52 protein-coding genes (1 of these 52 only partly in view) are annotated in these 56,856 nt (G+C 71.8%); 34 read left to right on the plus strand and 18 right to left on the minus strand.

Annotation, left to right across the window (positions count from 1 at the left end; all coding sequences use genetic code 11):
- The coding region (locus VGJ24_RS07985; RefSeq protein WP_331499995.1) for an aminoglycoside adenylyltransferase domain-containing protein at positions 1-257 on the plus strand (257 nt) is incomplete at its 5' end.
- Between the two features lie 206 nt (positions 258-463).
- On the opposite strand, the gene VGJ24_RS07990 is transcribed toward VGJ24_RS07985, so the two are convergent.
- On the minus strand, positions 464-1,807 hold the full coding sequence (locus VGJ24_RS07990; RefSeq protein ID WP_331499996.1) for an HNH endonuclease signature motif containing protein: 1,344 nt from the start codon (positions 1,805-1,807) through the stop codon (positions 464-466).
- A gap of 102 nt (positions 1,808-1,909) precedes the next feature.
- Complete coding sequence (locus VGJ24_RS07995) at positions 1,910-2,770, minus strand: SMP-30/gluconolactonase/LRE family protein (RefSeq protein WP_331499997.1); 861 nt, start codon at positions 2,768-2,770, stop codon at positions 1,910-1,912.
- 45 nt (positions 2,771-2,815) lie between these two features.
- Here VGJ24_RS07995 and VGJ24_RS08000 point away from each other — a divergent pair, with 45 nt between their 5' ends.
- On the plus strand, positions 2,816-3,322 hold the full coding sequence (locus VGJ24_RS08000) for a MaoC family dehydratase (protein WP_331499998.1): 507 nt from the start codon (positions 2,816-2,818) through the stop codon (positions 3,320-3,322).
- 84 nt (positions 3,323-3,406) lie between these two features.
- Here VGJ24_RS08000 and VGJ24_RS08005 read toward each other — a convergent pair whose 3' ends face one another.
- Both VGJ24_RS08005 and VGJ24_RS08010 read right to left on the minus strand, forming a co-directional pair.
- Positions 3,407-4,588, minus strand: coding sequence for an MFS transporter (locus tag VGJ24_RS08005; RefSeq protein WP_331499999.1), 1,182 nt, complete (start codon positions 4,586-4,588; stop codon positions 3,407-3,409).
- A 48-nt stretch (positions 4,589-4,636) separates the two neighbouring features.
- Positions 4,637-5,008 carry a hypothetical protein gene (locus VGJ24_RS08010; protein ID WP_331500000.1) on the minus strand — a complete coding sequence of 124 codons (372 nt, stop codon included), beginning with the start codon at positions 5,006-5,008 and terminating at the stop codon, positions 4,637-4,639.
- Positions 5,009-5,038: 30 nt separating this feature from the next.
- On the opposite strand from VGJ24_RS08010, the gene VGJ24_RS08015 reads away from it, so the two are divergent.
- From VGJ24_RS08015 to VGJ24_RS08025, 3 genes are read left to right on the plus strand one after another with little or no spacing between them, the layout of a single operon-like run.
- Positions 5,039-6,112 (plus strand): helix-turn-helix transcriptional regulator, encoded by a 1,074-nt coding sequence (locus VGJ24_RS08015; protein WP_331500001.1) that lies wholly within the window; start codon positions 5,039-5,041, stop codon positions 6,110-6,112.
- Positions 6,105-6,665, plus strand: a complete 561-nt coding sequence (locus VGJ24_RS08020; RefSeq protein ID WP_331500002.1) for a histidine phosphatase family protein — start codon at positions 6,105-6,107, stop codon at positions 6,663-6,665. The genes VGJ24_RS08015 and VGJ24_RS08020 overlap by 8 nt, the downstream gene beginning before the upstream one ends.
- Positions 6,666-6,722: 57 nt before the next feature.
- Entirely contained in the window at positions 6,723-7,379 is a 657-nt protein-coding gene (locus VGJ24_RS08025) for a DUF6758 family protein (protein ID WP_331500003.1), read from the plus strand.
- A gap of 4 nt (positions 7,380-7,383) precedes the next feature.
- Here VGJ24_RS08025 and VGJ24_RS08030 read toward each other — a convergent pair whose 3' ends face one another.
- Complete coding sequence (locus VGJ24_RS08030) at positions 7,384-8,175, minus strand: SDR family oxidoreductase (protein WP_331500004.1); 792 nt, start codon at positions 8,173-8,175, stop codon at positions 7,384-7,386.
- Between the two features lie 61 nt (positions 8,176-8,236).
- Here VGJ24_RS08030 and VGJ24_RS08035 point away from each other — a divergent pair, with 61 nt between their 5' ends.
- Positions 8,237-9,064: a ParA family protein gene (locus VGJ24_RS08035; RefSeq protein ID WP_331500005.1), complete on the plus strand. Its 828-nt coding sequence runs from the start codon at positions 8,237-8,239 to the stop codon at positions 9,062-9,064.
- Positions 9,061-9,723 carry a L,D-transpeptidase gene (locus VGJ24_RS08040; protein ID WP_331500006.1) on the plus strand — a complete coding sequence of 221 codons (663 nt, stop codon included), beginning with the start codon at positions 9,061-9,063 and terminating at the stop codon, positions 9,721-9,723. Before VGJ24_RS08035 ends, VGJ24_RS08040 begins: the two co-directional genes overlap by 4 nt.
- A gap of 35 nt (positions 9,724-9,758) precedes the next feature.
- Here the strand turns inward: VGJ24_RS08040 and VGJ24_RS08045 are convergent, their stop codons facing one another.
- Entirely contained in the window at positions 9,759-11,228 is a 1,470-nt protein-coding gene (locus tag VGJ24_RS08045) for a DEAD/DEAH box helicase (protein ID WP_331500007.1), read from the minus strand.
- A gap of 190 nt (positions 11,229-11,418) precedes the next feature.
- Here VGJ24_RS08045 and VGJ24_RS08050 point away from each other — a divergent pair, with 190 nt between their 5' ends.
- Complete coding sequence (locus VGJ24_RS08050; protein WP_331500008.1) at positions 11,419-12,144, plus strand: ferritin-like fold-containing protein; 726 nt, start codon at positions 11,419-11,421, stop codon at positions 12,142-12,144.
- 13 nt (positions 12,145-12,157) lie between these two features.
- Here VGJ24_RS08050 and VGJ24_RS08055 read toward each other — a convergent pair whose 3' ends face one another.
- From VGJ24_RS08055 to VGJ24_RS08070, 4 genes are all read right to left on the minus strand, one after another.
- Positions 12,158-12,493, minus strand: a complete 336-nt coding sequence (locus VGJ24_RS08055) for a GlsB/YeaQ/YmgE family stress response membrane protein (RefSeq protein WP_331500009.1) — start codon at positions 12,491-12,493, stop codon at positions 12,158-12,160.
- Positions 12,494-12,535: 42 nt separating this feature from the next.
- Positions 12,536-12,787: a GlsB/YeaQ/YmgE family stress response membrane protein gene (locus tag VGJ24_RS08060; protein WP_331500010.1), complete on the minus strand. Its 252-nt coding sequence runs from the start codon at positions 12,785-12,787 to the stop codon at positions 12,536-12,538.
- A 101-nt stretch (positions 12,788-12,888) separates the two neighbouring features.
- Positions 12,889-13,110 carry a DUF3107 domain-containing protein gene (locus tag VGJ24_RS08065; RefSeq protein WP_331500011.1) on the minus strand — a complete coding sequence of 74 codons (222 nt, stop codon included), beginning with the start codon at positions 13,108-13,110 and terminating at the stop codon, positions 12,889-12,891.
- Positions 13,111-13,146: 36 nt separating this feature from the next.
- Positions 13,147-13,782 carry a TetR/AcrR family transcriptional regulator gene (locus tag VGJ24_RS08070; RefSeq protein ID WP_331500012.1) on the minus strand — a complete coding sequence of 212 codons (636 nt, stop codon included), beginning with the start codon at positions 13,780-13,782 and terminating at the stop codon, positions 13,147-13,149.
- Positions 13,783-13,921: 139 nt separating this feature from the next.
- Here VGJ24_RS08070 and moeZ point away from each other — a divergent pair, with 139 nt between their 5' ends.
- Entirely contained in the window at positions 13,922-15,142 is a 1,221-nt protein-coding gene (gene moeZ, locus VGJ24_RS08075) for an adenylyltransferase/sulfurtransferase MoeZ (RefSeq protein ID WP_331500013.1), read from the plus strand.
- Between the two features lie 8 nt (positions 15,143-15,150).
- Here the strand turns inward: moeZ and VGJ24_RS08080 are convergent, their stop codons facing one another.
- Positions 15,151-17,574, minus strand: coding sequence for a hypothetical protein (locus VGJ24_RS08080; RefSeq protein WP_331500014.1), 2,424 nt, complete (start codon positions 17,572-17,574; stop codon positions 15,151-15,153).
- Positions 17,575-17,659: 85 nt separating this feature from the next.
- Entirely contained in the window at positions 17,660-18,568 is a 909-nt protein-coding gene (locus VGJ24_RS08085) for an alpha/beta fold hydrolase (RefSeq protein WP_331500015.1), read from the minus strand.
- A gap of 132 nt (positions 18,569-18,700) precedes the next feature.
- On the opposite strand from VGJ24_RS08085, the gene VGJ24_RS08090 reads away from it, so the two are divergent.
- The 7 genes from VGJ24_RS08090 (at position 18,701) to VGJ24_RS08120 (ending at position 24,048) form a co-directional block, all read left to right on the plus strand.
- Positions 18,701-19,582 carry a hypothetical protein gene (locus VGJ24_RS08090; protein ID WP_331500016.1) on the plus strand — a complete coding sequence of 294 codons (882 nt, stop codon included), beginning with the start codon at positions 18,701-18,703 and terminating at the stop codon, positions 19,580-19,582.
- A gap of 122 nt (positions 19,583-19,704) precedes the next feature.
- Positions 19,705-20,439: a DUF4129 domain-containing protein gene (locus VGJ24_RS08095; RefSeq protein WP_331500017.1), complete on the plus strand. Its 735-nt coding sequence runs from the start codon at positions 19,705-19,707 to the stop codon at positions 20,437-20,439.
- Positions 20,436-20,921, plus strand: a complete 486-nt coding sequence (locus VGJ24_RS08100; RefSeq protein WP_331500018.1) for a hypothetical protein — start codon at positions 20,436-20,438, stop codon at positions 20,919-20,921. The genes VGJ24_RS08095 and VGJ24_RS08100 overlap by 4 nt, the downstream gene beginning before the upstream one ends.
- Positions 20,918-21,922, plus strand: a complete 1,005-nt coding sequence (locus tag VGJ24_RS08105; RefSeq protein ID WP_414691051.1) for an AAA family ATPase — start codon at positions 20,918-20,920, stop codon at positions 21,920-21,922. The genes VGJ24_RS08100 and VGJ24_RS08105 overlap by 4 nt, the downstream gene beginning before the upstream one ends.
- Positions 21,919-23,205: a DUF58 domain-containing protein gene (locus VGJ24_RS08110; RefSeq protein ID WP_331500019.1), complete on the plus strand. Its 1,287-nt coding sequence runs from the start codon at positions 21,919-21,921 to the stop codon at positions 23,203-23,205. Before VGJ24_RS08105 ends, VGJ24_RS08110 begins: the two co-directional genes overlap by 4 nt.
- Entirely contained in the window at positions 23,202-23,720 is a 519-nt protein-coding gene (locus VGJ24_RS08115) for a hypothetical protein (protein ID WP_331500020.1), read from the plus strand. The genes VGJ24_RS08110 and VGJ24_RS08115 overlap by 4 nt, the downstream gene beginning before the upstream one ends.
- Before the next feature lie 4 nt (positions 23,721-23,724).
- The gene (locus tag VGJ24_RS08120; RefSeq protein ID WP_331500021.1) at positions 23,725-24,048 is read left to right on the plus strand and encodes an MGMT family protein; all 324 of its coding nucleotides are present in this window, start codon (positions 23,725-23,727) and stop codon (positions 24,046-24,048) included.
- 43 nt (positions 24,049-24,091) lie between these two features.
- Here VGJ24_RS08120 and VGJ24_RS08125 read toward each other — a convergent pair whose 3' ends face one another.
- The 3 genes from VGJ24_RS08125 to VGJ24_RS08135 are packed head-to-tail and all read right to left on the minus strand — an operon-like array spanning position 24,092 to position 27,701.
- Positions 24,092-25,504 (minus strand): DUF1116 domain-containing protein, encoded by a 1,413-nt coding sequence (locus tag VGJ24_RS08125; RefSeq protein ID WP_331500022.1) that lies wholly within the window; start codon positions 25,502-25,504, stop codon positions 24,092-24,094.
- Entirely contained in the window at positions 25,501-26,910 is a 1,410-nt protein-coding gene (locus VGJ24_RS08130; protein WP_331500023.1) for an FdrA family protein, read from the minus strand. The genes VGJ24_RS08125 and VGJ24_RS08130 overlap by 4 nt, the downstream gene beginning before the upstream one ends.
- A complete protein-coding gene (locus tag VGJ24_RS08135; protein WP_331500025.1) occupies positions 26,907-27,701 on the minus strand; it encodes a DUF2877 domain-containing protein in 795 nt (264 codons plus the stop codon). The genes VGJ24_RS08130 and VGJ24_RS08135 overlap by 4 nt, the downstream gene beginning before the upstream one ends.
- Before the next feature lie 148 nt (positions 27,702-27,849).
- On the opposite strand from VGJ24_RS08135, the gene VGJ24_RS08140 reads away from it, so the two are divergent.
- The 14 genes from VGJ24_RS08140 (at position 27,850) to VGJ24_RS08205 (ending at position 45,998) form a co-directional block, all read left to right on the plus strand.
- Positions 27,850-29,277, plus strand: a complete 1,428-nt coding sequence (locus VGJ24_RS08140) for a uracil-xanthine permease family protein (protein ID WP_414691052.1) — start codon at positions 27,850-27,852, stop codon at positions 29,275-29,277.
- Between the two features lies 1 nt (position 29,278).
- Complete coding sequence (locus VGJ24_RS08145) at positions 29,279-30,145, plus strand: FAD binding domain-containing protein (RefSeq protein ID WP_331500027.1); 867 nt, start codon at positions 29,279-29,281, stop codon at positions 30,143-30,145.
- A complete protein-coding gene (locus tag VGJ24_RS08150) occupies positions 30,142-30,639 on the plus strand; it encodes a (2Fe-2S)-binding protein (protein ID WP_331500028.1) in 498 nt (165 codons plus the stop codon). The genes VGJ24_RS08145 and VGJ24_RS08150 overlap by 4 nt, the downstream gene beginning before the upstream one ends.
- A complete protein-coding gene (gene cutA / locus VGJ24_RS08155) occupies positions 30,636-33,038 on the plus strand; it encodes an aerobic carbon-monoxide dehydrogenase large subunit (RefSeq protein WP_331500029.1) in 2,403 nt (800 codons plus the stop codon). Before VGJ24_RS08150 ends, cutA begins: the two co-directional genes overlap by 4 nt.
- Positions 33,035-33,715 carry a carbon monoxide dehydrogenase subunit G gene (locus VGJ24_RS08160; RefSeq protein ID WP_331500030.1) on the plus strand — a complete coding sequence of 227 codons (681 nt, stop codon included), beginning with the start codon at positions 33,035-33,037 and terminating at the stop codon, positions 33,713-33,715. The genes cutA and VGJ24_RS08160 overlap by 4 nt, the downstream gene beginning before the upstream one ends.
- The gene (locus tag VGJ24_RS08165; RefSeq protein ID WP_331500031.1) at positions 33,712-35,106 is read left to right on the plus strand and encodes an amidase; all 1,395 of its coding nucleotides are present in this window, start codon (positions 33,712-33,714) and stop codon (positions 35,104-35,106) included. Before VGJ24_RS08160 ends, VGJ24_RS08165 begins: the two co-directional genes overlap by 4 nt.
- Positions 35,107-36,082: 976 nt before the next feature.
- Positions 36,083-36,910 carry a GNAT family N-acetyltransferase gene (locus VGJ24_RS08170; protein ID WP_331500032.1) on the plus strand — a complete coding sequence of 276 codons (828 nt, stop codon included), beginning with the start codon at positions 36,083-36,085 and terminating at the stop codon, positions 36,908-36,910.
- A gap of 37 nt (positions 36,911-36,947) precedes the next feature.
- The gene (locus VGJ24_RS08175; RefSeq protein ID WP_331500033.1) at positions 36,948-37,634 is read left to right on the plus strand and encodes a lysophospholipid acyltransferase family protein; all 687 of its coding nucleotides are present in this window, start codon (positions 36,948-36,950) and stop codon (positions 37,632-37,634) included.
- A 35-nt stretch (positions 37,635-37,669) separates the two neighbouring features.
- Positions 37,670-39,784 carry a hydantoinase/oxoprolinase family protein gene (locus VGJ24_RS08180; protein WP_331500034.1) on the plus strand — a complete coding sequence of 705 codons (2,115 nt, stop codon included), beginning with the start codon at positions 37,670-37,672 and terminating at the stop codon, positions 39,782-39,784.
- Entirely contained in the window at positions 39,781-41,694 is a 1,914-nt protein-coding gene (locus tag VGJ24_RS08185) for a hydantoinase B/oxoprolinase family protein (RefSeq protein ID WP_331500035.1), read from the plus strand. The genes VGJ24_RS08180 and VGJ24_RS08185 overlap by 4 nt, the downstream gene beginning before the upstream one ends.
- Before the next feature lie 210 nt (positions 41,695-41,904).
- Positions 41,905-42,774, plus strand: a complete 870-nt coding sequence (locus VGJ24_RS08190) for a hypothetical protein (RefSeq protein ID WP_331500036.1) — start codon at positions 41,905-41,907, stop codon at positions 42,772-42,774.
- Positions 42,775-42,828: 54 nt separating this feature from the next.
- The gene (locus VGJ24_RS08195; protein ID WP_331500096.1) at positions 42,829-43,761 is read left to right on the plus strand and encodes a carbamate kinase; all 933 of its coding nucleotides are present in this window, start codon (positions 42,829-42,831) and stop codon (positions 43,759-43,761) included.
- Between the two features lie 25 nt (positions 43,762-43,786).
- Positions 43,787-44,905, plus strand: a complete 1,119-nt coding sequence (locus VGJ24_RS08200) for a ring-opening amidohydrolase (protein ID WP_331500037.1) — start codon at positions 43,787-43,789, stop codon at positions 44,903-44,905.
- Between the two features lie 301 nt (positions 44,906-45,206).
- Positions 45,207-45,998 carry an HAD-IIA family hydrolase gene (locus VGJ24_RS08205; RefSeq protein WP_331500038.1) on the plus strand — a complete coding sequence of 264 codons (792 nt, stop codon included), beginning with the start codon at positions 45,207-45,209 and terminating at the stop codon, positions 45,996-45,998.
- Position 45,999: 1 nt separating this feature from the next.
- Here the strand turns inward: VGJ24_RS08205 and VGJ24_RS08210 are convergent, their stop codons facing one another.
- Complete coding sequence (locus tag VGJ24_RS08210; RefSeq protein WP_331500039.1) at positions 46,000-47,166, minus strand: CoA transferase; 1,167 nt, start codon at positions 47,164-47,166, stop codon at positions 46,000-46,002.
- A gap of 63 nt (positions 47,167-47,229) precedes the next feature.
- Between VGJ24_RS08210 and VGJ24_RS08215 the strand changes: the two genes are divergently transcribed.
- Together VGJ24_RS08215 and VGJ24_RS08220 are read left to right on the plus strand one after the other, a co-directional pair.
- Complete coding sequence (locus tag VGJ24_RS08215) at positions 47,230-50,484, plus strand: ATP-dependent DNA helicase (protein WP_331500040.1); 3,255 nt, start codon at positions 47,230-47,232, stop codon at positions 50,482-50,484.
- Positions 50,481-53,684, plus strand: a complete 3,204-nt coding sequence (locus tag VGJ24_RS08220) for an ATP-dependent DNA helicase (RefSeq protein ID WP_331500041.1) — start codon at positions 50,481-50,483, stop codon at positions 53,682-53,684. The genes VGJ24_RS08215 and VGJ24_RS08220 overlap by 4 nt, the downstream gene beginning before the upstream one ends.
- Here the strand turns inward: VGJ24_RS08220 and deoD are convergent.
- Positions 53,662-54,378: a purine-nucleoside phosphorylase gene (gene deoD / locus VGJ24_RS08225; RefSeq protein ID WP_331500042.1), complete on the minus strand. Its 717-nt coding sequence runs from the start codon at positions 54,376-54,378 to the stop codon at positions 53,662-53,664. The genes VGJ24_RS08220 and deoD overlap by 23 nt on opposite strands.
- A gap of 10 nt (positions 54,379-54,388) precedes the next feature.
- Positions 54,389-55,357 (minus strand): glycosyltransferase family 2 protein, encoded by a 969-nt coding sequence (locus tag VGJ24_RS08230; protein ID WP_331500043.1) that lies wholly within the window; start codon positions 55,355-55,357, stop codon positions 54,389-54,391.
- 165 nt (positions 55,358-55,522) lie between these two features.
- Between VGJ24_RS08230 and VGJ24_RS08235 the strand changes: the two genes are divergently transcribed.
- Both VGJ24_RS08235 and VGJ24_RS08240 read left to right on the plus strand, forming a co-directional pair.
- On the plus strand, positions 55,523-56,704 hold the full coding sequence (locus VGJ24_RS08235; RefSeq protein ID WP_331500044.1) for a hypothetical protein: 1,182 nt from the start codon (positions 55,523-55,525) through the stop codon (positions 56,702-56,704).
- A gap of 60 nt (positions 56,705-56,764) precedes the next feature.
- On the plus strand, positions 56,765-56,856 hold the beginning of the coding sequence (locus VGJ24_RS08240; RefSeq protein WP_331500045.1) for a hypothetical protein. The gene runs 1,171 nt beyond the window's last position; only the first 92 of its 1,263 coding nucleotides appear in the window; its start codon is at positions 56,765-56,767; the stop codon falls past the right edge of the window.

Here is a 56,856-nt window from a genome sequence, read left to right on the forward strand (position 1 = left end):
GCCCCCTCTATCGGATGGTCCTTAACGGTTGTCGAGTGCTTCGATACCTTGTTGACCGTTCGGTCGTGACCAGGGAAGAGGCAGGAAGATGGGCTCTCGGGCGTTGGCGCGAGTCAGACCATGATTTGATTCAAGCCGCACTCGCCCGGGAGACAAGTACCGACAAGAGAGCGGCCATCGACCTCTCAACCGCGTACTTCTTCGCGTTTCGCACGCGGGTGATCGCCAAGGGAGAGACCGACCCGGAGGATCGGTGAGACGTCCGCTCATCGGCTGACAGGTCACCAGACACGCATGTCAGTGCGTTCAACAGAGGCGGTGGAACTGGCCGTTCGGCCCATCACCAAGCACTGCGAAGGGATGGGGTTGTGCTCGTGCGTCAGAGGGCCCAGCGGAGGTTGCGTGGACGAGGGAGTGCCTGCATGCCAGTCCGCACACATGTGGGCGGTCTCGTCGGGCGCGCTCAGGCGCGCGGGAGCCTGCTGGTGCTGAGCGGTGTGACGGCGTAGGCCAGCCGATGAGGGCCGTGCCAGGTGTAGCTGCCGTCGCAGTTGCGCAGGTAGCGCCATCGGCCGGTGGTCTTGGCGTTGTGATGTCGCCGGCACAGGCAGGCCAGCTTCGAGGGGCTGGTCTGACCGGGTGGCCCGCCGTCGTCGACCGGTACGTAGGGCTCGATGTGGTCGAGGTCGCAGGATCGGGCGCCGACGCCGCACCAGGGAAACACGCAGTGCCGGTCGCGCAGGATCACGGTCTCCCGCATCCACTCGGGAGGGTCGTGCTCGTTGACGGCGTCGTCTCGTTCCAGATCCAGCACCGGAACGATGGTGACGCGGGTGGCGCCCAGCCACTCGTTGATCTTGGCGGTGGTGGCGGGGCCGAGCCCCTCGACCTCACCGGCCGCGACCAGGCCGTCGGGCAGGTCGAGCAGGTCGGTGAGTGTCAGGTGCAGGTAGACCCGGGTCTTCGCCAGGGACGGCCGTCGCACCGCGACTTCCTGATCCGGGCCCGACGCGTGCAGGTCGAGCTGGGACTGGTGGTCGGCGATGGCGCCGAGGGCTTTGGCCTTGCGGAGGCCCAGGTCGTCGGTGTCTCCGAGCCGGGCGAGGTGGGCGGCGTGGTCGCAGACCAGGTCGTAGAACTTCGTCAGGTCGACGGTGTCGCCGGTGGCGGCCAGGTGGGAGGTGCCGGCCCAGCCGCCGTCGGTGCGGTGGAGCAGCCGGACGTCCCAGGACTGCTTGCCCGCCTGTTCGGCCTGGGCCTGGGCCTGCGGGTCGTAGGTGGCGGCGGCGTGCGCGACGGTGCGGTCGATCAGGGCCACTCCGCAGGAGTCGATCCGGTCCGCCAGCTGGGCGTCGACGTAGCGGGCGGCGGTGCGGGACAGGTGGTGGGTGGCCTGGGCGAGCCGGCGGGCCTTCCACGGCGCCACGTCCAACGCCTGCACGCGTCGCCAGGTCAGGGGGAGCCGGTGGGCAAGGTCCAGGGCGTCGGCCAGGACCTGCATCCCGGTGAACGTCGACACGCCGAGGGCAGTGGCGAACGGCTCCGGAGCGTAGGCGGCCACCGTCGGGCAGCCGTCGCCGCCCAGGGACTCCTCACAGTCGGAGAGGCCGGGGAGTCCGGCGTCGCCCCACACCGCGGCCGCGGACTCCCTGGTGGCGGGGTGCAGCCCACACCACTGCAACGCCAGCTCCAGCTTGCCCAGCCCGGCCCGGCGCTCGGCGGTCTCGGCCTCACCCGCACAGGCCAGCACCCCCGCGGGGTCGAGATCCTCGACTCCCGTCGGTGACGATGTTGCGGCGATGGCCATACCGGTATGAGATCAGCGGCCACCGACAGTCATCTGCCCGACACGGGGTTGTCCCCAGGCCGGCTCGAAAGTTTCTGAAGAGTTGCTCCACGTCGGTCCCGGTCAGTCGCCTCCGGGCCAGCCGGCGCCCGGGACGTCCACGGGGACCCGCACGACCTGGCCGTCCCAGTCGGTGTGCGTCATCAGCCCGGCCGCACCGGGCCAGACGGCGGTGACGGCATAGAGGTACGTCGCGCCCGTGCCGCCGAGCATGCAGGCGAACCCGCCGCGGTCGAGGTCGACGGTCTGCAGCACCTCGCCGCCTTCGGCGACGCGGACGCAGCGCTGGTGCGGGACGTCGGCGTACCAGGCGGCACCGGCGGCGTCGAGACAGATCCCGTCGGGATTGTCCTCGGCGAGGTCGGCCCAGACGCGGCGTCCGGACAGCCCGCCGTCGTCGGCGATGTCGAAGCCCACGAGCTGGTGGCGATAGGAGTCGGCGACGACCAGGGTCCGCCCGTCGACGGTGACCGCCATGCCGTTCGGGAACGCGATGTCGTCGGCCACGATCCGCGCAACGCCGTCCGGGGTGACGACACCGACCCGGCCGGGCTGGACCTCGCCCGGCGGCGGGCCGGTCGCGAAGTCGAAGTGTGGGCTGTTCACGAAGGCGAACCCGCGCCCGTCGACGACGATGTCGTTGCAGCCCAGGTCGGACACCGCGGTCAGGTCGGCGTACGTCGCGAGCGTGCCGTCCGGCCGGAGCGTGAGCAGAGCACCCTCCTGGTTGGACACGAGGACGAGTCGCCCGTCGGGCAGGAAGTCGAAGCAGAGCGGGAGCGAGCGGTGCTCCAGCACCACCTCGGTCGTGCCGGCGTCGTCGACTGCGACGATCCGCCCGCCCGTCCAGTCGCTGAACCACAGCCGCCCGTCGTGCCACCGCGGCGACTCGACCAGCCCGTACCCGGAGCACAGCACGTCCATGACCCCATCGTCCCAGTCACGCCGGCCTGGGGCAGGATGCTGCCCATGCAGTTCGGCCGCAGCTACGAGGAGTTCGAGGTCGGGGCGACGTACCGGCACTGGCCCGGTAAAACGGTGACCGAGTACGACGACCACCTGTTCTGCCTGCTCACGATGAACCACCACCCGCTCCACCTCGATGCGCACTACGCGGGGGAGACGACGGAGTTCGGGAAGAACGTCGTGGTCGGCAACTACGTCTACTCCCTGGTGCTCGGGATGAGCGTGCCCGACATCTCCGGCAAGGCGATCGCCAACCTCGAGGTGGAGTCGCTGCGGCACGTCGCGCCGACATTCCACGGCGACACGCTGTACGCCGAGTCCACGATCCTCGACAAGCGCGAGTCGGCGTCCAAGGACGACCGCGGCGTCGTGCATGTGGAGACCATCGGCTACAACCAGGACGGGAAGGTCGTGTGCATCTTCCGTCGCAAGGTGATGGTGCCGAAGCAGAGCTACCTCGACGCCCGCGGCGGCGAGCAGCCCGGTCGGCCGGTGCCCGAGAGCCGCTGACGGAGCGAGGCTCCGGCAGAGATCGAGAAGAACGACGTCACGCGCGGGGTCCGGGACAGCCTTGACGTCCTCGATCGAGCCCGATCAGCTGCCCGTGGGTCCGATCGGGGCGAAGGCCCGGGCCAGCGGCAGGATCCCGAGCACCAGCACCATCGGCACCGCGAACCCGATCCGCAGGTTGCCCGCACCGACGAGCCCGATCATCACCGCGCCGAGCAGCGAGCCGACGTAGTTGAACTGGTTGAACCGGCCGATCACGGCGTCGACCCGCAGATGCCGCAGCACCGGGTCCGGCTCGTCCTCACCGGCGATCCGCGCCGCCGCCGAGAAGCTCAGCGGTGCCACGACGGCCACGCCGCCGCCGGTGACCAGGAACCCGAGCACCGCCACCGGCCAGACCGGGGCGAACACGACGACCGCAAGCCCCGCGCTGGCGACGACCGCGCCGACGCGCAGCACCGGGACTGCGCCGTACCTCGCGACGAGCGCGTCGCCCGAGAGCCGCACGATGCCGCTGGCCAGGAGGTAGGGGAAGACCGCCAGCGCGACCAGCGCGGAGGGCGCGTCGAACACCTTGTCGAGGTACTGCGGACCCCAGGTGAACGCCGCCGTGTCGACCATGTAGAACAGCACCATCGCGAGCCCGACCAGCACGATCGGCCGCCACGGCACGTGCACCTGCGGGGCGGCGGTCACCGTCTGCTCGGCGCGGCGCAGGAACGGCGCGAAGGCGACCGCGAGCGGCAGCACGGCGACCACCGCGGTGGCGGAGATCGGCAGGTGCCCCATGGCCAGCGCCACCGCCGAGCCGAGGAACCCGCCGAGGGTCCAGGCACCGTGGAACGACGGGAGGATCGGGCGGTCGTAGAGGTGCTCGAGCGCCACCGCCTGCATGTTCGTGGTGGCGTCCACGGCGCCGAGCGATACGCCGTACACCGCCATCGAGGCCACGAAGACGGCCTGGTCCGGGGCGACCGCGAAGACCGGCACCGCGACCGCGATCCCGAGGAGCCCGGCCCGCAGGATCGTCGCGCTGTCGACACGCTTGCACGCGGTCTCGGCGAGCACGCTGCCGAGTCCGGCCAGCAGCACCATCATCAGCAGGAGCAGCGAGAGGGTGGTGTCGCTGTAGTGCCAGTGGTCCTGCACCTTCGGCAGCCGCGTCGTGAGGCTGATGAACACGAAGCCCTGGGTGAAGAACGCGGCTGCGGCCGCGAGCCGGGCCCGCGCGTGCACCGATGCCGCGAGCTCGGGGGTCGTCGCCATGGGCGGCATCGTGGCACGCCGGCGGCGCGCCTGGGGGCGACCTCCCGCTCAGCCCTCGGGCACGCGGTCGGTGACCAGCGTCAGCAGCTCCGGTGGCGCGTGGCTGACGAGCTGCGCCTGCGAAAGCGGGGTGGCCCAGATGCGCGCCAGTCGCGGCAGGAACTCCGCGGCGTCCTCGTCGGAGTCGAAGTCGAGGTGGACGACGACGCGGTCCGGTTCTGCGACCGAGCGCAGGATGCGGTACCGGCGTACGCCGTTGTCCGCCCGAAGGCGCTCGTAGCTGTCGAACGCCGCCTTCCAGGTGTCGAAGTCGCGGACCTCGTTGAGGATCTGGAGCGTGGCCATCGCGGGCCTCCCGTCTCGGGCCCGTACGTCGGGCCGGGTACGACGAGCCTCTGGCGTCGGCTGCGGCGTGCCCACCCCCGATCCTGGGGGTTCTACCCTGACGCGGTGACTGCGGCGACCGGGGACTGGCTGGCGCGGGTGGAGGCCGTGTGCCGACGGCCGGTCCCCGCCAAGCGTCTGCGTGAGGAGGTGCTGGCGCGGCTGCGCGAGCGCGTCGACTACGACGGCCACGTGTTCGCCCTCTGCGACCCGGTCACCCGCGTGTACACCTCGCCCCTCGCGGACGTGCCCGGCCTGCCGTGGCCTCGGCTGCCCGAGCTCGTGCGCTGGCGCTACCTGACGACGGTGAACCGGGTCGACGCGCTGCTCGGCACCGGGGCGCGGTCACTGCTCGGGGCGACGACCTCGCCGGAGGAGTCGCTGGTGTGGCGGCACGTCCAACGAGACCTGGGGGTGCTCGACACGGCCTCGGTCGGGTTCGCCGACCGGCACGGGGTCTGGGGCCTCCTGGAGCTGTGGCGGCTGAGGACACCGTTCACCGACCACGACCTGGACCTGCTGACCTCGATCGTCCCCGCGGTGACCGACGGTCTGCGGGCGGCCGTGTCGCGCACCTTCACAGATCCCGGTGGGGACACCTCGCCCGTGGGGCCGGCGGTCGTCGTCCTCGATCCCGGGCTCGCCGTCCGCTCGCAGACCGACGCGGCCGCCGAGGCGCTGCTCCGGCTCAACCCCCCGGACGAGCCGATGGCCCCGATCCCGGCATCGGCGTACAACGTCGGCGCCGCCCTGGTGGCCCGGGAGGCCGGTGTCCCGGTCGGTGAGCCCTGGGCTCGCGTGCACCTGGGCGGGAGCCGCTGGGTGACGGTCCGGGCCTCGCGGCTCGGGGAGGACGTCGCGGTGTCGATCGAGCCGAGCACCGCTGTCGAGCGAGCGGACCTCGTCGCCCGCAGCGCCGGCCTCTCCGACCGCGAGACCGAGGTGCTCGGGGAGCTCGCGGCCGGACTCACGTCGCCGGAGATCGCCCATCGGCTGTACCTGTCCGAGCACACCGTCAACGACCACGTGAAGGCGGTGCTGGCGCGCACCGGTGCGCGGAACCGGCAGCAGCTGCTCGCCCGGATCCTCGGTACGGCGACCCCCGGAGACACCGGCTGGCACGATGACGCCCATGGCTGACGAGGTGTGGCTGGTCCGGCACGGCGAGACCGAGTGGAGCCGCGACGGCCGGCACACCTCGACCACCGACCTGCCGCTGACCGACGAGGGACGCCGGGTGGCCGAGTCCCTGCACGACCGACTGGACGACGACGCCTTCGCGCTCGTGCTCACGTCGCCGCGACAGCGGGCGCGCGAGACGGCCCGCCTGGCAGGGCACGGCGACGCCGAGGTGGACGACGACCTGGCGGAGTGGGACTACGGCGACCTCGAGGGGCGCACCTCAGAGCAGATCCGCGAGACGTATCCGGGCTGGACCATCTGGCAGGGTCCGGTGCCCGGCGGCGAGGACTCAGGGCAGATCTCGGCCAGGCTCGACCGGGTGGTGGCGCGCTGCCGGTCCGCGAGGGGGCGGGTGCTGCTGTTCGGCCACGGCCACAGCCTGCGAGCCCTGGCGGCCCGCTGGCTCGACCTACCGGTCTCCGATGGCCGCCATCTCCGCCTCGACACCGCGACCGTGTCCGTGCTCGGGTGGGAGCACGAGACGCCGGTGGTGCTGAGCTGGAACTCCTGACCGGGTGGGGGCCCGAGGGCCCTTGACCACGGGCCGTGGCCTCGGGACCGTGGACCCATGCCGCTCCGGACGGAGTGTCCGCGCTGCCCCGCCCCGATCGGGACGTCGACCCTCGACGCGCAGAGGGAGAGCGGGGTCTGCCCGGACCACGGGCCGACGGCCGTGCTGCGGCGGCCCGACGTGTCGTCGTACGAGTCCTTCGTGGAGGCGTTGTCCGCGGCCGGCGACTTCCCGACGTACCTGCCGTGGCCGATGAGCCCGGGCTGGACCGTGAGCGACTTCGCGGTCGTGGGCGAGCCCCGGAGCGGGCAGAGCGCGCTGGCGTCGATGACGTGCAGCTCGGGAACGAGCGCTCTCGACGGGCCGGTCGACGTGTTCGTGGTCAGCGAGGAGTCGGGCACCGGGCTCGGTGCCCGGTGCGCGGGTACGACGCATCTCGATCCGGGACCCGAGATCGGGCACGGGCCACCCATGGTGCGGATACGGATCGGCAGCCAGTCGGTGCCGCTCTGGGCGGTCTCGACCGCCTCCTCCGACCGCGAGCTCGACCGGTCGGTGGTGGCCGGTGAGGCCGGCGGACGGTGGCTGTGGGTGGTGCTCCGGCCGGCGTCGGCGATGCTGCTGCTGCGCGACGAGTGGATCCTGCGCGACGTGTCGGGGATCGGCCCGCCGCTGGTGGAGATGGCCTTCGGGGGGCCTTCTCCCGCGTGGTGATCTCTCAGCGGCGGCCGAGCGACTGGAAGCGCTGGAGCAGCCGCACGGGGAGGTGCTTGCTGGCGGTGGCGATCACCTTGTAGCGCTTGCTCGGGATCGACACCCGCTTGCCGGCATCGAAGTCGGCCAGGGCCTCGTCGACCACGCGGTCGGCGTCGAGCCAGAGACGCGACGGGACGGCGTTGCGGCCGACCTCCATGCGTGCGTGGAACTCGGTGCGGGTGAAGCCCGGGAGCACCGTCATGATGTGGACGCCGTCCGGGGCGTACTCGTGCGCGGCCCACTCGCCGAAGCGGTTGAGGTAGGCCTTCGCCGCGCTGTACGACCCGCGAGGCTGGGTCCCGGCGACGCTGGAGACGTTGATGATCCCGCCGGAGTGCCGCTGGGTCATCTGCCGCAGCGCGGCGTGGGTGAGCCGCATCGGTGCGGTCACCAGGACGTCGAGGTGGGCCTGCTCCTGCTCGACGGTGTTCTGCAGGAATTTCCGCTTCAGCCCGAACCCGGCGTTGTTGACCAGCAGGTCGACCGGGTGCTCGAGGTCGGCCACGCGGTCCTCGACCGGCTTCAGCTGGTCACGGTCGACCAGGTCGGCGACCAGCACCTCGCAGGTCACGCCGTACGTCGTCGCGAGCTCGTCGGCGACGGTCTTGAGCCGTCCCTCGTCCCGGGCGACCAGCACCATGTCGTAGCCGCGCCGGGCCAGCCGCTCGGCGAACACGTGCCCGAGGCCCGAGGTCGGGCCGGTCACGAGGGCGAGCGGGCGGACGCCGGTCGGGTAGCCGGGTGTCGGAGACATGCCACCAGCCAAGCCGCGTATGCGCCCTCCGGGCAAGGTCGGTCGGGCATGATGGGAGGCGATGTCCACCACACCCTCGCCCACACCCTCGCGCGTTGTGCCGATCATCGTGGCGGTCGCCAACCAGAAGGGCGGCGTCGCCAAGACGACCTCGGTCGCCTCGATCGGTGCGGCGCTGGTCGAGCTCGGACAGTCGGTGCTGCTGGTCGACCTGGACCCGCAGGCGTGCCTGACCTTCTCCCTGGGCATCGACCCCGAGGACCTCGAGCTCTCGATGCACCACGTACTGACCAAGGGGCTCCACGCCTCCGAGGTGATCATCGAGACCGACGACGGTGTCGACCTGCTCCCGGCCACGATCGAGCTGGCGCGGGCCGAGGCCGACCTGCTGACCCGCACGGGGCGCGAGCACGTGCTCCGGGGGGCGCTCGACGACCTGGCCGAGGACCCGGACGGTCGCCGGTACGACTGGGTGCTGCTCGACTGCCCGCCGTCCCTCGGCGTGATGACGGTCGCGGCGCTCACCGCCGCCCAGGGTGTACTGATCCCGCTGCAGTGCGAGACGCTCTCGCACCGCGGAGTGGGGCAGCTGCTCGACACCGTCCACGACGTACGCCGGTTCACCAACCGCGACCTCGAGGTGTGGGGCGTCCTGCCGACGTTGTACGACGGGCGCACCAACCACGCGCGGACCGTGCTCGAGACCATCTCCGACACCTACGACCTCGACGTGATCGAGCCGCCGATCCCGAAGACGATCAAGTTCGCCGAGGCACCGGCCGCCGGTCGCTCGATCCTCGCCACCAGCCGCAGCAGCAAGGGTGCGCGGGCCTACCGTGAGGTCGCTGCCAACCTCCTGCAGCGCAGCCCGACGAGGGCCGGGAGTTGAGCACCCATCGCCGCGGGGTGCGGCCCCGCTACGGACGGATCGCGGTGCTGGCGACCTCGCTCACCATCTCGGCGGTGGCCGCGTTGGCGGGTCTCGGTGTGCTCGCCAGCGGCTCGGCGACGGCGGGTGGCGCGGCCAAGCCCGCGTCGTACACGCAGGGCACGCCGGCGAGTCAGCCGCTGCCGCCGGACCCGTCGAGCAGTGGCTCGGCGGCGTTGGACACCTCGCGCCCCGACCCGGCGTCGCAGACCGCGGTCCCCGTCGACAGCGGCTCGGGCCGGCGGATCGTCTTCAGCCAGAGCCTCCAGCGGGTCTGGCTGCTGGGGCAGCGGCCCGACGACGTACAGCGCACCTACCTGGTCTCGGGCAGCGTGACCCACAACCTCCAGCCGGGCACCTACTCGGTGTACTCCACGGCCCGTTGGGCGGTCGGGGTCGAGGACTCCGGGGTCATGCAGTACTTCGTGCGGTTCACCCGTGGACCGACCGGAGCGGCGATCGGCTTCCACTCGATCCCGGCCAAGAACGGCGTGCCCCTGCAGACCCGCGCCCAGCTGGGGACCGCCCAGTCGCACGGCTGCATCCGGCAGAACATGCCGGACGCGATCGCGCTGTGGAACTTCGCCCCGGTCGGCACGAAGGTCGTCGTCGTCGCCTGACCCCGTCGCCGGGTCGGCAGAGGACGACTCGGCCGTCAGGCTCTGGGCGTGGAGCCCGAGCTGGAGCCGGAACTCGAGCCGGAGCGGCGGCGACGCCGGCGGGTGCGGGACTGACTCGCGGGGCGCTCGCCGGCGGCGGGCTGCTCGGCCGGTGCGCCCGGCTTCTCGGCGGTGCCCGCGGCGACCTGCTCCCCGTTGCGGGTGCGGGTGCGCTGCCGCGTCGTGGCGCGCGGGGCACGCTCGCGGCGCGGACGGTCGGACTCGCTGCTCGCGCGCTTCGCCGGCTCCGGGCTCGGCGGCACGATCCGGCCCTTGGTGCCGGCCGGGATGCCGAGGTCGTGGTAGAGGTTCTCGGAGGTGGAGTAGGTCTCCTGCGGCTCGTCGAAGGGCAGGTCGAGCGCCTTGTTGATCATCTTCCAGCGGTGCAGGTCCGCCCAGTCGACGAAGGTGACTGCGATCCCCGAGGCACCGGCGCGCCCGGTGCGGCCGATCCGGTGGATGTAGGTCTTCTCGTCCTCGGGGCAGGTGTAGTTGATGACGTGCGAGATGCCCTGGACGTCGATGCCTCGGGCGGCGACGTCGGTGGCGACCAGGACGCGGATCTTGTTCTCGCGGAACTTGGTCAGGGCCTTCTCGCGCGCCACCTGCGCCATGTCGCCGTGCAGCGGCGAGGCGCTGAAGCCGCGTTCGGCGAGGTCATCGGCGATGCGCTGTGCCTGACGCTTGGTGCGGGTGAAGACGAGGACCTTCTCGGCGTCGTCGGCTTGCAGGATGCGGCCGATGATCTCGGGCTTGTCGAGGTCGTGCGCCTGGAAGATGAACTGCGCCGTCGCCGGGACCAGCTGGGTGTCGTACGACGACTCCGCCCGGATGTTCATCGGGTGGTGCATGTGGGTGCGGGCCAGCGAGACGATCGCACCCGGCATGGTGGCCGAGAACAGCATGGTCTGCCGGGTCTCGGGCGTCATCGACAGCAGCTTCTCGACGTCGGGCAGGAAGCCGAGGTCGAGCATCTCGTCGGCCTCGTCGAGGACCAGCGCGTGCACGTGGGAGATGTCGAGGGAGCGGCGGTTGCACAGGTCGATCAGGCGACCCGGCGTACCGACGACGATGTCGACGCCCGTGGCGAGCGTGTCAAGCTGCGGCTCGTAGGGGACCCCGCCGTACACGGTGAGGACCCGGAGACCGAGGTCCTTGCTCGCCAGCGCGAGGTCGCTGCTGACTTGGAGCGCGAGCTCTCGGGTCGGCGCGACGATCAGGGCCTGGGGCTTGCCCTGCGGCATGTCGGCATAGGCCGGGTCGGTCGGTACGACGCTGCGCTGCAGCACCGGGATGCCGAAGGCCAGCGTCTTGCCGGTGCCCGTACGGGCCTGGCCGATCAGGTCGGTGCCGAGCAGGGCGACCGACAGGGTCATCTCCTGGATGGCGAAGGGGGTGGTGATGTCGGCGCGCTCGAGCGCGTCGCAGATCTCGGGCAGCACGCCGAGCTCGCGGAAGGTGGTCACGGTGTTCAGTTCGCTTTCGTTCGAGCCCCTGGTCAGGGGTGGAGGTTCGAGCCATCGTCCAGCGGCGGACCAAGGCTCGAAACTGCTCGACACCCGGCGTCTGCCGCGCACATCCAGCGCCGCAGCTGTGCCGGCGCGCGTCCTCACCGCTCGTGCGGGGACACCTCCAGTCTATCGGTAGCGTGTGCACATGTCCGATTCCCTGGCCGATCCGCTTCCGCCGGAGCAGCCGACCGAGCTGGGACTGGTCTTCGAGGACGCCGACTACCGCCTGGCCGTGGTCGACCTCCTGGGAGCCGTCGCGTACGGCGAGCTCTCGGCGTTCGAGCGCCTCGTCGACGACGCGAAGCTGGCGCCGACCGTGCGCGACAAGGTCGAGATGGGCGCCATGGCGAGCCTCGAGTTCGGGCACGTGGCCCGGCTGCACGATCGCATCCGCGAGCTGGGGACCGACCCGTTCGACGCGATGGCGCCGTTCGAGGCGCCGATCGACCTGTTCCACGCCCACACGGCCCCGTCGGACTGGTACGAGGGGCTGGTCAAGGCGTACGTCGGGGACGGCATGGCCGCTGACTTCTACCGCGAGATCGCGGCGTACCTCGACGCCGACACCCGCGACCTGATCATCGCCTCGCTCGAGGACACGGGACAGGCGGACTTCGCGGTGCGTCACATCCGGCAGGCGATCGAGGACGACCCGAAGCTCTCGGGCCGGCTGGCGCTGTGGGGGCGCCGGCTGATGGGCGAGGCGCTGACCCAGGCTCAGCGGGTCGCCGCCGAGCGCGACGCCCTGACCGCGCTGCTCGCGGGCGGCATCGACCGGCCGGGCCTCGACCTGGCGGCGATCGGCCGGATGTTCACCCGGATCACCGAGCGGCACAACGAGCGGATGGCCGAGCTCGGCCTCTCCTCCTGACGAATCGCCGGCCTCAGGGCACCCGGGTGCGGCTCCGTCCGGTCAGCCCGGCCGCGACCATCACGAGCACCGCGGCCGAGACCACCTGCACGATGTGGCGCAGCCAGTCGATCCCGCTGGTGGCGCACCGGCCGCCGAGCACGTCGACGTACAGCCAGTTGCCGACGAAGATGCCCACGATGCCGCAGAGCACGGTCAGCCAGAACGGGATCCGGTCGCGGTCCCCGGGTGCCACCATCTTGCCGAGGATGCCGATCACGGCACCGCCGATGAGCAGGAAGAGGATCCCGCCGAGGCTCCAGTGGTGCCCGCACTTGACCAGCAGCGGGGCGATCGTCGTCAGTGTCACGGGTGTCCTTCCGAGGTGTGGCGAACAGGGGTGGGGTGCGGCTCAGGCCCTGGTACGTCGTCCGGTCACGCTGGTCGCGATGACCACGAACACCGCCGCCAGGACGATGGAGATGAAGAAGGCGATCCAGTCGATGCCCTTGGTGCCCCCGAAGATGCCGTAGCCGATGATCACGCCGGCGATGCCGCAGACCACGGTCAGCCACAGGGGCGTGTTGTCCTTGCCGCCGGGTGCGACCCACTTGCCCAGAATTCCGATGATCACGCCCATCACGAGGACGAACAGCCAACCCATGAGATCCTCCTTGGTCGTGCCCGCCGCGTGACGGACGCACGTGGTCCCGTTACCTCGATCATGACGTGCCAAACGTCCCGGGGCCAGAGACCGGCCTCCGGTCAGCCGCGGAAGCCGACCTGTCCGCTGACGCCGCCACCGATCTCGACGTAGGCGATGTTGCGCGCCGGCACCAGGATCTGGCGCCCGCGGCTGTCGCTGAGTGCGAGCGTGCCGTCGCCGGCGAGCGCCTTGTCGAGCGCGGCCTGGATCTCCTCGGCCGAGTCGGCACTTTCGACGACCAGCTCGCGGGGCGCGTGCTGGACTCCGATCTTGACTTCCATCGTTCTCCTTCGTGGGTGACTATGGGTCGGCGCCGGTCAGTGGTCGTCGGTGAGGGGGTAGCCGCGGATGCCTCGCCAGGCCAGGCCGCTGACCAGCTCGACCGCCTGCGACTGCGCGATGCCGCTGGACTCCGACACCCAGAACCTCGCACTGACCTGGGCCATTCCCACGAGGGACACCGCGAGCAGCCGCGACTGCTCAGGCGGGAGCCCGGTGTCGTCGTGGATCACGTCGGCGATCATCGCCGCGCACTCACTGGTCACCCGCTCGACGTGCTCCCGGACGGCGGGCTCGCTGGTGAGGTCGGACTCGAAGACCAGCCGGAAGGCGCCGCGCTCGCCGGCGACGTAGGCGTAGAACGCGGCCATCGCGGCCGCCACCCGGGTCTTGTTGTCGTGCGTCGCGGCCAACGCCTGCCGGCAGTGGTCGATCACCGCGTCGCACGCGGAGTCGAGCAGGGCGAGGTAGAGGTCCAGCTTGCCCGGGAAGTGCTGGTAGAGCACGGGCTTGGAGACCCCGGCCCGCTCGGCGATGTCGTCCATCGCGGCGGCGTGGTAGCCCTGGGCGACGAACACCTCGAGCGCGGAGTCGAGGAGCTGGACGCGACGTTCCCGTCGGGGAAGCCTGCCACCACGGGGCTTCTGCTCGATCGGGTGCTCGGTCGTGCCCACGACGGCAGCCTACCCAGCGGTAGCGGTCGTCCGGATGACGGACGCGCTCCTCCGCGGCCCTCCTGCTGGGAACATGGAGGGCGGGACGCCTGTTGTGCAAGATGCACGATCCCCGAGCAGTCCACCCCAGGAGTACGCCGTGTCCCTCCCGCCGCTGGTCGAGCCGGCCGCCGAGCTGACCATCGACGAGGTCCGCCGCTACAGCCGGCACCTCATCATCCCCGACGTGGGGATGGACGGTCAGAAGCGCCTGAAGAACGCCAAGGTGCTGGTGATCGGCGCGGGTGGCCTGGGCAGCCCGGCGCTGCTCTACCTCGCGGCCGCGGGTGTCGGCACGATCGGGATCGTCGAGTTCGACGAGGTCGACGAGTCCAACCTGCAGCGGCAGGTCATCCACGGGCAGTCCGACATCGGCCGATCGAAGGCGCAGTCCGCGCGCGAGTCGGTCGCCGAGATCAACCCGCTCGTCGACGTGGTGCTCCACGAGGAGCGGCTCGACAACGACAACGTGATGCGGATCTTCGAGGGCTACGACCTGATCGTCGACGGCACCGACAACTTCGCGACCCGCTACCTCGTCAACGACGCGGCGTACTTCCTGAAGATCCCGTACGTCTGGGGCTCGATCTACCGGTTCGACGGCCAGGCCAGCGTGTTCGCGCCGACCCTGAGCGACGTCGCCGGTGAGGACCTGCCCTGCTACCGCTGCCTGTACCCCGAGCCCCCGCCGCCGGGCATGGTGCCCAGCTGCGCCGAGGGCGGCGTGCTCGGCGTGCTCTGCGCCAGCATCGGCTCGATCCAGGTGAACGAGGCGATCAAGCTGCTGACCGGCATCGGCGACCCGATCGCCGGGAAGCTGGTGATCTACGACGCCCTGGAGATGGACTACCGCAAGCTCAAGGTCCGCAAGGACCCGAACTGCGCGCTGTGCGGCGACCACCCGACCGTCACCGGGCTGATCGACTACGAGACCTTCTGCGGTGCCGTCTCCGAGGAGGCGTCGGAGGCAGCCGCCGGCTCGACGATCTCGGTCACCCAGCTCTCGCACCTGCTCAAGGAGCGCGAGGACGGCCAGAAGGACTTCGTGCTGATCGACGTGCGCGAGCCGAACGAGTACGACATCAACAAGATCCCCGGCTCCGTGCTGATCCCCAAGGGCGAGTTCCTCAACGGCCACGCCCTCGGGCAGCTGCCGGGTGTCGACTCCGGCAAGCAGGTCGTCCTGTACTGCAAGACCGGCGTCCGTTCCGCAGAGGCGCTCGCGGTCGTCAAGGGCGCGGGGTACGCCGACGCCGTCCACGTCGGCGGTGGCGTCTCGGCGTGGGTCGACCAGATCGACCCGAGCCAGCCGGCGTACTGACCCTCTGGTCAGAGCCGGTCGAGGAGCTGCCCGACCGCGTCGCGGTAGTCGCGGCTCCCCGGGTAGCCGGAGTGCTTGCTCAGGTGGGTGAGCGTGGTCGTCTGCAGAGACGCGTCGACCGGAGGCGGATCGAGGACCCGCCAGTCGTCGCCGCTCTCACGCCGGCCGGTGCGGCCGACCAGGACGTCCGCGGCGGCATCTGGGGAGCCGATCCGGCGTGAGGTCGGCAGGGCCGGCGCGGCCGGCAACGACTGCCGGTCCCAGGACAGGACCGGCCCCGCGATCGGGTCGGTCTCGCGGTAGAGGTTGATCCAGCGATCGCCGATCGCGGCTCGGACCGTCTCGATCAGCGCGACGTCGACGTACGCCGGGAAGCCGCGCGGGAAACCGACCTGGAGCTGGGAACCGTAGGTGACCAGCGCGATCCTGCGTCGCTCGTGCTCGCCGAGCCAGAGCATCGTCGCGAAGGCGATCAGGCTGCCCTGGCTGTGCGCGGAGACCACGATGGAGGGGGCGTCGTCCGGAACCGCCTCCGTCAGGGCCGTGTCGGGGCGGTCGGGCACCTGCGGGAGCCCGAGGTGGAACCGGATCCGGCGGCGCAGATCGTGCACGGCGAACTGTGCGTACGACGGCGGCACGAACGGGTGCACGGAGTGGGGCCAGAAGGAGATCACGTCCCACACGACGTTCGCGCCGCGCCGGGTCTGCTCGGTGCGGAGGGCCCGGCGGCCGAGCCAGAACAGCATCCCGGCCGCCCCGATCAGCGCGTAGGTGCCGATGTTGTAGAGCACCACGAATGCGCGGGCCTGGTGGGGCGCGAGACCGGAGGTGTTGGTGGCGATGCCGTGACTCATCCAGGCGACCGGCCAGGGCGTGTGCCAGTGGAACATCTCCATCCAGGTGATGGCCGACATCACGGTGCCGGCTACCGCGAAGACGATCACCGGCCCGGCGACGTGGAGCTTGCCTTGAGCGGTGGCGATCGCACCCGCCACCGAGCGGTCCCACCCGCTCGGCAGCCGGTCGCTCAGGCCGGTCGAGGTGTCGACCCGCTCGTAGGCGAGACCCACTCCGGGGATGTTGCCGCCGCGCTGCCGGCCCCACCACGGCAGGGCCACCAGCGCGATCACGAGGATCAGGCACACGGTCAGGCCCCAGGCGTAGGCGATGCGGTAGACCAGGTCGGTCTGGGCCGGCCGCCCGACCAGCTTGGCGACGCCGAGGTCGAACGCCGCGCAGAAGCCGACGCCGATGAACAGACCGGTCGAGGCGGCCGCCCACGAGGCCAGCCCCCGCGCGTATCCGCGGAACGGCGGCGGCGTGGTCGACGACCGTGAGCCGACGGTCCGCCGGCCCAGCCAGATGCACACGACGAACAGCGGCAGGATCGTCAGCGTGCTGCCGAGCGGCAGGAACCGGGCGTACCGGTCGAGGTCCATGACCAGGGCGCGCGGGCGGGTCGAGGCCAGCAGCCCGCACGACAGCAGGACGGCGCCGCCCGACACGATCACCAGCCAGCGGCTGAGGTGCGGCAGTACGACGTGCCAGGCGTAGTCCGTCGTCCCACTGATCGCCTGCTCGGGGTCTCCGAGCCACATCACCAGGGTGGCGGTGAACGCGAGCAGGACCAGAGAGCCCGCCCACACGATGGTCTGCAGCCAGCCGCCCCGGGTGTCCGGCGTGGTGTCGGCGATGGTCTGCCAGGTCAGGGCGCCGGTCAGGGCCACCACGCTGTAGCCGGTGGCGAGGTGGAGCCGCCCGAGCACCGGCGCGGCCAGCGTCTCGGTGAAGAAGGTGCGCCGCAGCATGCCCCTCGGCGCCGCGGCGGCGGCGAGCGAGCCCGGGGGAGCGGGGTCGAACTCCGCGAACCGGTTCTGGTCGCCCAGCCGGTGGAGCACGAAGATCACGACCCCGGAGAGGAACAGCCCGCCGGCCAGGGTCCAGTGCACGCCGAGGGCTCGGAGCCACGGCACCCCCGAGGCCCACGAGTAGCCGACCAGGTCGACCAGGATCAGCCCGGCGGACAGCGCGAACGTGCAGGTGAGACCGACGCCGAGCGCGCGGATCAGACCGAGCGCCACCGCGTGGAGTCGGCGGTTGCGGCGGTCAGGGCCCGGGTCGGGGATCATGAACGCCGCCGCGTTGACCAGTCCGAAGGGGACCAGGATCAGCCACAGGCCCTTGAGCGAGCTTCCGGACGTGTACTTCCCCCAGTGGTAGCCCTCGAGCGTGCGGTCGGGATCGTCCTGCACCTCGTTGCCGAGGGCGTCGGCGGGCCGGAAGAACCGGCCCCAGGCGTTGCCGGCCACCTGGACGACGTGCGCGCTCTCGAGCATCGACTCCGGCGGAGTGCCGCTCACGCCGTGGATGCGCAGCTCGACCCAGTGCGGTCGGCGGGTGGCATCAGGCCCCGCGCCGGTGACGTCGGACATGGGCCACTTCCGAAGGTGGGGTGCGACGACGGTAGCGCCGCGCGGGGCCGGCTGTCCTCGACCCTCGGGATGATCCGGTGATGTGTCAGCCCGCGTCCCAGAGGCGCTCCAGCTCGATGATCCAGTCGTCGGGCCGCTCCATGGGGGACAGGTGGGACGTCCCGCCGAGCACGACCTGGTGGGCGGCCGGGAGCACCTCGCGCAGCGCGCGCGCGTCGTACGCCGTGACCAGGCGGTCGCGGTCGCCGAAGCCCGCCAGCACCGGTGCCCGCACGTCGCGCCACGTCGTCCGCCAGTCGTAGCCGCGGCCGGTGGCCTCGGCGTACCGGAAGGACTGCGGCCGACCCCCTTCCGCCAGGGCGCGCAACAGGGAGTCGGGCAGCGCGGACGGCCGCGCCGCCAGCCCGCCGGTGCCCCAACGGAGGAGTCCGGTGCGGGCGCCGGCGGCGATGGCGCCCTGCACCAGGTGCCCACCGCCGGCGACGAGCCGCACGCCCTGGTACGTCGCCCAGGTGCGGGGGTGGCGCGCCGCGGCCCGCAGCGGGTCGTTCACCAGATCGAGGATCGTCACGTACGTGCCGTTCAGGGTCGCCAGTGACCGGACCCGGCCGGGGTGCCGCGCGGCGACGTGCAGACCCAGGAAGCCGCCCATCGAGTGACCGACCAGGTGCATTGCCCCGACCCCGGCGTCGTCGAGGACGGCGAGCAACGCGTCGCCGATCGCGTCCAGGGAGACCGGACCGGGCAGCGGGTCGGAGCCACCGAAGCCCGGCAGGTCGACGAGCAGCCACGGCAGGTCGTCGCGGCCGGACGCCCGCACCAGCGGTGTCCAGCAACCACTGTCGAGCGAGACGCCGTGCAGGAACATCGTCGTCGGGGTGACCGTGCTCGGCCGCAGCACCCGGACCCGACCCAGGGGGGTCGTGATCCGGTCGGCGACGAGGCCGCTCGCCGGTGGCGGTGCCTCCACGTCGTACGGGAAGTAGCCGGGCACGCGCCCATCATGTCTCGCAGCGGTTACCGGTCCGTAACCTGCGCAGCCCTGGGGCGTTGGACCTCCCGAACCACGTGTCACCCACAGGCGCCGGCGCCCCGCCGGTGCCGCACCTCAGGAGGCCCCATCCTCATGACCCGATCCGTCTCTTCGTTCGCGTGCCGGGTGTCGGCTGCGTTCGCGGTGCTCGCCGCAGCGGCGCTCGCGACGGCGATGACCAGCACGCCGTCAGCGGCTGCGGTCGCCTGGGCACCCGCCTCGACCGCGCAGATCCACCCCGGCACGATGATGTACACCGCCGGTGCCCAGTGCACCGGCAACTTCGTGTTCAGCGACGCCGCCGGCAACACCTACCTCGGCTACGCGGCCCACTGCGCCGGCACGGGCTCGTCGACGGACACCAACGGGTGCCAGACCGGCTCCGTGCCCCTCGGCACGAGGGTGGACCTGACCAACGACGGCAACGTCGCCAGCGAGGGCACGATCGTCGGGCACGGCACGCTCGCCTACAGCTCGTGGGTCACCGAGCACCGGCTGGGCACGACCGACGCCAACACGTGCGCCTACAACGATCTCGCCCTGGTCAGGCTCGACGCGGGCGACGTGTCCAAGGTCAACCCGAGCGTGCCGTTCTGGGGCGGCCCGACCGGCATCGACACCGACGGCACCGCGACCGGTGACCGCGTGTGGACCTACGGCAACTCCAGCCTCCGAGGTGGACTGTCGCCGCTGTCGCCCCACACCGGGATCAGCCTCGGCGACCAGACCGCCGACGGCGGGTGGAGCCACCCGCTCTACACCCTGTCCCCGGGGATCCCCGGTGACTCCGGGTCGGGCTTCATGACCCAGGGCGGCAAGGCGATCGGCGTGCTGTCGACGCTAGGTCTCGCCCCGCTGCCGCTGTCGAACAACATCGGCGACCTCGCCAAGGAGCTCGCGTTCGCCCAGGCGCACTCGGGGATCGCCGGGTTGCGGCTGGTCAACGGCACGGAGCCGTTCAACCCGATCCTCTGAACCAGACTCCGGTCGGCGAGCCCCCGCCTCCGAGCGGGGGCTCGCCGTCGTCCAGGGGCGTTACCCAATCGTTGTCGAACCGGGGGCGTGGAGCCGGCCCGGGTTCGGGCTAGGTTGCGCACATGCAACCCCGCCGTGCGGGCGCCCTGGCGCTCGGGTTCAGCCTCGCCGGGGTCGTCCTCGTGGTGCTGCTCGTCGGCGTCGCCGCCGGGGTCGGCCCCTCCGGCCTGGTCCACGGCACGCCGCGCGACTCGATCTTCCACGCGCCGACGGCACAGCCGTCGTCCTCCTCCCCCACGCAGTCGCCGGGGCCGAACCAGGCGGCCCCGTTCCACCCGGGGCGCTCCGGCCTGCCGGCCGCGGGTCTGATCGGCACCGTCCTGCGGATCGCCCTGGTGTTGTGGCTGCTGTCGCTGCTGTGGCGTGGGCTGCGCTGGGTGGCCGAGGACATCCGGGCCCGCCGGAGCCGCGAGCCCGCGCCCCTCGAGCTGGACTTCGACGTGCTCGACGATCCCGAGCCACTGGTCGAGGAGATGCAGCGGGACGCCGACCTCCAGCTGGAGCTGCTCCTCGGGGGAGAGCCACGCAACGCGATCGTGGCGTGCTGGGAGCGCTTCGAGGAGCAGGCCGAGCGCGTGGGCCTGGCGCGGAAGCCCTGGGAGACCTCCTCGGAGTTCACCCTGCGGCTGCTCGACGTGGTCTCGGCCGAGGCCTCGGCGGTGTCGCGGCTGGCCACGTTGTACCGCGAGGCGCGCTTCTCCGAGCACGAGATCACCGAGGCCGACCGACAGCAGGCGGTCGAAGCCCTGGCGCAGATTCGCGACACGATCGGCTCGGGTCGGACGATGGCGCGATGACCACGCTCAGGAAGCGCTGGTGGGTCTCGCGGGTGGTGATCTCGCTGATCCTGCTGCTGGCCGCGGTGGGTGTCTCCCGCTACGAGCACGTCACTCCCGACGTGCTGCGGATGGTCCTGCTGATCGGGGTCGGGGTGTTCGCGATCGGCCTCGTGATCGACCTGACCACGGTGCCTGCGCCGGACTGGGAGGTCGTCTCCGCCCGCTCGGTGCACCCGGCAGGCCAAGACCCGGGTCTCAACCGGAACGTGCGGATGCTGGAGAACCACCTGACGTCCCGCATGGTCGAGCCGGTGCTCCAGCACAGGCTCTCGGTGCTCACCCTGGGACGCCTCTCCGAGCTCGGCCTCCAGCGAGGTGACCCGGGTGTCGACGAGCGGCTGGGGCCTACGCTGTGCGAGGTTCTCGACTCGGGGCCTCGTCAGCTCGGTCGAGGCACGCTCGAGGAGTGCATCCGACGGATCGAGGAGCTGTCACCGTGACCCAGTCGTCCGTGTCCCCGCCCGCCCGCCCGGCGATGACCGTGGCCGAGGCCTCGGAGCTCGCCAGGGCGGTGCTCGACGAGGTGGAGCAGGCCATCGTCGGCAAGCGTCTCCCGCTGACGATGGTGCTCTCCGCGGTGCTCGCCAAGGGCCACGTGCTGCTCGAGGACTTCCCGGGCCTGGGCAAGACCCTCGCGGCGCGCAGCCTGGCGCAGGTGCTGGGCTTGGAGTTCAGCCGCGTGCAGTTCACCCCTGACCTGCTGCCCGCCGACATCACCGGCTCGTTCCTCTACAACCAGCAGGAGGGGTCCTTCGAGTTCCGCCGCGGCCCGTTGTTCACCGGCATCCTGCTGGCCGACGAGATCAACCGCACGCCGCCCAAGACGCAGTCGGCCCTGCTGGAGGCGATGCAGGAACGCCAGGTGACCGTCGAGGGAGAGACGTTCCCCCTGGCCGAGCCCTTCCACGTGCTGGCGACCGCGAACCCGATCGAGTACGAAGGCACCTACCCGCTGCCCGAGGCGCAGCTGGACCGCTTCCTGATGCGGGTCAGCTTCGGGTACCCGACCTCCGACGAGGAGTACGACGTGGTGCAGCGCCGGCTGGCCCGGGGGCAGGAGGAGATCGACCTGCGCCGGCTGACCGACGGTGCCGGGCTGAGGGCGATGCAGGCCGCCGTCGAGACCGTGACCGTGGACGACACCGTCTCCCGGTACTGCGTCGCGCTCGCCACCGCGACCCGCGACCACAAGGACGTCCTGACCGGGTCCTCCCCGCGCGGCTCCTTGGGGCTGGCGCTGGCGGCGCGCGGGTTCGCACTCGTCCGCGGCCGTGACTACGTGATCCCCGAGGACGTCAAGGCCGTCGCCCGTGCCGTGCTGTCCCACCGGATCACGGTCAAGCCCGAGCTGTGGATGACCCAGGCCAGCGGCGCACACGTCGTCGACGCCGTGCTCGGCTCGGTGCCCAGCCCGAGCACTCTGGAGAGCTTCGAGCGATGACCGAGTGGCGCGCGTCGGGAGCCCTCGCCCGTGCCCTGCTGGTGTCCGGGGTGGGCCTCGCGCTGGCGCTCGCCCTGGGCCGTCCGGTGGCGGTCGTGCTCGTCGCCCCGCTCGTGGTGCTGGGTGCGGCCGGGCTGCTGAACAAGCCTCGTGAACGCCCACTCGTCCTGCCCGGCACGACGTACCCCGTGCTGCACGAGGGCCAGGGCACGACGTCGCGACTGGAGATCCAGCCGGCCGACGAGACCGAGTTCGTGACCCGGGTCGCCGCCCAGGCCGAGCACGTCGCGCTGCGACCCGTCACCGGCGCCATCGGCCACCTCGTGGACCGACCGCGCCCGTTGTACATCTCGCCCCGCCGCTGGGGCCAGCGCCGGATCGGCGAGGAGAAGGTCGCCCTGTTCAGCCGTTGGGCCGGGTACCGCTGGGGCCCGGTCGCCTTCGTCGGACGCGAGGTCTCGGTGCTGCCCACGACCGCGGCGTACGACGCGACGGCGGCGGCCCCGCAGCCGATCGGGCTGATCGGCGCACACCGCTCCGGACGCGAGGGCGACGGCACGGAGTTCTCCTCGGTTCGGGCGTACCACTCGGGCGATCGGATGCGACGCATCAACTGGCGCATCTCCCTGCGCACCGGATCGCTGCACGTGGTGTCCACCCGGTCGGAGGAGGACACCGCCCTGCTCCTCATCGTCGATGCGCTGGCCGACTACGGCGTCTCGAAGGGGATCGACGGTGACGAGTCCAGCCTCGACGTCGCGATGCGGGCGACCACGGCCATCGCCGAGCAGTACATCCGGCAAGGCGACCGGGTGTCCCTGCGCGTGGTGAGCACCGGTGGCGAGCACGTCGGGTACGGGTCGGGCACCCGCCATCTGCGCCGCATCCTCGGCCAGATGGCGCACACCCGGCCCGGCTTCCCGCACGACGTGGAGGTCGAGCACATCGACTTCCGGACCGTCGCCGGCACCATGGTGGTGGTCCTCAGCCCGATGCTGTCCGACGGGATGGCGACGCTCGCCGTCCGGCTTCTGCGGCGCGGCCTGCCGGTGATCGTCGTCGACACCCTGCCCGAGGACGCCGCGCCGTCGGTGTCGACCGAGACCGACCCGGAGATCGCGTCGTTCGCCTGGCGGATGCGGTTGATCGAGCGGCGCCACGTCCTGGAGCGACTCGCTGCGGCCGGCTGCCCGGTCGTCCCGTGGCACGGCCCGCGGACCCTCGAGGAGGTGGTCCGGCGGCTGGCGCTCCGGGCCCAGCTGCCCCGGGCGGGTGCCCGGTGAGGCGGCGGTTCCCCGGTGGCGGATGGGCGCTGCGGCTGGTGATCTTCCTCGGGCCGATCGTCGCCCTCTTGGCCGGGTCGCCGCAGGGCTACACGCCGCACGTGTGGATCGTGTTGGTCGTCGCGATCTTCTCGTTCGCCTTCGCGGTGATGCCCGAGCACTACGTCGGCAGCGGAGCGCTGGCCATCGTGTTGGGCTGGTGGGTGGTCGAGGTGGGGGACGGCCTGCCACTCACCTCGATCGCGGCCGCGGCTGCTCTCCTGGCCGCCCACCTCGCCGGCACCCTCGCGTCGTACGGTCCGCCGCGGCTGGCCCCCGACGCGGGGGCGCTCCTGCTGTGGGCCCGCCGCGGCGTACTGCTGTGGGCGGTCGCGCCCGTCACCTGGATCGTGGTGGACGCCGAGGCGGGCCGGGCCACGTCCGCGTCGTACTGGGTGCTCGGGCTGGCGATCGGGCTGGCGATGGCCGTGCTGGCGACGGTGCTCTATCCGTCGTCGGGCGACCGGCGGATGTGAGGAGGTGGCCCTCGACCACGAGCAGTACGTCGAGCTCGTCCTCGGCTGCGTCGAACGGGTCCCGCGCGGCCGGGTCACGACGTACGGCGCGATCGCGGAGGTGGTCGGTCAGGTCGCCGGCGGCGGCGGGCCACGGCTCGTCGGCTCGGTGATGGCCCAGCACGGTGGCCCCGTGCCGTGGTGGCGCGTCGTCCGCGCCGACGGCTCGCTGCCGCCGAGCCACGACGTCGACGCCCGTCCGTACTACCTCGAGGAGGGCACGCCGCTGCGAGCGACCGGGAACGTCGACATCAAGCGGGCGTTCTGGCGTCCGGCCCTGACTCGATAGTACGTATCAATCGACCGGTATCGGACCGGCCGATTGATACGTACTATCGCGCGCGTGCCCGAGTGAGCTCGGCCAGCCTGGTCAGTGCCTGGGGGAAGATCTCCTCAGGCGGGTTCACCAGCCCGGCACCGACCTGGCCGACCCCGGCCACGCGCCCGGCCATCCCGGTGTTGATCTGCGGGAGGATCCCGGTGCGGCAGACCTTCGTCACGTCGATGCCCGACGGCACACCGGCGAACTCGAGCACGGGCACGCTCCAGCGGGGGTTCTCCCCGAGCGTGATCTCCTGCATCCGCCGCGTGGTCGCCAGGGCGTCCGGCACCGATCCGCCCACGAACCGCACGATCGCCGGCGCCGTCGCCATCGCGAAGCCGCCCAGACCGGCGGTCTCGGTGATCGCCGAGTCGCCGATGTCGGGGTTCGCGTCCTCCGGCCCGAAGTCGCCGAGGTAGAGCCCGTCGGCCACCTGCGCGGGACCGGTGAACCACTCGTCGCCGGCGCCGGAGACCTGGATGCCGAAGTCGGTTCCGTTGCGCGACATCGCCACCACCATCGTCGAGCCCGGTACGTCGCGCGCCGCGTCGAGGGCGAGCTTGCAGGCCGGCATCGCGAGGTTGAGGAAGAAGTGGTCGTTCCCGCCGACGAACCGGAGTGCCTCGGCCACGTCGGAGATGTCGCCGCCGCTCTCGACCAGCGCTGGGCCGAGGTCGCGCAGGAACATCAGCGTGCCGGCCCGGTTGCGGTTGTGCGCCTCGTCGCCCATCTGCAGCATCTGACCGAGGATCGCGGTCACGTCGACCGGCTCGCTCGCCCGCACCGCGCGCTGGAGGAGTGGGCCGAGCACGTCGTTCATCCAGTGCAGGCGGGTGAGCACCTCGGGGGAGTACGCGCCGTACCGGAGCACCTTGCCGAGGCCTTCGTTCAGCGTGCAATGGGTACGGGCGCCGGTGGCGGGGTCCTCGAGCACGAACATCCACATGCTCGGCGTCACGACACCCGCCATCGGACCGACGGCGCGGCGATGGTGACAGGGCTCGAGCCGCACGTGCAGCCCGCCCTCGAGCAGCGCGACAGCCTCCTCGGGCGTGTCGACCAGGCCCTCGAGCACGGCACCGCCCATCAGCGCGCCCCGGAGCGGTCCTGACGCGTCCTCCCAGGTGATCGGCGGGCCCGCGTGCAGGAACTCACCCCTCTCCAGCCCGATCGCCTCGTGAGCGGGCAGCACGTCGACAAGCACTGCCTGGACCGCGAGCATCCGCGCCAGCGCCTGCGCGTTGGCGTCGGGTCGCAGCGGGTCGAGCGCCACGGTTGCGAGGTCGTCCTCGGTGCCGGGCAGCGGCGGCCGCCAGTCGACCCGCGAGACCGGTGCGGCCTGGTCCTCGACGGCCTGGGCGAGCAGGTCGGCCCCGACGCTGACCACGCGGTCGGCGACGTGCTCGCTCGCGGGGCTGGTCATCGGGAACCTCCCAGGATCTCGAGCGCGCGCCGGGTCGCGTGGGCGTTGGACAGGTGGACCTCGGCCCCGGCCGCGACGAGCGCGTCGACCTGGCGGTCCAGCCCCTGCGGATCGTGCGCGGTGCCCACGACCGTGATCACCACCGGCGGCCGGATGCCGTCGATCGCCGGTGCGAGGGAGGCCGCCGGGTCCTCCTCGGCGCCATGCCCGAGCACCACGTCCATCAGCACCACGCCGGTCGTCTCGTCGGCGGCGACCTCGGCCAGGCGCTCGAGTCGCAGGGACGGGTCGATCATCGGATGGGCTCGGCCGATCGTGTACTCGTCGTCGCCGAAGTCGATGAGCTCGGCCCGCTCCGGGGGGACACCGGCCGCGGTCACCAGCACCGCCGCCTCCTGCTTCATCGTGCCGCCGACGAACAGCCCGTGCAGCCGCGTGCCGGTGGCCGTCCGGGTCTCTCCGCGCACCGGCCAGGTCGGTACGTCGCGGCCGAGCGCGCGCAGCAGGTCTTCCGTGGCGGCGGTGAGGTCGGGGCGACCGGCGCCGAGGAGCGCCAGGAGGACCGGCGTCCCCAGCGATCCGGTGTACGCCGTGAGCTCGCCGGCGACCTCGTCGGCCGGGGGCTTGGAGATCAGCACGGCCAGCTCCACCCCCGGATCGGCGTCGAGCCGGGCCAGGGCGGTGCGGGTCGCCAGCCCGCCGACCTCGGCGGACAGGTCGCGCCCGCCCACGCCGTACGCGGTGGTGACGCCGACACCGCCATGGTCGAGCAGGGCGAGCACCTGCTGGCAGCCGGTGCCGGACGCCGCCACGATCCCGACCGGGCCGGGCGGGACGACGTTGGCGAACCCCAGCCCGAGCCCGCCGACCACGGCGGTACCGCAGTCTGGCCCCATCACGAGCAGGTCGCGGCCGGCGGCGTACCGCTTGAGCGCGACCTCCTGCTCGACCGGGACGTTGTCGCTGAACACCATCACGTCCGAGCCGGACTCGAGGGCGTCCATCGCCTCGACGGCGGCGCTCGGGCCAGGCACGGAGACGAGCACCAGCGAACCCGGCTCGCGGCGAAGCGCCGCCGTCGTGGTGCGAGGCGGCGCGTCCTCGGTGGGTCCCGAAGCCTGACCTCGACGCTCGGTCAGGGCACGGTCGACCTCGGCGCGGACGACGTCCAGGTCACCGTCGCCGTCCAGCCGGATCGCGACGACCAGGTGGTTGACGGTGGCGTCGGCGGGAATCACGAACCTCATCCGCTCGAGGACCTCGACGTTGAGCGGCGTCGCCATCGCGACCTGCGCGGCGTTCACCCCGGGCAGCTCCTGGATCCGGCGGCTCACCTGGAGCAGGGTGACCGAGTCGGCATAGACGCCGGTGCGGATCTCGACGTGGTCGCTGGTGCTCGAGGTCATGCCGCGGCCTCCCCGGACAGGGCCGCGACGGCCAGGTCGATGCCGTGCGCGAGCCCCTCGCCGGAGGTGTGCCCGAGGGCGGCCAGCGCGGCCCGCGCGGCCGACGCGTGGGGTGTGCCCAGGGCGCGTAGGTAGTCCGCGGCGACGTCGGCGACCTCGCCGGCGAGCGCGCACTCGAGGAGGGTCGCGGACAGGGTCGTGGTGCGCGGCAGGGCGCGACGTACGGCGTCGTCGACCGCAGGCGTGGCGACGCCGGCGGCTCGATGTACGGCGAGCCAGCCGCACAGGACGTCGTCCCCGAGCGGGGTCAGACCGTCGCCCCGGCCGACCAGGTCGGCGACGGCTGCCGCGTCGATGTGAACCACGTCGGTGCCCTCCAGGAGGGCGACGAGCCCGGCGCCGGGGGACCGGGGGGTTCCCTGATCGGCGGCCGGGCTCGTCTTGGGTATCCGTGCCGTATCGAGGCGTGGCGCGCGAACATCCACGAGCCGACCGACCACCAGGGCGCGTCCGTCCAGGTGAAGGATCCCGGACTCAACATAAGCCGTCGGGACCCCGGATGACGACAGCGAAACGAGATTGGTACGGAGGCTGTGCGGGAGCCCGGGAGCATCCGCTGCCGCGACCCCGACAGCGCCGCCGGCGACGTCGAGATGGACCGTGTCGAGGCCGGCATAGAGCACCGGCACCGGGCCGTCGGCGGCGCTCTCGACGCGCGCCGCGACCCGGGGTGGGGCGGCCACCGGGACGGGAGCCGGACGCGGGTCCCGGGAGGTGGCGTCGAAGGTCACGGGCTCACGCTAGCCCCCGCGTGGTTCCGCTGCCTCCGCCACCACTGGCTGCCGCGATCGGCGTTCCTGCGCGGAAATCCGGTCGGAAGGGTGTCTGATGTGCCTCACCAACCGGGGTGCTCGGCCCCCGCGCATCGAGGAGGATCTGATGTCGACGATGTTCAGCTGGCGGGTGGTGACCCCGGCTCCCGGCGAGCCCGTGGCACCCGGTGAACGGCTCCCCTGGGGCAGGACCGTCGGGCTGGGGGCCCAACACGTGGTCGCGATGTTCGGGGCCACGTTCGTGTTCCCCCTGGTGATGGGGCTCGACCCCAACCTGGCAATCATGTTCTCGGGCATCTGCACGATCCTGTTCCTGCTGGTGACGTCGAACAAGGTGCCGAGCTACCTGGGCACCAGCGCCTCGTTCGTCGCCAGCGTCGCGGCGATCCGGGCCCACGACAACGGCGACTCGTCGTACGTGACCGGAGCGATCCTGGTGGCCGGACTCGTCCTCGGAGCAGTGGGCATCCTCGTGCACTTCGCCGGGGCCGAGGTGATCCACAAAGTCCTACCGCCCGCCGTCACCGGCGCCGTCGTGATGCTGATCGGCTTCAACCTCGCTCCGGTGGTCGCAGGCATCTACTGGCCGCAGGACCAGTGGATCGCCCTGGCCACCGCCGCGTTCATGGTGTGTGCCGCCTGTCTGTTGCCGGGCTTCTGGGCCCGGATCGCGGTGCTGCTCGCCCTGGTCTTCGGCTACCTTTTGTCCTGGGTGGCCGACGCGCTCTTCGGCCAGATCAACTCGTGCGGCGGCGCGGGGTGCAAGCCGATCGACCACGACCGGATCTCGTGGACCGCGGTGAAGGCGGCCGACTGGGTCGGGCTCCCTCACGGCAAGCTGACCGACGGTGTCTCGGTCGTGCACAGCCCGAGCTTCAACCTGACGTTCATCCTGCTGGTACTGCCGGGCGTGATCGCGCTGATCGCGGAGAACACCGGTCACGTCAAGGCCGTCGCCGAGATGACCAAGACCGATCTGGACCCCTACATGGGTCGCGCCCTGGCGGCAGACGGCTTCGCCACCGCGTTGTCCAGTGCGTTCGGTGGCTCGCCCACCACGACGTACGCCGAGAACATCGGGGTCATGGGCGCCACCAAGGTCTACTCGACCGCGGCGTACTACGTGGCCGCGATCGTCGCCATCCTGCTCGGTCTCTGTCCGAAGTTCGGAGCGATCGTCAGCGCGACCCCGGGCGGTGTCCTCGGCGGCATCACCGTGATCCTGTACGGCATGATCGGTCTGGTGGGAGCGAAGATCTGGGTCGAGAACGGCGTCGACTTCGGTGACCCGGTCAACCTGGTCGGCCTCTCCGCCGGCCTCATCGCGGGCATCGGTGGCGTGACCTTGAAGATCACCGACAACTTCGAGCTCAGCGGGATCGCCCTGGGCACGATCATGGTCATCGTGTTCTACCACCTGGTGAACGGTCGTGGACCGAGCCGGACGCACTACACGACCCAGGCGCTCTCGCACCCGGAGGCCGACGAGCCGAGGCCCGAGCCGGGGCACCGGGCGGACCCGAGCCAGGAGTGACTTGAAGCCGGCACCGTTCCTGTACATCCGACCGCGGGGCCTCCAGCACGCGCTGGAGGCCCTCGCGGCCGATCCGGGGGCGAAGGTGCTCGCGGGCGGGCAGAGTCTGGTGCCGCTGCTGTCGATGCGCCTCGCGGCGCCGACGTCCCTGGTCGACATCAACGGGCTGCCCGACCTCGACCACGTACGCGTGGACGACGCGGGCGTCCACGTCGGCGCGCTGGCGCGGCACGCGGACGTGCTCGCGTCGCCTGAGGTACGACGCGTCCAGCCGCTGGTCTGCCTGGCCCTGTCGCACGTCGCGCACGCGACCATCCGCAACCGCGGGACCACGGTCGGGTCGATCGTCCACGCGGACGCCGCCGCGGAGATGCCCATGGTGCTCGCACTCCTCGACGGATCCGTGACCGTCGCCTCGGCCTCGGGCAGCCGGACGATCCCGGCCGGCGAGCTCTTCGCCGGGCCCATGGAGTCGACCCTCCAGCACGACGAGATCGCGCTGGAGGCGTTCTTTCCCGCCCTCACGCCCGAGGAAGGCGTCGGCTTCGAGGAGATCGCCCGACGGCACGGCGACTACGCCCTGGTCGGCGTCGGCGCAGTGGTCCGGGTGGACGGCGGCGACGGGGTCGTCTCGGCGCGCGCCGGATACCTGTCGGTCTCGGACATCCCGACCGTCGCCGACGTGACCTCCGCCCTCGGCGGCGGCGTCTCCGACGAGTCGCTCGCCGCCGCCGCCGAGCTCGCGCTGGAGGAGCTCGACCCCGCCGACGACCTGCATGCGACCGCGGCGTACCGCAGCCGGCTGGTGCGGGTGCTCACCGCCCGCGTCCTGCGCGCGGCGTACGACGACGCGAGGAGCCGCTCGTGAGCGAGGAGCTCCATGACGTCCGGCTGAGGATCAACGGTGCCACCCACGAGCTACGGGTGCCCGCCCGGCGCCTGCTCTCCGACGCACTGCGTCACGACCTCGGCCTGACCGGCACCCACGTCGGCTGCGAGCACGGCGTCTGCGGTGCCTGCACCGTGCTGGTGGATGGGCGGCCGATGCGGTCGTGCCTGCTGTTCGCCGTATCCGCGGTCGACAGCGAGATCACGACGGTCGAGGGGCTGACCGAACGCGATGGTTCCGCCGACGGTCGGCTGAGCCCGGTGCAGCAGGCCTTCGCCGAGTGCCACGGGCTGCAGTGCGGCTTCTGCACGCCCGGCTTCCTGACCACGATCACCGCCGGCCTGCGCGACAACCCCGAGCCCACCGAGGACGAAGCGCGCGACATGATCGCCGGCAACCTGTGCCGCTGCACGGGCTACGCGAACATCGTGAAGTCCGTCCTGCGTGCCTCGGAGATCGCGAGGGACGCGTGAGCACGAAGCTGTTCGGCGAGAAGGTCCAGCGCGTCGAGGACCAGCGCTTCCTGCGCGGGAAGGGCCGATACGTCGACGACGTGCTGGTGGGCCACGGTGACGGGGGAGTGCTCCACGCCGCCGTCCTGCGATCGCCGCACGCGCACGCGCGGATCGTCGACATCGATGTCTCCGCCGTCCTCGACCTCGAGGGCGTGCACGTGGTCTGGACGCATGAGGACCTCGGCGCGATGGCCCCGCAGATGGCAGAGCCGCTGCCGCTGCTGATCCCGCATCCGCAGCTGACCCACGGCCGCACCCAGTACGCCCTGGCGAAGGACGAGGTCAACTACGTCGGCGAGGCGATCGCGTTCGTGGTGGCCGACGACCGCTACCTCGCGGAGGACGCCGTCGGCCGGATCAGGGTCGACTACGAGTTCCTTCCTCCCGTCGTCGGCGTCGACGCCGCCCGGGCCGCGGCGCACCTCGTGCACGACGACGTACCCGGCAACGTCGCCGCGCGCATGGAGCAGGAGAACGGCGACGCCCGGGCCGCGATCGCGTCCGCGCCACACACCCTGAGCCTCGACCTCACCATCGAGCGGAGTGCCTCGATGCCGATGGAGGGCCGGGGGACCGTCGCTCGCTGGGACCCCGACATCGGACGGCTCACGGTCTGGACGTCGACCCAGACCTCGACCGGTGTCCGTGCGGCCGTCGCGGCCAAGCTCGGCATGGATCTTGCGCAGGTCGACGTGATCACGCCCGACGTCGGGGGCGGCTTCGGGGTGAAGATCAACCATCCGTGGCCCGAGGAGCTGCTCGTCCCGCTCGCCGCGCGGTCGCTCGGCGCGGTCGTGAAGTTCACCGAGGACCGCCGCGAGCATTTCATCTCCTCGGCCCACGAGCGCGGCCAGGTGCACCACGTCGAGGTCGGGTACGACGACGAGGGACGCGTCCTCGGGCTGGACGTGCAGTTCTGGCACGACAACGGCGCCTACACGCCCTACGGGCTGATCGTCCCGATCATCACCTCCACACAGCTGCTCGGCCCCTACAAGCCGGGCTCCTACCGGGTGGTCTTCGAGAGCCTGTACACCAACACCGTGATGGTGACGCCCTACCGCGGAGCCGGGCGGCCGCAGGGCTGCTACGTCATGGAGCGGACCATGGACGCGATCGCGGCGGCCCTCGGCCGCGACCGCACCGAGGTGCGCTCGGTCAACTTCATCCAGCCCGACGAGTTCCCCTACGACCAGGGGCTGATCTTCCAGGACGGCCGCGAGCTCGAGTACGACTCCGGCGACTACCCGGCGTCGCTGGAGAAGCTCAAGGCGCTGGTCGGCTGGGACGAGTTTCCGGCGTTCCGGGAGGAGTTGGCGCGTGAGGGACGGCAGGTGGGGATCGGCCTGGCCTGCTACGTCGAGGGCACGGGAGTGGGGCCCTACGAGGGGGCACACGTCCACATCGAGACCTCGGGCAGGGTCAAGGTCGCGATCGGGCTGACGACCCAGGGCCAGGGACATGCCACGGCGTTCGCGCAGGTCGTCGCCGACGCGCTCGGCGTCCGGTTCGAGAACATCGAGGTGGTCAGCGGCGACACCCGCCGGATGCCGTACGCCGTCGGGACCTTCGCCTCGCGGGCCGCGGTGATGAGCGGGTCGGCCGTGCATCTGGCCGCGCTGCGCGCGCGGGAGAAGGTCCTGCGGATCGCCGCCGAGGCCCTGGAGGCGGCCGAGGACGACCTCGAGATCGTCGACGGCGTCGTCTCGGTCAGAGGGACCGACGCGTCGATCGACCTGGGCACGGTGGCGGTGCTGTCCAACCCGCTGCGCTATGCCTTCGACGAGGCGTCCAAGGCAGCGACCCAGTTCTCCGTCGGCGACCCGGGCAAGCCGCCCGTGGCCGAGGACGACGAGCCGGGACTGGAGGGCAAGGACTTCTACAGCCCCGAGCGCTCGACGTTCGCCAACGGCATGCACGCCGTGATCGTGGAGACGGACCCGGACACCGCCGAGATCACGATCCTCAAGTACGCCGTCGTCCACGACTGCGGGCGCCTGATCAACCCGATGATCGTCGAGGGCCAGATCCAGGGCGGCGTCGCGCAAGGGGTGGGCGGTGCGCTGTACGAGCGGATGGCGTACGACGAGTCCGGGCAGCTGGTCAACGCGTCGTTCATGGACTTCCTGATGCCCTACGTGACCGAGGTGCCCGCGCACGTCGACATCGACCACCTCGAGACGCCGTCCCCCTTGAACCCGCTCGGCATCAAGGGCGCCGGTGAGGCGGGGGTGATCCCGTCGGCGGCCGTCTTCGCCTCGGCGATCGAGGACGCCGAAGGCATCCCGATCACCGCCATGCCGATCTCGCCGTCCGAGCTGTTCGAGCTGCGCCAACGCCACGAGGAGACGTCATGAGGATCAGCGGTCGCGAAGCCATTCCCTTCCCTGTGGGGCAGGTCTGGGACGCGCTCCTCGACCCGGCCGTCCTCGTCCGCACCATCCCAGGGTGTGAGCGTCTGGAGACGACGGGGGAGCACACCTACGCGATGACCGTGACCGCCGGCGTCGCCGCGATCCGCGGCACCTACGACGGCACGTGTGCGCTTTCGGACCTGAAGGAGCACGAGTCGCTGGTGATGCGGCTCCAGGGCGCCGGCGCGCCCGGGACGATCGACGCCACGGTGCAGGTGACCTTCCGGCAGTCGGGCGACCAGACCGTGGTCGAGTACGACGCCGACGCGGTCGTCGGCGGGATGGTCGGCGGTGTCGGCCAGCGGATGCTCGGCTCGGTGTCCAAGCGGATGGCCGGTGAGTTCTTCGGCAACGTCGCGAACGCGATCGCCTCCACCGGCGTACACGGCGGAAACGGCGGAAACGGTGGAAACGGGGGAAACGGTGGCCCACCCGACCGGACGGTGTCCCGGTCGGCGACGCCCGACGGCGCCCCCTCCTCGGGGGTCGGCCAGGTCTTCACCGCCCCACCCCGCCCGGCGTCCTCGCAGCAGGACTTCCTCAAGGGCATCGCCGTCGGCGCCGGGCTCGTGCTGCTCGGCGTGATCGCGGGCGGCCTGTTCGGGCGGCGGCGCCGTTGAGCGAGCTGACGGTCGACTCGACCGCGCGGCAGATGGCGGCGGCGGTCCGCGGCCGCGAGATCAGCGCCCGCGAGCTGCTGGACCTGCACCTGGCCCGGATCGCCGAGCGCAACCCGCGGCTGAACGCGATCGTGTCCCTGGACGAGGAGCGCGCACGTGCGGGCGCGGTGGCCGCCGACGAGGCGACGGCGCGGGGCGACGCGCTCGGGCCGCTGCACGGTCTGCCGTTCGCCTTCAAGGACACCCACGACGTCGCCGGCTGGCGTACGACGTACGGCTCGCCGCTGTTCGCCGAGCACGTGCCGGACGTCGACGACCTCGTCGTCGAGCGGATCCGGGCGGCCGGCGCGGTGACGATCGGCAAGACGAACGTGCCGGAGTTCGCGGCCGGGTCGCACACCTTCAACACCGTCTTCGGCACGACCCTCAACCCGGTCGACCCGACCCGGTCCGCCGGCGGGTCCAGCGGAGGAGCGGCGAGTGCCGTGCGCGCGGGGATGGTGCCGCTCGCCGACGGCTCGGACACGGGGGGCTCGCTGCGCAACCCGGCGTCGTTCTGCGGGGTCGTCGGACTGCGCCCGTCGCTGGGGCGCGTGCCGTCCTGGCCGACCGACAACTACTGGGAGACGCTCTCGGTGGGCGGACCCCTGGCGCGCAACGTCGAGGACCTCGCGCTGCTGCTCTCGGTCGTGGCCGGACCCGACCCGCGCGTCCCGACGGCGTTGGGTGAGCCCGGTTCGCTCTTCGCGCCCCCGCTCGAGGCGGACCTGGACGGCCTGCGCGTCGCGGTGACCATCGACCTCGGCGGCCTGTTGGAGGTGGACGGCGAGGTCGCGGGTGTCCTGGGTGAGGCCGCGTCGGCTTTCGAGGCGGCCGGGGTGACGGTCGAGCCGGCGTACCCCGACCTCGGTCTCGCCGACGACACCTTCCGCACCCTGCGCGCCTGGCACTTTCAGGCGTCGATGGGCGAGTTGCTCGCCGCCCACCCCGACTCGTTCAAGCAGTCGCTGGCCGAGAACATCCGCGCAGGCGAGCCGCTCACGGGCGCCGACGTCGCCCGCGCCTTCCGGCAGCGCACCACGTTGGCCGAGCGGATGCGGCTGTTCTTCGAGTCGTACGACGTGCTGCTGCTGCCGACCTCGCAGGTGCCGCCGTTCCCGGCCGACCAGGAGTTCCCCCGGTCGATCAACGGCCGCCCGGTGGCGACGTACCTGGACTGGATGCGCTCGGCGTACGTCATCACCGTCACCGGATGTCCGGCGATCTCGGTGCCGGCGGGGGAGACCACGGACGGGCTTCCGGTGGGGGTCCAGATGGTGGCGCCGTTCGGCGCCGACCGACGTCTGCTCGAGATCGCGGCGGCCTTCGAGCGCGCGCGCGACGGCGCCTAGGTTGGCCCTGGCGACACCGGCCGGTCTCCACAGACCGAGCTCGGATCTGTGGAGATCCGGGGTGTGAACTGTGGAGGACTCCGCCTCGGTCTGTGGAGGACTCGCCGGAACTCGAAGTATGTGGAAGAAATGTCGCGACAGCCCTTGTGGCGTCGGGGTCTGAGCCTTTAGAACTTTCCTCACGTTCATCCTTCGGGATGAGCGGGATCGGTCGGAGACGAAGATCCTGACAGTGCCTCGGCGGCTTGCCGGCGAGGGGCTGCGGTGGCCAGGTGACGGGGTCGCCGGGGTCGGAGGAGCCGGCTGGATCGACCGGGAGCGTTACCAGTACCGGTCGCCACGGTGAACCGTCGGGCCACGGACTTGTGCCGGGGCACGATGGGACACCACCGAAGGGCCCTTGTAGCTCATACCTATGAGGGCCCTTCACCTATTTCCGAGCGCGCCTCTCATCGCGCCCCGCTGAGTGCCTGCTGGTCTGGACCACTCGTCAACACCCGAACGCCGATCCTGTGGACATCGGCCCGGAAACTGTGGAGGGATCCGGGCCGGGCTGTGGACCATCCTGAGGAAATCGCAGAACGGCGAAATCCACCCGCGAAACCTCTTGTGGCGGCGGGCTTGGAGGCCGTAGAACTTCTCCCACGCACTCCCTCCGGGGAGAGCGGGATCGGTCGGAGAAGACGATCCGTACCAGCACCGCCCGGCTTGCCGGGTAGGGGTGGCGGTGGCCGGGTGACGAGGCCGCCGGGATCGGAGGAACCGACTGGATCGACCGGGAGCGTCACCAGTACCGGTCGAGCGGTGAGCCGCCGGACCCCGGCCTCGTGCCGAGGCCCGACGGATCACCAACCGAAGGGCCCTTGTCGCTCATACCGACAGGGGCCCTTCAACTATTTCGGTCGCAGTTCCATGACATTCCCGGCCATGCTGGGCGTCGCAGGTATGACAACCCCGTGAACAACGAGGAGAACGCATGACCGACGCCCCTGACGGCTCCCGCGCGACCGACGAGGAACGTGCCGCCCTGCTCGCGGCGTACGACGCGCAGCTCCGCGGCTTCGCCGAGGTGCAGGGGGCGGAGAGCTGGGACCACGTCGGCCCGCTGTGGCGTGCCCTGTTCAGCGACGGCGCCTTCGTCAGCTACGAGACCCTCGAGGGCGTCGACGACGTCGACGCCCTGATCGCCGAGACGGTGGCGCACTTCGCCGCGATCCCTCAGGTCAAGGAGTTCGAGTGGAAGACGCGCGGCCACGACTGGCCGCCCGACCTCGACCCGCGACTGCGGGCCCACGGGCTCGAGCCCGACGAGGTCGAGACGGTGATGGTCGGCCAGGCGTCTCATCTGGCGGTGGACGTGGAGCTGCCCGCGGAGGTCACCGTGCGTCGCGTGGACGACATCCCCGAGCGCGAGGCGGTGGTCCACGCTGCCAGCGACATGCAGCGAGAGGTCTTCGGCGCCGGGCACACCGGTGACGACGCGCTGGCCCGGCTCGAGCGCATGGAGGGCCGAGAGACCTTCTGGGTCGCCGAGGCCGGCGGGCAGGTCGTCTCGGCCGGCCGGCTCAATCGGGTGGAGGGCACCGAGTTCGCCGGTCTCTGGGGCGGGGCGACGCTGCCCGAGTGGCGCGGTCGCGGCATCTACCGCGCGCTCACCGCGGCCCGTGCGCGTTTCGCCCTGTCGGAGGGCGTCCGCTACCTCAACAGCGACTGCACCGCGATGTCTCGCCCGATCCTGGAGCGCTCGGGTCTGGTCGCGGTGACCACCACGACACCGTACGTCTGGCGGCGCCCGCAGGGCTGACCCCGTCCACCGGGACCCGCGCGGCGGGGTTCTCGAGGTGCGGCAAGATGAGCGGGTGCTGTACGGCGTCCTCCACCGGATCGTCCCGCCCCTCCTGCGGGCGATCTGGCGGCCCCACGTCAACGGCCTGGAGCACGTGCCGCGCACCGGCCCGCTGATCCTGGCCAGCAACCATCAGAGCTTCATCGACAGCGTCGTGATCCCCGCGGTGGCCCCGCGGCCGGTCAGCTTCCTGGCGAAGTCGGACTACTTCGAGGGCCGCGGGATCAAGGGCCGGCTGGTCAAGGCGTGGTTCGAGATGTTCGGTGCGCTGCCGGTCGACCGCGACGACTCCAAGGCCGCCCTGGCCAGCCTCGACCCGGCACTCTCTGTCCTCGCCGACGGTGGTGCGTTCGGGATCTACCCCGAGGGCACCCGGTCGCGCGACGGGCGGCTCTACCGGGGGCGCACCGGCGTCGCCCAGCTCGCGCTCACCTCCGGCGCGCCGATCGTGCCGATCGGCCTGCTCGACACCGACCGGCTCCAGCCGGTGGGCTCCAACCGCCCGCGACTGGTCCGGGTGACGGTGACGTTCGGCGAGCCGATCGACGTACGCGGCCGGTACGACGGCGTACCCCAGGGTCGCGCGCGCCGCGAGATCACCGACCGGGTGATGACCGAGATCGCGAAGATGACCGGCCAGGAGGAGGCCGGCGTCTACAACGACCGCGCCCCGGACGCCTGATCTCCGCCGCGATCCTGCCCTGCTTGAATCGGGGGATGGAGACGCGCCGGATCAGGGTCGGGATCGACACCGGCGGCACGTTCACCGACGTGGTCGCGCTCGACGAGGACACCGGGCAGTTGGTCACCACCAAGACGCCGTCCACGCCCGCCAACCCGGCGGACGGGTTCCTGGCCGGCATCGACAAGGTCCTCGACCTGCTCGACAACCCCGGCGGGGAGTCTCTCTCGGCGGTCAGCCACGGCACCACCGTCGCCACCAACCAGCTGCTCGAGGGCAAGGTCGACCGGCTCGGCTTCGTCACCACCGAGGGGTACGACGCGATGCTCGAGATCGCGCGGCAGTCGGTGCCCGACGGTTACGGAAACTCCTACTTCTGGGTGAAGCCGCGACGGATCGTCCCCCGCGACCTGGTCCGCTCGGTCGGTGGCCGGCTCGACTTCACCGGTGCCGAGGTGAGGCCGTTCGACGAGGACGGCGCCCGCGTGGTCGCCCGGTGGTTCCGCGACCGCCGCGTCGACACCCTCGGGGTCTGCTTCCTGCATGCCTACGCCAACCCGGCCCACGAGGAACGGATGCGGGAGATCCTCGCCGAGGAGCACCCCGACGCGGTCGTGAGCATCAGCAGCGAGGTGCTGCGCGAGTACCGCGAGTACGAGCGGGCGATGACCACTCTCGTCGACGCGGCGGTCAAGCCGCGGCTGTCGGCGTACGTCACGAACATCAGCGCCCGGCTGGCCAGCTACGTCAGCGGGGACGCCGGTGAGCGCCGCGTGCCGTTCTACGTGATGAAGTCCAACGGCGGCGTGCTGAGTGCCGACGAGGTCGTTCATCAGCCGATCACGACCGTGCTCAGCGGGCCGGCGGCCGGGGCGCTCGGGGCGGCCCTGATCGCGAAGGTCGCCGGCTTCGACCGGGTGCTGACCTGCGACGGCGGCGGGACGTCGACCGACGTCTCGGTGGTCGTGGGCGGCGAGCCGACGCTCACCACGGAGGGTACGGTCGGTGCGTTCCCCAGCAAGATCCCGATGATCGACGTGGTGACCGTCGGGGCCGGCGGCGGCTCGATCGCCTGGCTCTCGCCCGAGGGCGCGCTCAAGGTCGGGCCGCGGTCGGCGGGCGCCGACCCCGGGCCGCTCTGCTACGCCAAGGGCGGCCGCGACGTGACGATCACCGACGCGCACGTGGTGCTCGGCCGGATTCCCCCGCATCTCCTCGGCGGCGAGATCCCGCTCGACGTCGCCGCAGCGCAACACGGCGTCGAGGAGCTGGCCGGGAGGCTCGACCTGTCGGTCGAGGCGGCGGCGGTCGGCGTGCTGGAGATCTCCGCCTGGAACCAGGCCAACGCGCTGCGCCAGGTCACGGTCAAGCGTGGCCTGGACGTCCGCGACTTCACGCTGACCACGTTCGGCGGCTCGGGGTCGCTGCTGCTGTGCCGGCTGATGGACATCCTCGGCATCCCGACCGTGCTCGTGCCGCCCGACCCGGGGAACGTGTCGGCGTTCGGGCTGCTGACGGTCGACGTGAAGAACGACTACGTGCAGACCCAGGTCGCGCTCGACGACGCACTCGACGTCGCCGCCCTGCGCACGTCGTACGACGGGCTGACGGCGCGGGCGCGCGACGCCTTGCTGCGTGAGGGCTTCGCCGAGGCCGAGCACGTCTTCCTGCGCACCGCCGACCTGCGCTACTTCGGCCAGGCGTTCGAGGTGCGCGTGCCGGTGCCCGACGGCGAGCTCGACCGGGCAGCGCTGGACGGCGTCGCCGAGGCGTTCCACTCCGAGCACCGCGGCCTGTACGGCTACGACTTCGCCGGCGACCCGAGCCAACAGGTCGAGTGGGTGAACCTGCGGGTCTCCGGCATCGGCCCGATCACCCGCCCCGAGATCCGCCCCATTTCCGGGTCGTCCGCCTCACAGGCCAGTAGAGGTCCCTCTCAGGCGGACGACCCGAGGTCACGCTCTGTCTGCTTCGACGCCGACCGGGGGTACGTCGAGACGCCCGTCCGCTGGCGGACAGACCTGAGCCCCGGCACGACCGTGGCGGGGCCGGTGATCGTCGAGGAGTACGGCTCCACGGTCCCGGTGCATCCCGGCTTCACCGCCACCGTCGACGACTTCGGCAACCTGCTGGTCAGGAGCGACCGATGAGCCGTCGCATCCCGACCGCCTTCCCCTACGGCCACCTCACGACGGACGCCGGTGCCGGCGCCGACCCGGTCCTTGTCGAGATCGTCCAGGGCTCGCTGGCCAGCGTCGAGGCCGAGGTCGAGACCGCCATCGCGCGGACCAGCCGCAGCCCGATGATCCGCGACGCCCACGACTTCCGCGCGGGGATCCACGACCGGCTGCTGCGCAAGCTCACCGGCCGGTCCTACTCCGCGCTCGTGCATCCGGTCGCCCGCGACTTCCCGCTCGAGGAGATGCGCGAGGGCGACGTCTTCTTCCACAACGACGTCTACCGCTCGGAGGGCGGCATCGGACACCTGCCCGACCTGTGCGTCACGGTTCCGGTGTTCGCCGACGGCCGGGTGGTCGCGTTCGTCCAGGCGTTCGGGCACCACGACGACATCGGCGGCGCCGTACCCGGCTCCATGCCGAGCGCGGCGACCAGCGTGTTCGAGGAAGGCCTGATGGTGCCGCCGATCCGGCTCTGGGACGCCGGCGTCCCCAACCGCGCGGCGCTGTCGATCATGACCCGCAACTCCCGGATGCCCGAGTCGCTGGCGGCCGATCTGGACGCCGAGTGCTCGGCCTGCCTGATGGGCGCGCGCCGTCTCGGCGAGCTCTTCGAGCGGTACGGCGTGCCCGAGGTCGAGTCCTGCTTCGACGCGATCCTCGAGCGCACCACGGAGACCTACCGCCGCGAGATCCTGGCCAAGATCCCGGTCGGGTCGTGGGTCTGGGAGGACTACGCCGAGCACGACGGCGTCGACGAGCCGCGTCTGCACACCCAGCGCATCACGCTGACCCGCACGAGCCCGGACGACCCCGACGGCGAGCGACTGGTGCTCGACTTCGACGGCACCGGACCGCAGGCCAAGGGGCCGATCAACCACTGCGGCGACTACAGCGACGGCGTGTTCCTGAAGAAGTGGCTGGCGCCGATCCTGCGCAACCTCGCCGACACCCCGGAGCGGATGGCCGAGCTCGACGTCAACGAGGGCGTCGTACCGCTGATCGAGATGCGCTTCCCCGAGCCCGGCACCCTGCTCACCCCGGTGTTCCCGGCGCCGACGAACGCCCGCACCTTCGTGATCCTGCGCCTCCTCGGCGTGCTCTCCGGGGTGCTCGCCAAGGCGGTCGACGGCCGGATGCCGGCCGACCAGGAGACCCTCCGCTACACCGGCGGGTACGGCGAAGACGTCGAGGGCCGCCCGTACCTGATGCGCGAGGTGCTCGGCGGCGGTTCCGGTGGTCGCTACTACGCCGACGGCGAGGACACCATCCACGTCGTGCCCGACTCACGGAACCTGCCGACGGAGTTCACCGAGGCGCGCTTCCCGTTCCGGGTCGAGGCGCTCTCGCTCGCGACGGACAGCGGGGGAGCGGGCCGGTTCCGCGGAGGGCTCGGCTACGAGAAGCACATCCGGATGCTCAAGGACGCCCACTTCATGTCCATCGCCGACCGGTCGATCCTGTCCTGCTGGGGCGTCACGGGCGGGAAGGCGGGCCGCCCGTTCCAGGTGACCATCGACCCCGGCGGCCCGGGCGAACGCGAGGTCGATGCCCTGGCGGACGCCGAGCCCGTGCGCGCCGGCGAGGTGATCCGCATCCGGACCACCGGTGGTGGCGGCTGGGGCGATCCGCTCGAGCGCGATCCGGACCTGGTCGTTCGCGACGTGGTCTGGCGGAAGGTCTCGCCCGAGGCCGCGCTGGCCGACTACGGCGTGGTGCTCACCGGCTCACCCGGGTCCGAGGACCTGGCGTACGACGCAGCGACCACCGCCACGGAGCGCGCGGGTCGGTCCCGGTCGACCGAGGCGTTCTTCGACCGCGGCCCGGGCTACGCGCGCCTCGCCGGGGGCGCGTCGTACGCCGACGTGGACGTTCTGGACTGACGGCTCGGACGGACGAGATGCCGGGACCCCCCGGTACCCGGCATCTCGGGCGGGCGTCCCCCACTCGATCGAGCACCCGCGGTCGCAGCGTAGGCGTTTGCTCGTCACTTATCCCCGCCGCCAGTTGTGTGATGGGGGCGATCCGCGTTGTCATGGGCCCGTCCACCTGCGGCGCACCACGTCGCTCATCGGGAGGAGGGACACCCGACCATGAGGCACCGCGGCTTCTCGGAGGCGTTCGGCGACGCCGTGTCGGAGCGGGGGGTGAGCCTGGCCTGGCTCCACCATCGGCTCGTGGAGAGCGGCCACCCCGTCAGCCCGGCCGCGCTCAGCTATTGGCGCTCGGGGCGGAGCCAGCCCGAGCGGGGCACGTCGCGGGACGCGCTGGTCGAGATCGAGCGGCTGCTGCGGGTGGCACCGGGGAGCCTCTCCGCCAGGCTTGGGCCCTCGCGTCGCCCGGGGCCGCGGCCCGCCGAACGGACTCTGCAGGAGATGTTCGCGGAGAACCCCGGCATGCAGCCCGCGCTTGCCGAGCTCGGCTTCGACGGCTTGTACGACGAGCTGATCGAGCAGGTGCGGCACATCACCGCCGACGTGGGCGCCGACGGCAGGATCAGGGAGTTCCGCGTGCGGGCGGTGATGCAGGCCCGGCGCGACGGCGCACGTCGTACGCCCCTGATCCTGACCGCCGAGGATCAGAGCCAGCTCCCGCGTTTCGTCCCCACCGCCGGCTGCTTGCTCGGTGCGGCGGCGATGGATCACGACAGCGGGGTCTACGCGACCGAGCTCGTGCTCGAGCGGGCGCTCGCCAAGGGCGAGCTGCACCCCTACGAGCTCACCATCGAGCTCGCCGACCCGGAGGACGAGACGTTCCTCGACCACTACGCCGCACGGCGGCTGAGCGAGCTGCTGGTGTGGGTGCGGTTCGACCCGGACCACGTGCCGATGCACGTGGAGCGCTACTCGATCGTGGGCCACCACGAGGTCAGCGAGAAGCTCGACCTCGGCGAAGGATCCACCGCGCACGCCGTGGCCCGTGGGTTCGGACCGGGCATCCTGGGACTCCGCTGGGGCTGGTGAGGCGACCTCCGTGGATTTCGGCTCGGCGGCCACTACCGTCGGCCTGTGCGAGTGATGCTGGCGCTGGGCGGGAACGCGATGACGAACGCCGACGGGCGCGCACGCGTGGAGGACCAGATCGCGGCGGCCGAGGTCGCGATGGCGGCGGTGGCGGAGCTGATCGCGCACGACGTCGAGGTCGTGATCACGCACGGCAACGGCCCGCAGGTGGGCAACCTGCTGGTCAAGAACGAGCTCGCGGCCGCGGTCGTGCCGCCGGTGCCTCTCGACTGGTGCGGCGCGCAGACCCAGGCCACCCTCGGGTTCGTGCTGATGGACGCCCTCGACGCGGAGCTGGCCGAGCGCGGCGTCGACAAGCGCAGCGCCACGGTCGTGACCCGCGCACTGGTCGACCCGAACGACCCCGGCTTCGTGAAGCCGACCAAGCCGATCGGCCGCTTCCTGCCGGCCGACGAGGCGCAGATGCTGATCGAGCACGGCGAGGTCTGGCAGGACCGTGGCGAGAAGGGGTGGCGCCGCGTGGTCGCCTCACCCGAGCCCCTGGACATCCTGGACGCGCCGGCGGTGCTGGAGCTGATCCGGGCCGGGTTCGTGGTCGTCGCCAACGGCGGCGGCGGGATCCCCGTCGTACGCCGTGAGGACGGGTCGCTGTCGGGCGTGGAGGCCGTGATCGACAAGGACCTCGGGGCGGCGTTGCTCGGTGTCCTGGTCGGGGCGGATGTCCTCGTCGTGGCGACCGACGTACCCCAGGCGGTGCTGCGGTACGGCACTCCGGAGGCCGAGCCGGTCGGACGGGTCACGCTCTCGCAGATGCAGGCGTACGCCGAGGAGGGCCACTTCGCGAGCGGCTCGATGGGCCCCAAGGTCGACGCAGTCTGCCGCTTCGTGCAGGGCACCGACCTGCCGGGTGTGATCACCAGCCTGGACCGGATCGTCGACGCGGTGGTCGACGTGGGTCACACGGGGACGGTCGTCGTTCCGGACTGAGGACCGACCTGCAAGGATCGCGACCATGTCGACACAGCCCTCTGCCATCGAAGTACGCAAGGTCCCGATCCACTCCGTCTCCGACGCCTCCGAGCTGACCAAGCTGGTCGACGACGGCGTCATCCGGGCCGACCGCGTGGTCGCGATCATCGGCAAGACGGAGGGAAACGGCGGCGTCAACGACTACACCCGGATCATCGCCGACCGGGCGTTCCGCGAGGCGCTGGTCGAGAAGGGCGCTGACCCGGACGCGGTCAAGGAGATCCCCATCGTCTGGTCCGGCGGGACCGACGGGGTGATCAGCCCGCACGCGACGATCTTCGCCACGGTCCCCGAGGGTGAGGCGGAACAGACCGACGAACCGCGTCTCACGGTCGGATTCGCGATGAGCGAGCCGCTGCTGCCCGAGGAGATCGGACGGCGGGGCATGATCGAGAAGGTCGCGGCCGCGGTGCAGGCCGCCATGGAGCGGGCCGGCATCAGCGACGTGGGCGACGTCCACTACGTCCAGACGAAGACGCCGCTGCTCACGATCGACACGATCCGCGACGCGAAGAGCCGGGGGCACGACGTCTTCACCGAGGACACGCTGATCTCGATGGACGTCTCCAACGGCGGTACGGCGCTGGGCATCGCGGTCGCCCTGGAGGAGATCGACATGCCGGACGACAGCGACGTACTCCGTGACCGGTCGCTGTACTCCTCGGTGGCCTCGTGCTCGTCCGGGGTCGAGCTGGACCGCGCGCAGGTCGTCGTGGTCGGCAACGCTTCGGGCGTGGGCGGCCGCTACCGGATCGGGCACTCGGTGATGACGGACGCCCTGGACGCCGACGGCATCTGGGACGCGATCCGCTCCGCCGGGCTCGACCTGCCCGAGCGCCCGCGCACCGAGGACCTCGACGGCCGGCTCGTCAACGTCTTCCTCAAGTGCGAAGCCTCGCAGGACGGTCATGTCCGGGGCCGCCGCAACGCGATGCTCGACGACTCCGACGTGCACTGGCACCGCCAGATCAAGGCCGCCGTGGGTGGCGTCACCGCCGCGGTCACCGGCGACCCGGCCGTGTTCGTGTCGGTCTCCGCCGCCCACCAGGGTCCCGACGGCGGCGGCCCGGTCGCCGCCATCGTCGACCTGGGCAAGCGCTGACCCGCCAGTAGTGTGCGGGCCCAGAGCGCTGACCCGCCGTAAGTGTGCGGCCCGAGGTCGCTGACCCGCCAGAAGGTGTCGACCCGTCGTCACCCGGCGCGGGCGTGCCTCGCTACGGGCTGCTCGGCTGTCACCGGTCGGACAAGGGCGGATCCTTGGCCGGTGCGGACCTCTCAGGCGGATCAACGTTCTCCGGGCGCACGCTTCGGGCGGGTCAGCGTTCTCCGAGCGCACCCTTCGGGCGGGTCAGCGTTCTCCGGGCGCACGCTTCGGGCGGGTCAGCGTGCGGGAGGATGGACCCATGAGCGAGGCGCGCCCGGTCCACACCTGGCTGACCGACATGGACGGCGTGCTGGTGCACGAGGAGGACCCGATCGCCGGGGCGGCGGAGTTCATCGAGGCGCTCAAGACCAGCGGCGTGACGTACCTGCTGATCACCAACAACTCGATCTACACCCCCCGCGACCTGCGGGCACGGCTGCTCGGCAGCGGCATCGACGTGCCCGAGGACCGCATCTTCACCTCGGCCCTGGCCACGGCCGACTTCCTCGACGAGCAGCGCCCCGGCGGCTCGGCGTACGTCGTGGGCGAGAGCGGCCTGATCACGGCCATGCACGACATCGGCTACGTGATGACCGACCGCAACCCCGACTACGTCGTGCTCGGCGAGACCCGCACCTACTCCTTCGAGGCGATCACCAAGGCGATCCGCTTGATCGAGAACGGCGCGCGCTTCATCGCCACCACCCCCGACGCCAGCGGCCCGAGCCACCAGGGCACGCTGCCCGCGACCGGCAGCGTGGCCGCACTGATCAGCACCGCCATCGGCCAGCGGCCATACTTCGTCGGCAAGCCCAACCCGCTGATGATGCGCAGCGCGTTGAACCGCATCCAGGCGCACTCCGAGACCACGGTGATGGTCGGCGACCGGATGGACACCGACATCGTCAGCGGTCTGGAGGCCGGGCTCCGCACCGTCTTCGTCGGCACCGGCTCGACGCGACCCGACGACGTGCCGCGCTTCCCCTACAAGCCGACCAAGGTCGTCGACTCGGTCGCCGACCTGGTCGACCTGGTAGCGGAGTGGGCCTGACTCACTCCTCGAGCCAGGCCCGGATCACGTCGGAGTGCTCACCGAGCAGCGGCGGAGCGACGTGCGTCTCACGCCCACCCGAGTAGACGTTGTCGTCGAACCGCAACGGTGACCCCGAGAGCCGCAAGGATCCGTACGCCGGGTGGTCCACCTCGAGCACCAGGCCCTGTGAGAGCACCTGCTCCCAGGCGTACACGTCGTCCATCGACCGCACCTTCCCGGCGGGGATGCCGGCCGCGAGCATCAGGTCGAGCCAGTGCTCGGCCGGCTCGGTCGCGAAGTGCTCCTCGATGACGCCGATCAGCTCGTCGCGGTGGGCGACCCGGTCGCGGTTGGTGGCGAAGCGCGACTCGTCCGGGTCCATCTCCACCGCGGCGGCGAACTTCCGCCACAGGCCCTCGGACCCGACCGCGACCTGCACCGGTGCCGAGCCGGTCGCGAACATCCCGTACGGCGCGATCGCCGGATGGTGCGCTCCGGACACGCCGGGCACGCGACCGCCCTGCAGCCACGCAGTCCCCTGGAAGGCGTGCACGCCGACGACCCCGGCCAGCAGCGACGTCCGGACCACGCGGCCATGGCCGGTGCGGTGCCGCTCGTGGAGCGCGGCCACGACGCCGTACGCGAGGTTCATCCCGGCGAGGAGGTCGGCGATCGGGACGCCGACCTTGGTCGGCTGCTCGATGCCGGTCACCGACATCAGCCCGCCCTCGCCCTGCGCGATCTGGTCGTAGCCGGCGCGGTGCGCCTCGGGGCCGTCGTGCCCGAAGCCGGTGATCGAGCCGATCACCAGCCGCGGGTTGAGCTCGTGGAGCCGCTCGACGGTGAAGCCGAGGCGATCGAGGGTGCCGGTGCGGAAGTTCTCCAGGAGCACGTCGGCGCGGCCCACCAGCGCGGCCAGCACGTCGGAGTCGGCCGGGTCCTTCAGGTCGAGGACGATCGACTCCTTGTTCCGGTTCGCCGACATGAAGTACGTCGAGTCCTCGTGGTGGCCGCCGGCTTCACCTGCCCAGGGCGGTCCCCACGCGCGGGTGTCGTCGCCGGTGGTGCTCTCGACCTTGATCACCCGTGCGCCCAGATCACCCAGCATCATCGCCGCCTGTGGCCCGGCCAGGGCCCGGGTCAGGTCGACCACGAGCAGGTCCGACAGCGGACCGTTCTCCGTCATGGCGGCCAACCTAGTGGGGCATGACCCCCGGAAGGCGTCGGCGTCGGATGGTTGGGTAGGGCCATGCCGGAGCACACGACGTACCGCCTCGTGACGCCGGCCACCCTCGACTCCCAGCAGATCGGCAAGCCGGTCGACCTCGACGCCGACCAGCGGCGTGTGGTCGACCACGAGTCCGGTCCGCTGCTGGTGCTGGCCGGGCCCGGCACGGGCAAGACCACGACCCTGGTCGAGGCGATCGTCGACCGCATCGAGCGGCGGGGCGCCGACCCGTCGCAGGTGCTCGCGCTGACGTTCTCCCGCAAGGCGGCCGAGCAGCTTCGCGATCGGGTGACGGCCCGCCTGGGCCGCACCACCGGGTCGGCGATGTGCTCCACGATCCACTCCTTCGCCTACGGGCTGATCCGGCGCTACGCCCCGCGCGAGCTCTACCGCGCACCCCTGCGACTGCTGTCCGCGCCCGAGCAGGACGTCGTGGTCCGCGAGCTCCTGCAGCGGCACGACGAGTCCGTGGCCTGGCCGCCCGACCTCGACCGCGCCCTCGAGACGCGCGGCTTCGCGCGCGAGGTGCAGATGGTGCTCTCCCGCGCGCGGGAGAAGGGGATGGAGAGCCACGACCTGGTCGCCCTCGGCGAGCGTGAGGGCCGGCCGGAGCTCGTCGCCGCCGGCCGCTTCCTCGCCGGCTACCTCGACAACCTCGACGATCAGTCCGCCACCGACTACGCCGACCTGATCCGCCGCGCCGTCATCGAGGCTCACGTCCACCGCGACGAGCTGCGCCGGCACTACCACCACGTCTTCGTCGACGAGTACCAGGACACCGACCCCGGTCAGGTCGACCTGCTCCGCACGCTCGCCGGCGACGGCGGCGACCTGGTCGTCGTGGGTGATCCCCACCAGTCGATCTACGGGTTCCGTGGCGCGGAGGTGCGCGGGATCCTCGAGTTCCCGGCCGAGTTCCCGCGCGGCGACGGCACACCCGCGCCCGTGGTGTCCCTCGGTACGACGCGGCGGTTCGGCCCCCGGCTGCTCCTCGCCACCCAGCGCGTGGCCGGCCGGATCGGCCTGCCCGGCGCCATCGACGTCGAGGCTCGCGCGTCGTTCCTGTCCCCGGTCGCAGCCCCGGGCAGCGACGAGGGGCTGGTCAGCGTGCGCACGTTCGACACCGAGCGCGCCGAGGCCGAGCACCTCGCCGATCTGCTCCGTCGTGCTCACCTGGAGGATGGCGTCCCGTGGGACCGGATGGCGGTCCTGGTCCGCTCGGGGCGCACCAGCATCCCGCCGCTGCGCCGGGCCCTCGGCGCCTCCGGAGTGCCGGTCGAGGTGGCCAGGGACGACCTGCCGCTCGTCCGGGACCCTTCCGTCCTGCCTCTGCTCGACGCCCTGCTCGCCGCGGTCAACATCGGCCTCGACGACGAGGAGTCCGCCGACTACGTCGATCCCGCGCGCGCCGAGTCGTTGTTGCTCGGACCGCTCGGCGGTCTCGACGCCGGCGACGTACGCCGTCTCTCACGGTTGCTTCGCACACGCGAGAAGGACGCCGCGCGGGCGACCGGCAGGATGCCGCTCACCTCACGCGAGCTGCTCCGACTGGCGGTGCTCCGCGACGGGTTCCTCGACCAGGTACCCGGTCCCGAGGCCGTCGCCGCCCGCGCGCTGCATGCGCTGGTGCGGCAGACGTCCGACGACCTGGCCGCCGGGGGCACGGCCGAGGAGGCGCTGTGGCGGCTCTGGTCGGCCACCGACTGGCCCGCCCGACTACGCCGTGCCGTCGACCACGGCGGAGGAGCAGCCCGGCGCGCACATCGCGACCTCGACTCCGTGGTCGCGCTGTTCGACGTCGCCGCGCGTGAGGTCGAGAAGCGCGACACCGCCGCGGTCACCGGTCCCGCCGGCGTCCGCGACTTCCTCTCGCGCCTGGTGGCCCAGCAGATCCCGGCCGACACCCTCGCCGAGCAGGGGGTCCGCGGCGCGGCGGTCCGGCTGCTCACCGCACACCGGTCCAAGGGCTTGGAATGGGATCTGGTCGTGGTCGCCCACGTCCAGCAGGACGGCTGGCCCGACCTGCGCCGACGCTCCACGATGCTCCAGGCCGACCGGATCGGCCGGGGAGAGCTGGTCCCGCCTGTCACCGCCCGCGAGCTGCTCCAGGAGGAGCGCCGCCTCTTCTACGTCGCCTGCACCCGCGCGCGCTCCCGCCTCGTCGTCACGGCGGTCGCGTCCGCGGAGGACGACGGGGAGCAGCCGTCGCGGTTCCTGTCCGAGCTGGGCGTCCCGGTCGAGAACGTCGAGGGCCGGCCGGCCAGGCCGCTCTCGCTCGCCGGGCTGGTCAGCGAGCTGCGCCGTACCGTCGCCGATCCCGACACCGCACCCGGCCTCCGTGCCGCCGCCGCCCGGCGGCTGGCCCGGCTGGCCGGCGAGACCGTCCACGAGCGACCTCTGGCACCCCAGGCCGACCCGTCGGCATGGTGGGGCACCCGCAGCGCGACCCGCTCGGTCCGGCCGGTGCGCGACCCCGACCAGCCGGTGCCGGTGTCCGCGTCGATGCTCGAGGCGGTGATGGTCTGCCCCACCCGCTGGTTCCTGACCACGGAGGCCGGCGGCGCGGGTGCGGGCCACCAGTCGGCCAACATCGGCCAGCTGGTGCACGCCCTCGCCCAACGCGTCGCCAGCGGCGAGGCGGAGCCCGACCTCGACCTGCTGATGCGCCAGGTCGACGACGTGTGGGGCCGACTGCACTTCCGTACGCCGTGGTCGGCAGCTCGCGAGCACGAGCGGATCGACCTGGCCCTCGGTCGCTTCCTCGCGTGGCACGAGGCCAACCCGCGCACCCTGATCGGCACGGAGCAGAAGTTCGAGACCGTGGTCGAGCTCGACAGCGGGGAGCGGGTGCGCCTCCACGGGTACGCCGACCGCCTCGAGCTCGATGCCGACGGCCGGGTCGTGGTCGTGGACCTGAAGACCCAGAAGACGGCGCCCACGGGCCCTGGGGTCCAGCGGCACGTCCAGCTCGGCGTCTACCAGTACGCCGTCGACCACGGCGCGGTCGACTCACTCACCCCCGCCGGCCACGCCGAGTCCGGTGGTGCCGAGCTGGTCCAGCTCGGTCTCCCGGACGTCGACTCCGCGGTCGTGCAGCAGCAGCCGGCGTTCCCCGACGACGGCCCGGAGAGGAGCGCGCTGCGCGCCGGTCTGGAGCGCGCGTCGTCGCTCGTCCGGCACGAGACGTTCCCGGCCGTGGCCGGCGACCACTGCCGCGACTGCGACTTCAAGCCCATCTGCCCCATCCAGGGTGCGGGGTCGGTGACGAGCCGGTGACCATCCGCACGCCGGAGGAGCTGGCCGGCTTGATGGGTTGGGACTTCGCGCCCAGCCCCGAGCAGTGGGAGGCGATCCGAGCGCCGTTGGCTCCCGCCGTCGTGATCGCCGGCGCCGGCTCCGGCAAGACCACCCTGATGGCCGCCCGGGTCGTCTACCTCGTCGCGACCGAGCAGGTGCGGCCCGACCAGGTCCTCGGGCTCACGTTCACGACCAAGGCCGCCGGCCAGCTCCGGTCGAAGGTCCGCGACGCGCTCCTCGCCGCCGGGCTCCTGCCCGAGCCGAGCACCATGACCAGCACCATGACCAGCACCGACACCGACGACACCATCGAGCCCACGGTCGCGACGTACAACGCGTACGCCGCGAACCTGCTGACCGACCACGGCCTCCGCATCGGGCACGAACCCGACACCCGGGTGCTCTCCGACGCCTCGCGCTACCAGCTGGGTGCTCGCGTGGTCGAGCGGCACACCGCCGAGGTCCGGTTCCTGACCGATCACCCGCCGACCGCGATCCAGAACCTCCTCGCCCTCGACGGTGCGATGAGCGAGCATCTCGTCTCGCCCGACGACGTGCTCGGCTTCGACCGCGAGGCCGAGCAGGCCTTCCTGCGCGCGTTCGAGGAGGAGCAGGCCGGGAAGCGACGCAAGACCTACCTCGAGGCGCCGGCCAAGGCGATCAACGCGATCGAGCGTCGCCGCGAGCTGATGGACCTCGTGGTGGGATACCGACGCCTCAAGCGCGAGCTGGGGCTGATGGACTTCTCCGACCAGATCGAGCTCGGGGCGCGACTCGCCGTGGAGCAGCCCGAGGTGGGCGAGATCGAGCGCGAGCAGTTCCGGCTGGTCCTGCTCGACGAGTACCAGGACACGTCCGTGGCCCAGGCCACGATGCTGTCCCGGCTGTTCGGCGACGGCCACGCCGTCACCGCGGTGGGCGACCCGAACCAGGCGATCTACGGCTGGCGCGGCGCCTCGGTGTCCAACATCCTGCACTTCGCCGACACGTTCGCCGCCGGCTCGGCCGCGGTCTTCCCGCTGACCGTGAACCGACGCTCCGACCGGCGCATCCTCGAGGTCGCCAACCGGCTCGCCGAGCCGCTGTACACGGCGTACGCCGGTCGGGTGGTGCGACTGGTGGCCGAGCCGGACGCCGGCCGCGGCGAGGTCTCGACCCGGGTGCTGCCGACGCACGCCGACGAGCTCGCGTTGCTGGCTGCCGAGGTGCAGACCGCCCACGACGCGGGCGCCGTGTGGTCCGACATCGGGGTGCTCACCCGTGACAACGCGCACGCCGCCGACGTCTTCGACGCGCTCACCGCGCGCGACGTCCCGGTCGAGATCGTCGGGCTCTCCGGGTTGATCCGGCTGCCCGAGGTGGCCGAGGTGGTGGCCACGCTCCACCTCTTGAACGACGTCACGGCCAACGCCGCGTTGCTCACGCTGCTCACCGGGCCCCGCTGGGCGGTGGGCCCACGTGACCTCCGGCTGCTCGCCCGGCGCGCCGCCTCGCTGGCCGGCCGCGATCCGCGTGAGGCCGCCACGCTCGCCGACCAGCTCCTCGCGATCGCCGACGGCATCGACCCCGCCGAGCTGGCCGCGCTCGGCGACGCCCTCGACTCGCCCGGAGACGCTCCCTACTCGCCCGAAGCACTCGACCGCTTCCGCCTGCTCGCGGCCGAGCTGCGCCACCTGCGGGCGAGCGTCGGCGAGCCGCTCCTCGACATCGTCCGCCGCATCATCGACACCTCCGGTGTCGACATCGAGCTGGCGTCCGCCGTGTCGCCGTCGGCGGCGGCTCGTCGTGACAACCTCGACCTCTTCGTGAAGGCGGTCGCGGAGTTCCAGGCTGTCGACGGCGACGTCTCGCTGTCGGCGTTGCTGGCCTACCTGACGGCCGAGGACGACCAGGGCAACGGGCTCGACCTGGCCTCTCCGACCGCGGCCGACTCGGTCAAGCTCCTCACCGTCCACCGCGCGAAGGGGCTGGAGTGGGCTCACGTGTTCCTGGTCGGCGTCTGCGAGACCCGCTTCCCGTCGAACAGGTCGCGCACGCTGTGGACCTCCTCACCGGCCGTGCTGCCCGCATCGCTGCGCGGTGACGCGGGCGACCTGCCCCAGCTGCGCGGCCACGACAAGGCGGCGCTCGACGCCTACCGGGCGGACACGCGCGCGCACGACCAGGAGGAGGAGCTCCGGCTCGGGTACGTCGCGTTCACACGCGCCGCTCACCGCCTCAGCGTCACGTCGTACCTCTGGAGCCGACGGCCGACGCCGTTCGGCCCCTCGCCGTACCAGGTGGTGGTGCGCGACCAGCTGGCGGACTGGGGCGAGCCGTTGGAGCCGGGGCACTGGCTGGAGAAGCCCGCGAAGGGCGATCCGAACCCGTACGACTCCGTCGACCCGTCCCGTCCGTGGCCCGAGCCCGGTCCGGGCCGGGAGGCGGCGCTCCGGCTCGAGGCGGCGCGTGCCGTGCGCGACGCCGACCCGGCCGCACCCGACGACGACCTCGACGTCGTCGAGGCGGCCCGCGTCGCCGATTGGGACGACGAGCTCGAGCGACTCGTCGCCGAGGCGCGTGCCGACCGTGGCCGGGTGATCGACGTGCCTCTTCCGGGCTCGTTGTCCGCGACCGCCCTGGGCCGGCTGCGGAGCGATCCCGAGACGTTCGCCCGCGAGCTGGCGCGGCCGATGCCGCGACCACCCTCGCCGGCAGCCCGCTTCGGGACGCGGTTCCACGCCTGGGTGGAGGCGAGGTTCGGCCAGCCGGACCTGTTCGACCCCGACGAGCTGCCCGGGCAGGCGGACGCCGGCATCGACTCGGCCGACGACCTGGCCGACCTGATCGCGACCTTCGAGCGCGGACCGTTCGCCGAGCGCGCGCCGGCGGTCGTCGAGGCGCCCTTCGCGCTGGTGCTCGGCGGCCAGGTCGTCCGCGGGCGTATCGACGCGATCTACCGCGACGACTCCGGAGACGCCGACTACCTGGTCGTCGACTGGAAGACCGCCCGCGCCGAGACCGCCGACCCGCTCCAGCTGGCGATCTACCGGCTGGCCTGGGCCGACCTGGCCGGCGTACCGGTCGAGCGGGTCCGCGCGGGCTTCTACTACGTGCGCTCCGGCCGGTTGGTCGAGCCGGCGGGCCTCCCCGACCGCGCCGCCCTCGAGGAGCTGGTCAGTCTCCGAGCGCAGCGGTGAGCGCGATCTCGACCATCTCGCCGAACGTCTGCTCGCGTTCGGCGGCGGTCGTCTCCTCGCCGGTGACGACGTGGTCGGAGACCGTGCAGATCGCGAGCGCTCTGCGCCCGTGCTTCGCGGCGAGCGTGTAGAGCGCGCTCGCCTCCATCTCGATGGCGAGCACGCCGTACTCCGCCATCCGCCGGGTGAGCTCGGGGCGGGACGCGTAGAACGAGTCGCCGGAGAACAGCAGCCCGACGTGCGCGGCCGTGCCCGACGACAACAGATGCTCGGCCGCATCGACGGCGCCGCGGAGCAGCCCGAAGTCGGCGACGGGGGCGTAGTCGAGCCCCTCGAACGTGATCCGATTCATGGCCGAGTCCGTGCAGGCGCCCGAGGCGATCACGACGTCTCGGATCGCCAGCTTCTCGGTGAGAGCACCGCACGAGCCGACCCGCACGACCGTCTCGACGTCGTACGACGTGAACAGCTCGTGGGCGTAGATCGCCAGCGACGGCTGACCCATCCCCGACCCCTGGACCGAGACCCTCCGGCCGCGCCAGGTGCCGGTGAAGCCGAGCATCCCGCGGACCTCGGTGTAGCAGCGGGCGTCGTCGAGGAACGTCTCGGCGATCCACCTGGCCCGCAGCGGGTCGCCAGGCATCAGCACGACCGGCGAGACCTCGCCCTCGGCCGCTCCGATGTGGGTGCTCATGCCGGGGTCTTCAGGGTCGGGTCTCCTCGTCGCGGCCGCGGGCCATCAGGGCCAGCGAGTACAGCGGGCGATCCTGGGTCTCGACGTACACGCGTCCCAGATAGCTCCCGATCACGCCCATCATCAGCAGCTGGATGCCGCCGAGCAGGAACATACCGACCGTGATGAACGCCCAGCCGGGCACCGTCTTCGCGGGCATGAAGATGCGCACCCACACGACGAACAACGCGCCGATGCCACTGAGCAGGGAGATCAGCATCCCCATCCGCGAGATCAACCGGAGCGGGAAGGTCGAGAACCCGAGGATCCCGTCCGCGGCCAGCTTCACCATCGTGCGGAGCGGGTACGACGAGCTGCCGGCGTGGCGGGAGTCGCGGTCGAACGGCACCCCCTCCTGCCGGAACCCGACGTTCGCCACGATGCCGCGCAGGAACCGGTCGTGCTCCCGGTAGCGGATCACCTCGGCCACCACCTTGCGGTCCATCAGCCGGAAGTCGCCGACGTTCCGCGGGATGTCCACGGACGCCAGCCGCCGCAGCAGCCAGTAGAAGACGTACGCCGTGCCCCGCTTGAACGTCGGGTCCTTCCGGGTACGCCGCTGCGCATACGCGACGTCGACACCGGACTCCCAGCTCTCGATCAGCTGCAGGCTCACCTCCGGGGGGTCCTGGAGGTCGGTGTCCATGATGATCACCGCGTCGCGCCCGGCGGCCGCGTCGAGCCCGGCCGTGACCGCGATCTGGTGCCCGAAGTTCCGGGCCAGGGAGATCACGGTGACCCGGTCGTCGGCCGCGCGCTGCTCGAGCAGCAGGTCGAGCGACGCGTCCCGGCTGCCGTCATCGACGTACACGAACTCGAAGTCGAGGTCCGGCCGCTTGTTCGTCGCGGTGACCAGGGCGTCGTGGAACGTGCGGATGCCGGCGGCCTCGTCGTGCACCGGCAGCACATAGGCGACCAGTCGGCGGGCGGCGGTGTTCATCGGTCGTCTCCAGTGGTGCCGGGTCGGTGGTGGGGATGACGCGAGGATAGGTGCTGGTGGCTGTGCGGGGAGTGTGACCCGCGTGAGTCGCACCCGTGGATCGTCTGTGCGGACTCCCGGCGATCCGGGCCGTCGGCCCGCCCGGCGCGTCTATGCTCGCTGCCCGTGACGCGAGGCCGGCACGTGCCGTGGTGGGTGGTGCCGCTGGTGATCTTCGCGGCGACGCGGGTCCTGGGCGCGCTGCTGATCGTCCTGGTCGCGCGCGACCAGATTCCTGCCTCGCAGCTGCCGGCCGACATTCCGCTGCCGACTCTGGTCGACCCCGCGTCGTACCTCCACGTGATCGCGAACTGGGACGGCCAGTGGTATCGCCTTGTCGCGGCCCATGGCTATCCGACCGACCTGCCCTCGTCCCACGGCGTCGTCCAGCAGAACGCCTGGGCCTTCTACCCGCTCTTCCCAGCGCTGGTACGGCTTGTGATGGTGCCCGGGTTGTCGTTCGGGCTCGCCGCGTCGGTGGTCAGCGTGGCCTGCGGCGGGGCCGCGATGTGTCTGCTGTACCGGATGCTCGTCGCCGGGACCGGGCGGTACACGGCTGCGCTCACGGTGCTGGCGCTGTGCTCGGCACCGGCCGCGCCGATCTTCCAGGCGGCGTACACCGAGAGCCTGGCATTCCTCCTCGTCCTGGTCGTGTTGTGGGCACTCCAGCAGGACAGGTACGTCGTCCTCGCGCTCGCCGGCATCGCGGTGTCGCTGACCCGCGGGATCGCGCCTGCCCTCGTCGTGGTGGTGGCCTGGGAGTACCTCCGGCGCCGAAGGGCGGAGGAGTCCTTTCCGGCGGCGGATCGGCGGGGGCTTCTGCTGAGCGGGCTGGTCGTCGCCCTGTCGGCGTTGGTGTGGCCCATCGTCGTGGGCGTCATGACCGGTGACGCGAGCGCGTACTGGAAGACCCAGAAGGCCTGGGCGACCGTCGCTGGCAACGACGCGGACTCCTGGCTGGTGTCGCTCCCGCACAGTCCGGGCCGCGCCGTGGTGGTCGTCGGGGGGCTGTGTCTGCTCGTGCTGGCCTGCCTGCGGGCCCGGAGTTGGCCGCGGGTCCTGCGGATGTGGCCGGTGCCGTACGCGTTGTTCATCCTCGCGGTCACCCCGGCTACGGCGAGCGTGCTCCGGTTCTCGGTGCTCCTCGGCGCCCCCTGGTGGCCGGCCCCCGAGTGGAGCCGCCGACTGTCCTCGCCAGGTGGCCGCGCGGTGCTCGCGTCGGCCGTGCTGCTGGTCGGTCTCGCACTCCAGTGGTGGTGGCTCCGGACCTACTTCGTGATCGACCCGCACTCGCACGGGCACCCGTGACCTGCTGTGGAGTCTGCGATCTTCCAGCGGGAGAGCGTCCCCACGTGTTGTGATTTCGGCATGGCAGCGGAGGTCACGTCCCGGAGTCGGGAGTCGCTCGCGCCTACCACCTCGAAGGAGCCGTTGCTGAGCCCACGCGGCCGCAGCTGGTT

Origin of the sequence: Nocardioides sp. (genome assembly GCF_036493135.1) — a bacterium.
Classification (GTDB): Bacteria; Actinomycetota; Actinomycetes; order Propionibacteriales; family Nocardioidaceae; genus Nocardioides.

What these genes read in the sequence shown, in the direction of transcription:
- VGJ24_RS08035 (WP_331500005.1), top strand. Translation starts at nt 8,237, where the DNA reads ATGTCCACCACACCCTCGCCCACACCCTCGCGCGTTGTGCCGATCATC.
- deoD (WP_331500042.1), bottom strand. Translation starts at nt 54,378, where the DNA reads ATGAGCACCCACATCGGAGCGGCCGAGGGCGAGGTCTCGCCGGTCGTG.
- VGJ24_RS08100 (WP_331500018.1), top strand. Translation starts at nt 20,436, where the DNA reads ATGACCACGCTCAGGAAGCGCTGGTGGGTCTCGCGGGTGGTGATCTCG.
- VGJ24_RS08005 (WP_331499999.1), bottom strand. Translation starts at nt 4,588, where the DNA reads ATGGCGACGACCCCCGAGCTCGCGGCATCGGTGCACGCGCGGGCCCGG.
- VGJ24_RS08110 (WP_331500019.1), top strand. Translation starts at nt 21,919, where the DNA reads ATGACCGAGTGGCGCGCGTCGGGAGCCCTCGCCCGTGCCCTGCTGGTG.
- VGJ24_RS08170 (WP_331500032.1), top strand. Translation starts at nt 36,083, where the DNA reads ATGACCGACGCCCCTGACGGCTCCCGCGCGACCGACGAGGAACGTGCC.
- VGJ24_RS08140 (WP_414691052.1), top strand. Translation starts at nt 27,850, where the DNA reads ATGTCGACGATGTTCAGCTGGCGGGTGGTGACCCCGGCTCCCGGCGAG.
- VGJ24_RS08030 (WP_331500004.1), bottom strand. Translation starts at nt 8,175, where the DNA reads ATGTCTCCGACACCCGGCTACCCGACCGGCGTCCGCCCGCTCGCCCTC.
- VGJ24_RS08160 (WP_331500030.1), top strand. Translation starts at nt 33,035, where the DNA reads ATGAGGATCAGCGGTCGCGAAGCCATTCCCTTCCCTGTGGGGCAGGTC.
- VGJ24_RS08065 (WP_331500011.1), bottom strand. Translation starts at nt 13,110, where the DNA reads ATGGAAGTCAAGATCGGAGTCCAGCACGCGCCCCGCGAGCTGGTCGTC.
- VGJ24_RS08230 (WP_331500043.1), bottom strand. Translation starts at nt 55,357, where the DNA reads ATGAACACCGCCGCCCGCCGACTGGTCGCCTATGTGCTGCCGGTGCAC.
- VGJ24_RS08180 (WP_331500034.1), top strand. Translation starts at nt 37,670, where the DNA reads ATGGAGACGCGCCGGATCAGGGTCGGGATCGACACCGGCGGCACGTTC.
- VGJ24_RS08195 (WP_331500096.1), top strand. Translation starts at nt 42,829, where the DNA reads ATGCTGGCGCTGGGCGGGAACGCGATGACGAACGCCGACGGGCGCGCA.
- VGJ24_RS08080 (WP_331500014.1), bottom strand. Translation starts at nt 17,574, where the DNA reads ATGTCCGACGTCACCGGCGCGGGGCCTGATGCCACCCGCCGACCGCAC.
- VGJ24_RS08125 (WP_331500022.1), bottom strand. Translation starts at nt 25,504, where the DNA reads ATGACCAGCCCCGCGAGCGAGCACGTCGCCGACCGCGTGGTCAGCGTC.
- VGJ24_RS08025 (WP_331500003.1), top strand. Translation starts at nt 6,723, where the DNA reads ATGCCGCTCCGGACGGAGTGTCCGCGCTGCCCCGCCCCGATCGGGACG.
- VGJ24_RS08020 (WP_331500002.1), top strand. Translation starts at nt 6,105, where the DNA reads ATGGCTGACGAGGTGTGGCTGGTCCGGCACGGCGAGACCGAGTGGAGC.
- VGJ24_RS08200 (WP_331500037.1), top strand. Translation starts at nt 43,787, where the DNA reads ATGTCGACACAGCCCTCTGCCATCGAAGTACGCAAGGTCCCGATCCAC.
- VGJ24_RS08190 (WP_331500036.1), top strand. Translation starts at nt 41,905, where the DNA reads ATGAGGCACCGCGGCTTCTCGGAGGCGTTCGGCGACGCCGTGTCGGAG.
- VGJ24_RS08210 (WP_331500039.1), bottom strand. Translation starts at nt 47,166, where the DNA reads ATGACGGAGAACGGTCCGCTGTCGGACCTGCTCGTGGTCGACCTGACC.
- VGJ24_RS07995 (WP_331499997.1), bottom strand. Translation starts at nt 2,770, where the DNA reads ATGGACGTGCTGTGCTCCGGGTACGGGCTGGTCGAGTCGCCGCGGTGG.
- VGJ24_RS08205 (WP_331500038.1), top strand. Translation starts at nt 45,207, where the DNA reads ATGAGCGAGGCGCGCCCGGTCCACACCTGGCTGACCGACATGGACGGC.
- VGJ24_RS08095 (WP_331500017.1), top strand. Translation starts at nt 19,705, where the DNA reads ATGCAACCCCGCCGTGCGGGCGCCCTGGCGCTCGGGTTCAGCCTCGCC.
- VGJ24_RS08050 (WP_331500008.1), top strand. Translation starts at nt 11,419, where the DNA reads ATGTCCGATTCCCTGGCCGATCCGCTTCCGCCGGAGCAGCCGACCGAG.
- VGJ24_RS07990 (WP_331499996.1), bottom strand. Translation starts at nt 1,807, where the DNA reads ATGGCCATCGCCGCAACATCGTCACCGACGGGAGTCGAGGATCTCGAC.
- VGJ24_RS08060 (WP_331500010.1), bottom strand. Translation starts at nt 12,787, where the DNA reads ATGGGTTGGCTGTTCGTCCTCGTGATGGGCGTGATCATCGGAATTCTG.
- VGJ24_RS08130 (WP_331500023.1), bottom strand. Translation starts at nt 26,910, where the DNA reads ATGACCTCGAGCACCAGCGACCACGTCGAGATCCGCACCGGCGTCTAT.
- VGJ24_RS08000 (WP_331499998.1), top strand. Translation starts at nt 2,816, where the DNA reads ATGCAGTTCGGCCGCAGCTACGAGGAGTTCGAGGTCGGGGCGACGTAC.
- VGJ24_RS08185 (WP_331500035.1), top strand. Translation starts at nt 39,781, where the DNA reads ATGAGCCGTCGCATCCCGACCGCCTTCCCCTACGGCCACCTCACGACG.
- VGJ24_RS08090 (WP_331500016.1), top strand. Translation starts at nt 18,701, where the DNA reads ATGACCCGATCCGTCTCTTCGTTCGCGTGCCGGGTGTCGGCTGCGTTC.
- VGJ24_RS08215 (WP_331500040.1), top strand. Translation starts at nt 47,230, where the DNA reads ATGCCGGAGCACACGACGTACCGCCTCGTGACGCCGGCCACCCTCGAC.